The organism is Burkholderia sp. Ax-1719 (assembly GCF_011753055.1).
Lineage (GTDB): Bacteria > Pseudomonadota > Gammaproteobacteria > Burkholderiales > Burkholderiaceae > Paraburkholderia.
Genome location: NZ_VWWJ01000007.1, coordinates 113,366 through 171,036, shown reverse-complemented (window position 1 = coordinate 171,036; position 57,671 = coordinate 113,366). Strand labels below are relative to the sequence as shown.

General features: G+C 64.5%; 46 protein-coding genes (1 of these 46 cut by a window edge). 30 read left to right on the top strand and 16 right to left on the bottom strand.

The features are described 5' to 3' along the window. The 3 genes in view from F3J17_RS15770 to F3J17_RS15760 are tightly spaced (at most 19 nt apart) and all read right to left on the bottom strand, a layout consistent with a single transcriptional unit that may run on beyond the window. Positions 1–1,255: the beginning of an efflux RND transporter permease subunit gene (locus F3J17_RS15770; RefSeq protein WP_167060145.1), read on the bottom strand. It extends 2,060 nt beyond the left edge of the window; 1,255 of the gene's 3,315 nt are visible here — the first part of the coding sequence; it begins with the start codon at positions 1,253–1,255; its stop codon lies beyond the left edge, outside the window. Beyond that, entirely contained in the window at positions 1,252–4,431 is a 3,180-nt protein-coding gene (locus tag F3J17_RS15765; protein ID WP_167060142.1) for an efflux RND transporter permease subunit, read from the bottom strand. Before F3J17_RS15765 ends, F3J17_RS15770 begins: the two co-directional genes overlap by 4 nt. A 19-nt stretch (positions 4,432–4,450) precedes the next feature. Then, positions 4,451–5,785 (bottom strand): efflux RND transporter periplasmic adaptor subunit, encoded by a 1,335-nt coding sequence (locus F3J17_RS15760; protein ID WP_167060139.1) that lies wholly within the window; start codon positions 5,783–5,785, stop codon positions 4,451–4,453. A gap of 481 nt (positions 5,786–6,266) precedes the next feature. On the opposite strand from F3J17_RS15760, the gene F3J17_RS15755 reads away from it, so the two are divergent. From F3J17_RS15755 to F3J17_RS15735, 5 genes are all read left to right on the top strand, one after another. After that, positions 6,267–6,431, top strand: a complete 165-nt coding sequence (locus tag F3J17_RS15755; protein WP_240160995.1) for a hypothetical protein — start codon at positions 6,267–6,269, stop codon at positions 6,429–6,431. 337 nt (positions 6,432–6,768) lie between these two features. Further along, positions 6,769–8,190, top strand: a complete 1,422-nt coding sequence (gene hpnJ, locus F3J17_RS15750; RefSeq protein ID WP_167059401.1) for a hopanoid biosynthesis associated radical SAM protein HpnJ — start codon at positions 6,769–6,771, stop codon at positions 8,188–8,190. Positions 8,191–8,333: 143 nt separating this feature from the next. Beyond that, entirely contained in the window at positions 8,334–9,455 is a 1,122-nt protein-coding gene (gene hpnI / locus F3J17_RS15745) for a bacteriohopanetetrol glucosamine biosynthesis glycosyltransferase HpnI (protein WP_240161010.1), read from the top strand. Between the two features lie 83 nt (positions 9,456–9,538). Then, the gene (locus tag F3J17_RS15740; RefSeq protein ID WP_167060130.1) at positions 9,539–10,555 is read left to right on the top strand and encodes a lysylphosphatidylglycerol synthase domain-containing protein; all 1,017 of its coding nucleotides are present in this window, start codon (positions 9,539–9,541) and stop codon (positions 10,553–10,555) included. A gap of 41 nt (positions 10,556–10,596) precedes the next feature. Further along, the gene (locus F3J17_RS15735; RefSeq protein WP_167060127.1) at positions 10,597–11,385 is read left to right on the top strand and encodes a metallophosphoesterase family protein; all 789 of its coding nucleotides are present in this window, start codon (positions 10,597–10,599) and stop codon (positions 11,383–11,385) included. 7 nt (positions 11,386–11,392) lie between these two features. Here F3J17_RS15735 and F3J17_RS15730 read toward each other — a convergent pair whose 3' ends face one another. Next, positions 11,393–12,226: an oxidoreductase gene (locus F3J17_RS15730; protein ID WP_167060124.1), complete on the bottom strand. Its 834-nt coding sequence runs from the start codon at positions 12,224–12,226 to the stop codon at positions 11,393–11,395. Between the two features lie 95 nt (positions 12,227–12,321). On the opposite strand from F3J17_RS15730, the gene F3J17_RS15725 reads away from it, so the two are divergent. Continuing rightward, on the top strand, positions 12,322–13,293 hold the full coding sequence (locus F3J17_RS15725) for an AraC family transcriptional regulator (protein WP_167060121.1): 972 nt from the start codon (positions 12,322–12,324) through the stop codon (positions 13,291–13,293). A 13-nt stretch (positions 13,294–13,306) separates the two neighbouring features. Here the strand turns inward: F3J17_RS15725 and F3J17_RS15720 are convergent, their stop codons facing one another. Both F3J17_RS15720 and F3J17_RS15715 read right to left on the bottom strand, forming a co-directional pair. Continuing rightward, entirely contained in the window at positions 13,307–14,128 is an 822-nt protein-coding gene (locus F3J17_RS15720; protein ID WP_167060118.1) for a helix-turn-helix transcriptional regulator, read from the bottom strand. 73 nt (positions 14,129–14,201) lie between these two features. After that, positions 14,202–14,858, bottom strand: coding sequence for a hypothetical protein (locus F3J17_RS15715; protein WP_345891206.1), 657 nt, complete (start codon positions 14,856–14,858; stop codon positions 14,202–14,204). Positions 14,859–15,201: 343 nt separating this feature from the next. Here F3J17_RS15715 and F3J17_RS15710 point away from each other — a divergent pair, with 343 nt between their 5' ends. Together F3J17_RS15710 and F3J17_RS15705 are read left to right on the top strand one after the other, a co-directional pair. Next, positions 15,202–16,341 carry a hypothetical protein gene (locus F3J17_RS15710; protein ID WP_167060115.1) on the top strand — a complete coding sequence of 380 codons (1,140 nt, stop codon included), beginning with the start codon at positions 15,202–15,204 and terminating at the stop codon, positions 16,339–16,341. Positions 16,342–16,419: 78 nt separating this feature from the next. Next, on the top strand, positions 16,420–17,223 hold the full coding sequence (locus F3J17_RS15705) for a lipid II flippase Amj family protein (protein WP_167060112.1): 804 nt from the start codon (positions 16,420–16,422) through the stop codon (positions 17,221–17,223). An 82-nt stretch (positions 17,224–17,305) separates the two neighbouring features. Here F3J17_RS15705 and ilvD read toward each other — a convergent pair whose 3' ends face one another. Both ilvD and F3J17_RS15695 read right to left on the bottom strand, forming a co-directional pair. Continuing rightward, positions 17,306–19,165 (bottom strand): dihydroxy-acid dehydratase, encoded by a 1,860-nt coding sequence (gene ilvD / locus F3J17_RS15700; RefSeq protein ID WP_167060110.1) that lies wholly within the window; start codon positions 19,163–19,165, stop codon positions 17,306–17,308. A 398-nt stretch (positions 19,166–19,563) separates the two neighbouring features. After that, positions 19,564–20,649, bottom strand: a complete 1,086-nt coding sequence (locus F3J17_RS15695; protein ID WP_167060108.1) for a porin — start codon at positions 20,647–20,649, stop codon at positions 19,564–19,566. 333 nt (positions 20,650–20,982) lie between these two features. Here F3J17_RS15695 and F3J17_RS15690 point away from each other — a divergent pair, with 333 nt between their 5' ends. The 3 genes from F3J17_RS15690 to F3J17_RS15680 all read left to right on the top strand — a co-directional run bounded on the left by F3J17_RS15690 (position 20,983) and on the right by F3J17_RS15680 (position 25,368). After that, a complete protein-coding gene (locus F3J17_RS15690) occupies positions 20,983–22,224 on the top strand; it encodes an AAA family ATPase (protein WP_167060105.1) in 1,242 nt (413 codons plus the stop codon). A gap of 12 nt (positions 22,225–22,236) precedes the next feature. Then, positions 22,237–24,030: a cobalamin biosynthesis protein CobT gene (locus F3J17_RS15685; protein WP_167060103.1), complete on the top strand. Its 1,794-nt coding sequence runs from the start codon at positions 22,237–22,239 to the stop codon at positions 24,028–24,030. 150 nt (positions 24,031–24,180) lie between these two features. After that, positions 24,181–25,368: a J domain-containing protein gene (locus tag F3J17_RS15680; RefSeq protein ID WP_167060101.1), complete on the top strand. Its 1,188-nt coding sequence runs from the start codon at positions 24,181–24,183 to the stop codon at positions 25,366–25,368. Between the two features lie 28 nt (positions 25,369–25,396). On the opposite strand, the gene F3J17_RS15675 is transcribed toward F3J17_RS15680, so the two are convergent. From F3J17_RS15675 to F3J17_RS15665, 3 genes are all read right to left on the bottom strand, one after another. Continuing rightward, positions 25,397–26,992 (bottom strand): inorganic phosphate transporter, encoded by a 1,596-nt coding sequence (locus tag F3J17_RS15675; protein ID WP_167060098.1) that lies wholly within the window; start codon positions 26,990–26,992, stop codon positions 25,397–25,399. 303 nt (positions 26,993–27,295) lie between these two features. After that, positions 27,296–28,474, bottom strand: coding sequence for a porin (locus tag F3J17_RS15670; RefSeq protein ID WP_167060096.1), 1,179 nt, complete (start codon positions 28,472–28,474; stop codon positions 27,296–27,298). A gap of 171 nt (positions 28,475–28,645) precedes the next feature. Next, a complete protein-coding gene (locus F3J17_RS15665; protein ID WP_167060491.1) occupies positions 28,646–30,568 on the bottom strand; it encodes a sugar phosphate isomerase/epimerase and 4-hydroxyphenylpyruvate domain-containing protein in 1,923 nt (640 codons plus the stop codon). 332 nt (positions 30,569–30,900) lie between these two features. Here F3J17_RS15665 and aroQ point away from each other — a divergent pair, with 332 nt between their 5' ends. From aroQ to F3J17_RS15595, 14 genes are all read left to right on the top strand, one after another. Continuing rightward, on the top strand, positions 30,901–31,374 hold the full coding sequence (aroQ, locus tag F3J17_RS15660) for a type II 3-dehydroquinate dehydratase (protein WP_167060093.1): 474 nt from the start codon (positions 30,901–30,903) through the stop codon (positions 31,372–31,374). Continuing rightward, positions 31,371–32,261: a shikimate dehydrogenase gene (locus F3J17_RS15655; RefSeq protein WP_167060091.1), complete on the top strand. Its 891-nt coding sequence runs from the start codon at positions 31,371–31,373 to the stop codon at positions 32,259–32,261. Before aroQ ends, F3J17_RS15655 begins: the two co-directional genes overlap by 4 nt. 61 nt (positions 32,262–32,322) lie before the next feature. Beyond that, the gene (locus F3J17_RS15650) at positions 32,323–33,693 is read left to right on the top strand and encodes an MFS transporter (RefSeq protein ID WP_167060089.1); all 1,371 of its coding nucleotides are present in this window, start codon (positions 32,323–32,325) and stop codon (positions 33,691–33,693) included. A 122-nt stretch (positions 33,694–33,815) separates the two neighbouring features. Then, on the top strand, positions 33,816–34,490 hold the full coding sequence (locus F3J17_RS15645) for a TetR/AcrR family transcriptional regulator (protein ID WP_167060087.1): 675 nt from the start codon (positions 33,816–33,818) through the stop codon (positions 34,488–34,490). A 273-nt stretch (positions 34,491–34,763) separates the two neighbouring features. Next, positions 34,764–36,437 (top strand): methyl-accepting chemotaxis protein, encoded by a 1,674-nt coding sequence (locus tag F3J17_RS15640; RefSeq protein WP_167060084.1) that lies wholly within the window; start codon positions 34,764–34,766, stop codon positions 36,435–36,437. Between the two features lie 55 nt (positions 36,438–36,492). Further along, positions 36,493–37,023: a chemotaxis protein CheW gene (locus tag F3J17_RS15635; protein WP_167060082.1), complete on the top strand. Its 531-nt coding sequence runs from the start codon at positions 36,493–36,495 to the stop codon at positions 37,021–37,023. Further along, entirely contained in the window at positions 37,020–38,429 is a 1,410-nt protein-coding gene (locus F3J17_RS15630) for a CheR family methyltransferase (protein WP_167060080.1), read from the top strand. The genes F3J17_RS15635 and F3J17_RS15630 overlap by 4 nt, the downstream gene beginning before the upstream one ends. After that, positions 38,422–39,117 (top strand): chemotaxis protein CheW, encoded by a 696-nt coding sequence (locus F3J17_RS15625; protein WP_167060077.1) that lies wholly within the window; start codon positions 38,422–38,424, stop codon positions 39,115–39,117. Before F3J17_RS15630 ends, F3J17_RS15625 begins: the two co-directional genes overlap by 8 nt. Then, positions 39,114–41,486 carry a hybrid sensor histidine kinase/response regulator gene (locus tag F3J17_RS15620; RefSeq protein WP_345891205.1) on the top strand — a complete coding sequence of 791 codons (2,373 nt, stop codon included), beginning with the start codon at positions 39,114–39,116 and terminating at the stop codon, positions 41,484–41,486. The genes F3J17_RS15625 and F3J17_RS15620 overlap by 4 nt, the downstream gene beginning before the upstream one ends. After that, positions 41,486–42,505 carry a chemotaxis response regulator protein-glutamate methylesterase gene (locus F3J17_RS15615; RefSeq protein ID WP_167060073.1) on the top strand — a complete coding sequence of 340 codons (1,020 nt, stop codon included), beginning with the start codon at positions 41,486–41,488 and terminating at the stop codon, positions 42,503–42,505. Before F3J17_RS15620 ends, F3J17_RS15615 begins: the two co-directional genes overlap by 1 nt. Before the next feature lie 222 nt (positions 42,506–42,727). Further along, positions 42,728–43,705, top strand: coding sequence for a diguanylate cyclase (locus F3J17_RS15610; RefSeq protein ID WP_240161009.1), 978 nt, complete (start codon positions 42,728–42,730; stop codon positions 43,703–43,705). A gap of 103 nt (positions 43,706–43,808) precedes the next feature. Beyond that, the gene (locus F3J17_RS15605) at positions 43,809–44,636 is read left to right on the top strand and encodes a transcriptional regulator (protein WP_167060067.1); all 828 of its coding nucleotides are present in this window, start codon (positions 43,809–43,811) and stop codon (positions 44,634–44,636) included. 21 nt (positions 44,637–44,657) lie between these two features. Next, on the top strand, positions 44,658–45,176 hold the full coding sequence (locus tag F3J17_RS15600) for a sigma-70 family RNA polymerase sigma factor (protein ID WP_167060065.1): 519 nt from the start codon (positions 44,658–44,660) through the stop codon (positions 45,174–45,176). Then, the gene (locus tag F3J17_RS15595; protein ID WP_167060063.1) at positions 45,173–46,042 is read left to right on the top strand and encodes an anti-sigma factor; all 870 of its coding nucleotides are present in this window, start codon (positions 45,173–45,175) and stop codon (positions 46,040–46,042) included. The genes F3J17_RS15600 and F3J17_RS15595 overlap by 4 nt, the downstream gene beginning before the upstream one ends. Positions 46,043–46,175: 133 nt before the next feature. Here F3J17_RS15595 and F3J17_RS15590 read toward each other — a convergent pair whose 3' ends face one another. The 5 genes from F3J17_RS15590 to F3J17_RS15570 all read right to left on the bottom strand — a co-directional run bounded on the left by F3J17_RS15590 (position 46,176) and on the right by F3J17_RS15570 (position 51,816). Beyond that, positions 46,176–46,496, bottom strand: a complete 321-nt coding sequence (locus tag F3J17_RS15590) for a DUF4148 domain-containing protein (protein WP_167060060.1) — start codon at positions 46,494–46,496, stop codon at positions 46,176–46,178. A gap of 200 nt (positions 46,497–46,696) precedes the next feature. Further along, a complete protein-coding gene (locus F3J17_RS15585; protein WP_345891204.1) occupies positions 46,697–48,538 on the bottom strand; it encodes a trypsin-like peptidase domain-containing protein in 1,842 nt (613 codons plus the stop codon). A gap of 459 nt (positions 48,539–48,997) precedes the next feature. Next, positions 48,998–49,537 (bottom strand): flavin reductase family protein, encoded by a 540-nt coding sequence (locus F3J17_RS15580; RefSeq protein WP_167060057.1) that lies wholly within the window; start codon positions 49,535–49,537, stop codon positions 48,998–49,000. Between the two features lie 3 nt (positions 49,538–49,540). Beyond that, positions 49,541–50,752, bottom strand: a complete 1,212-nt coding sequence (locus F3J17_RS15575; RefSeq protein ID WP_167060054.1) for an acyl-CoA dehydrogenase family protein — start codon at positions 50,750–50,752, stop codon at positions 49,541–49,543. 239 nt (positions 50,753–50,991) lie between these two features. Continuing rightward, a complete protein-coding gene (locus F3J17_RS15570) occupies positions 50,992–51,816 on the bottom strand; it encodes a TetR/AcrR family transcriptional regulator (protein WP_167060052.1) in 825 nt (274 codons plus the stop codon). A 154-nt stretch (positions 51,817–51,970) separates the two neighbouring features. Here F3J17_RS15570 and F3J17_RS15565 point away from each other — a divergent pair, with 154 nt between their 5' ends. The 5 genes from F3J17_RS15565 (at position 51,971) to F3J17_RS15545 (ending at position 57,623) form a co-directional block, all read left to right on the top strand. After that, positions 51,971–52,786 (top strand): AraC family transcriptional regulator, encoded by an 816-nt coding sequence (locus tag F3J17_RS15565; RefSeq protein ID WP_167060050.1) that lies wholly within the window; start codon positions 51,971–51,973, stop codon positions 52,784–52,786. A 90-nt stretch (positions 52,787–52,876) separates the two neighbouring features. After that, complete coding sequence (locus tag F3J17_RS15560; RefSeq protein WP_167060047.1) at positions 52,877–53,296, top strand: cupin domain-containing protein; 420 nt, start codon at positions 52,877–52,879, stop codon at positions 53,294–53,296. 134 nt (positions 53,297–53,430) lie between these two features. After that, complete coding sequence (locus F3J17_RS15555; protein WP_167060044.1) at positions 53,431–54,474, top strand: transporter; 1,044 nt, start codon at positions 53,431–53,433, stop codon at positions 54,472–54,474. A 139-nt stretch (positions 54,475–54,613) separates the two neighbouring features. Beyond that, entirely contained in the window at positions 54,614–56,482 is a 1,869-nt protein-coding gene (locus tag F3J17_RS15550; RefSeq protein ID WP_240160994.1) for a diguanylate cyclase, read from the top strand. Positions 56,483–56,645: 163 nt separating this feature from the next. Further along, positions 56,646–57,623, top strand: a complete 978-nt coding sequence (locus F3J17_RS15545; protein ID WP_167060041.1) for a sulfonate ABC transporter substrate-binding protein — start codon at positions 56,646–56,648, stop codon at positions 57,621–57,623. Positions 57,624–57,671 lie beyond the last annotated feature (48 nt).

Here is a 57,671-nt window from a genome sequence, read left to right as displayed (position 1 = left end):
CGAGCCCGGCCTCGATATGGCGCACGATGTTTTCCAGCACGACCACGGCGTCGTCCACCACGAAGCCGGTGCCGATGGTGAGCGCCATCAGCGAGAGCGAATCGATGCTGTAGCCCAGCAGGTACATCGGGCCGAACGTGCCGATGATCGACAGCGGCAGCGCCACCGCTGGAATCAGCGTGGCGCGCGGCGAAAGCAGGAACACGAACACCACGCCGATCACCAGCAGCACGGCGATGAAGAGCGTGCGTTCGGTATCGGCGACGGACGCGCGCACGGATTCCGAGCGGTCGACGGCCACGTTCACCTTGATGGTGGCGGGCAGGGCAGCCTCGATATTGGGCAGGCGCGCCTGGATCTGCTGCACGGTCTTCACGACGTTGCTGCCCGGCATCGGATAGACGATCACCAGCACCGCGGATTTGCCGTTGTAGAGGCCGGCGTTGCGGATATTTTCGTTGGAGTCGCGCACCGTACCCACGTCGCGCAGATAGACCGGCGCGCCGTCGCGATACGCGATCACCACGTCGCGATAGGGCGCGGCGGTGCTGATCTGGTCGTTCGAGGTCACGACGAAGCGCTGATCGCCCTGGTCGAGGTGGCCCTTGGCGCTATCGGCATTGGCCGCGCCGATGGCCGCCCGCACGTCTTCCAGGCCGATGCCGTAACTATTGAGCTTGCCGGGCTGCAGTTCCACTCGCACCGACGGCAGCGCGCCGCCGCCCAGCGTGATCTGGCCCACGCCGTCCACCTGCGAGAGCTGCTGCATGATCACCGAATCGGCGGAGTCGTAGAGCTGCGCCTTGGTGAGCGTGTCCGAGGTGAGCGCGAGCACCATGATCGGCGCGCTCGCGGGGTTGTACTGGCGATAGGTGGGGTTGCTGCGCAGGGTGGTCGGCAGATCGGCGCGGGCGGCCTGGATCGCGGCTTCCACGTCGCGCGCCGCGCCGTTGATGTCGCGGTTCAGGCCGAACACGATCACGATCAGCGACGATCCCACGTTGTTGATCGAGGTGAGCTGGCTGACGTCGGCGATGGTGCCGAGCCGCCGCTCCAAGGGCTCGGCCACGGTGGACGCCATGGTTTCCGGGCTTGCGCCCGCCATATTGGCCTGCACCACGATCACCGGATAGGCGATGTTGGGCAGCGGCGCGACCGGCAGCCGGAAAAAGGCCAGCGCGCCGGCTAGCAGGATCGCGACGGCCAGCAGCGACGTGGCGACCGGGCGGCGGATAAAAATGGCCGAGAGGTTCACGGCGTGCCCTCGGGCGCGGGGGCGGGGCCGCGAGGCGGCTCGTTCGGGCCGCTGCTGTCATCGGCGTCGGCATCGCTGTCGCCTTCGTTCTCAGGCTTGTTCTTGCGGCCGAACCGGATGGCGAGGCGGTCGAAGAACAGATAGATCACGGGCGTCGTGAACAGCGTGAGCATCTGCGAAACCGTGAGACCGCCGATGATCGCCAGACCCAGCGGACGGCGCAGTTCGGAGCCCGTGCCGGAGCCCAGCAACATCGGCAGTGCGCCCAGCATGGCGGCGAGCGTGGTCATCAGGATCGGGCGGAAGCGCAGCAGCGAGGCTTCGAAAATCGCCTCGCGCGGCGCTTTGCCGTGCACGCGTTCGGCTTCCAGCGCGAAGTCCACCATCATGATGGCGTTCTTCTTGACGATGCCGATCAGCAGCACGATACCGATGATGCCGATCACGTCCAGATCCTTGCCCGCGATCATCAGCGCGAGCAGCGCGCCGATGCCCGCCGAAGGCAGCGTCGAAAGAATTGTCACCGGATGCACGTAGCTTTCGTACAGCACGCCGAGCACGATATAGACGGCCACCAGCGCGGCGATCAGCAGATAGACCTCGGAGGAGAGCGAATCCTCGAAGGCCTGCGCCGCGCCCTGGAACGCCGAGGTGATCGAAGGCGGCAGCTTCACGTCGGCTTCGGCCTTGCGGATATCGCGCACGGCGGCCGAGAGCGACGCGCCATCGGCGAGATTGAACGAGATCGTCACCGAGGGGAACTGCGCCAGGTGGCTGATCGTCAGCGGCGAGCGCGTGATGTTGATCGTCGCGATGCCCTTGAGCGGCACCTGGCCGCTGCTGGCGGTCTGGCTGGGCAGATAGATGTCGCCGATCGAATCGACCGTGGGCAGCGATTCGGGCTTCGCGACCAGAATCACGCGGTACTGGTCCGACTGCTGGAAGATGGTCGAGACGATGCGTTGACCCAGTGCGTCGTAGAGCGCGTTGTCGATGGTCGCCGCCGTGATGCCGTAACGCGCCGCAAGCTGGCGGTTCACCTGCACGTCGACAGAAAGGCCGTCGGTATTGAGGTCGCTGGTCACATCGGCGATCGACGGGATCTGCTTCATTTTGGCGATGAGCGCAGGCACGTACTGGTTGAAGGCCTGCTGGTTCGGTCCGCGCAGCACGAAGTTGTACTGGTTGGGGGACACCGTGGTATCGAGCGTGAGATCCTGTTCGGGCTGCAGATAGAGCTTGATGCCCGCCACATTCGCCACCGACTGCTGGATGCGCCGCGCGATTTCCTCGGCGCTTTCGGAACGGTCGTCGTGCGGCTTCAGGTTGATCAGGAAGCGGCCGTTGTTAAGCGTGTTATTGATGCCGTCGATGCCCACATAAGAGGTGAGCGAAACGACATCGGGATCCTTGAGAATTTCTTCTGCGAGCGCGGACTGACGACGCACCATCGCCTGGTACGAAACCGAATTGTCCGCCACGCTGATGGCCTGGATCACGCCCACATCCTGCACGGGGAAGAGGCCCTTGGGAATGATCACGTAGAGGATGCCCGTGATGGCGACCGTCAGCACGAACACGATAAGCGTCAGCATCTGATGGTCGAGCACCCAGCGCAGGCCGCGTTCGTAGGCGTTGAGCGTCTTGTCGAACAGTCCTTCGCTGATGCGCTCGAAGCGGCTGGGGTGACGCTCGGCCTGGGCGCGCAGGATCCGCGCGCACATCATGGGCACGACAGTCAGCGAGACCACGGCGGAGAGCACGATGGTCACCGCGAGCGTAACGGCGAACTCGCTGAACAGACGCCCGATCACGCCGCCCATGAAGAGCAGCGGAATCAGCACGGCGATCAGCGAGATCGTCAGCGAGAGAATCGTGAAGCCGATCTGTCCCGCGCCTTTTAGCGCGGCCTGCAAGGGCTTTTCGCCTTCCTCCAGATAGCGCACGACGTTCTCGATCATGACGATCGAGTCGTCCACCACGAAACCCGTGGCGATGATGAGCGCCATCAGCGAGAGATTGTCAATCGAGTAGCCCAGCTCGTACATCATCGCCAGCGTGCCGATCAGCGAGACCGGCACAGAGATGCTTGGGATGATGGTGGCGGGCAGGTTGCGCAGGAACACGAAGATCACCGCCACCACCAGCGCGACGGCGAGCACGAGTTCGAACGCCGCGTCGTGCACGGAGGCCTGGATCACGCCCACGCTGTTCGACACCACGGTGACCTTCATGCCGGCGGGCAGCGTGGCTTCGAGCTGCGGCAATTGACGCATGATCTGGTTGACCGTGGCGATCACGTTCGCGCCCGGCTGGCGCTGCACGTTGAGCACGATCGCGGGCTGCTTGTTGTACCACGCGCCGCGCTCGACATCCTGGGCCGCCGTGGACACGCGCGCAACATCGCGCATGAAGACCGGCGAGCCGTTCTGATACGCGATGACCGTATCTTCGTAGTCCTTGGGATCGGAAATCTGGTCGTTGGAATTGATCGTGTAATCGAGCTCGGGGCCGTCGAAGTTGCCCTTCGGCGCGCTCACGTTCACGTTGGCCAGCAGCGTGCGCAGATCGTCGAGATTCAGGCCGTAAGCGGCGAGCTTTTGCGGATCGGCCTCCACGCGCACGGCGGGCACGTTGCCGCCCGCCGTGCTGACGAGACCCACGCCCGGCACTTCGGAAATCTTGGTGGCGAGCCGGTTATTGGCCGCATCCTGCAACTGCGTGAGCGACATCGAACTGGATGTCACCGCGAGTGTGAGGATAGGCTGGTCGGCCGGGTTGACCTTGGCGTAGGTCGGCGGCGCGGGCAGGCCGCTCGGCAGGAAGCTGTTGGCGGCGTTGATGGCCTGCTGCACGTTCTGCTCGGCCACGTCCAGGTTGAGCGAGAGATCGAATTGCAGCGTAATGACCGAGGCGCCCTCGGAACTGTACGAAACCATCTGCTGCAGGCCCGGTATCTCGCCCAGCTGCACTTCGAGCGGCGCGGTCACGGTGGTGGCCATGACGCTGGGGCTCGCGCCCGGATAGAAAGTCTGCACCTGGATGGTCGGGTAATCGACGGCGGGCAGCGACGATACGGGCAAAAACTTCATTGCCACGAGACCGACCAGCACCATCGCGATCATCAGTAACGATGTCGCGACGGGCCGCAGAATGAAAAGACGCGAAATATTCATCGGCGCTTAAGGCGTGGAATCAGGAGGCCTCGGAGGCCGAGGACGCACTGGAAGCCGCAGAGGCGGCCGCAGGTGCGGAGACCGCGCGGGCGTGCGAGGCGTTGCCCATGCGCGCGGCGCTGGCTCCCTTCGCCGTAGCCGGTTTGCCGGTCGAGGGCTGGATCTTCGCGCCGTCGTTGAGGCGGTCGAGGCCGTCGGTCACCACGCGCTGGCCGGCCTGGAGCCCTGCGGTGATGACGGTGTGCTGGCCGTCGCTCGGGCCGAGCGTGACCTTGTGAACCGAAACGGTGTTGTTGGCGTTCACCAGGTACACATAGTCGCCGGGCGCTCCCGACTGCACGGCGGGCGTGGGCACGAGCACGGCGTTCTGCATCGTGTCCACCAGCAGGCGCACGTTGACGAACTCGTTGGGGAACAGCGCTTCGTCGTCGTTGGGAACGCTCGCACGCAGCGTGACCGTGCCGGTGGCCGTCGCCATCTGGTTGCTGATCGCGTACAGCGTGCCGGTTGCCAGCTGCTTCGTGTTTTCGCTGTTGAAGATGGTGATCGGCAGTTTCGCGCCTGCGTTGACGCGCTGCAGCACGTCGGACAGCGAGTTCTGCGGCACCGTAAACTGCACGGTGGTGGGCTTCATCGTCGTGATGACGGCGATGCCGGTGGAACTGGACGCCGTCACGTAGTTGCCCGGATCGACCAGACGCAGGCCGACGCGCCCCGAGACGGGCGCGGTGATGCGGCAATAGATCAGGTCGAGTTCGTATTGCTTGATAGTGGCGAGGTCCGATTTGACGGCCGCTTCGTCCTGCGCGACGAGGAACTTCTGGTCGCTATAGGTTTGTTCGGCGATCGACTTCTTCTCGTTCAGTTGCGCATAGCGTTCAAGGTCGGCGCGTGCCTGGGCCAGCGAGGCGCGGTCCTTGGCGAGTTGCGCTTCGGCCTGCTCCTTGCTGATCTCGTACTGACGCGGATCGATCTGCGCGAGGAACTGGCCTTTGACCACGTCCTGACCTTCGCGATAGCCAACCTCGGTGAGATAACCGCTCAGTTGCGGCAGCACCGTCACGGTAGCGACCGGCGTGACCGTGCCGAGCGCATCGAGCGTGACCGGCATCGATCCGAGCGTGGCCGGCGCCACGGTCACGACCTGCGGCGCGGCGGCCCGCTCCGGTTTTTTGCGATGCAGTATATGAATCACCACGACGACGATCAGCAGCACGACCAGCGCAATCAGAATCCAGCGGCCAAGACCGCCTCGTTTGCGCGGCGGCGGCGGGTTGCCTGGCGGCGGCGCGACCGGCACGGGAGGCCTGGGCGGTGTGGTTGGAACGGGTGCTTGGTTGGGCGTGTCGCTCATGCCAGTCTCCCGGGAAGGGTATCGAAGCCGACGAGGCCATTCGTGCCGATGCTGTGTGCTGCACGCGCACGATTGTGCAAGCTGGGGCCGTGGGGGGCGCGCGGCAGGCGGGTCGCGCAGACGCCGTGCCGGGTGTCGTCGGTTCGCATACGAATTCTCATGGTTGTTGTGTGCAGCCGCAGCGCGATTCTCCATGCATGGCGAATCGCGAGAGCCTGAGACATGCAGTCTAACCAACTCGCGCGCTAATTTCGAAACGTAGGTTAAATGAAAGGTTTTGGCGTATTACAAGCATTCTTCAAAGCTTTAAGTGCGTGTTCGGCAACGCGGGTGAAATACCTTGTAAGGGCTTCGATTTGCCGGGATTAGCTCCACCCATCGCGCCGGTGTGCGATCGCTATGCTCACGTCCTGATAGCCAGTAACGGGTCTGAGGAGGTGACCGGAGCATGTCAAAAAATTATTCATCTATTCGGCGTGCATTGAATCGCTTGCTGCTGGGGCTCACGCTTGCCGGCGCGATGTCACTGCAGGGTTGCTCGACCACGCTTGAAAATATCGCGCTGGGCGCGGGCGTTGGCGTGGTGGGCACGGTATCGGCATTGGGTTGTCTGCTGGCGTGCCAGGATAAAGGTCCGGGCTGGTAAGCCGCGCGAAGGGTTCCGGCAGGCGGCGTTGCTGCGATTGTCATATTCATCGACGAGACTAGAGGGTTAGGGCGGGTTAAGGACGTGAAGTCCGCAGCTTGCCGCGTAACGCGCGGTAATTGCGGTAATGCTTTGCGCTTCCCTAGCTAAGGTTCTCTTCAGGCTGCATGCGTACGCTTAAGCGCCAGGGAGGCCGCTGTTCCTGTAACGCATGGTCTTTTTGGAAAGTGGATTGCATGCGGATTGAAACGCGTCTGGAAGATTTCGCTGCGGCTGTCCGATCTGGAACCCACCTTTTAAGCGTAAGTCCGCGCACACGCGCGGCAGTATCGACGACATGAAAACGCTGTTTTTGCAGGCCCCGTCCTATGACGGTTTCGACGGTGGCGCGGGTTCGCGCTATCAGGCGAAGCGCGAGATCCGCTCGTTCTGGTATCCGACCTGGCTTGCACAGCCCGCCGCGCTGGTGCCCGAAAGCCGCGTGCTCGACGCGCCCGCCGACGGCATTGGCGTCGAAGAAACGCTGAAGATCGCGCAGGACTACGACCTCGTCATCATTCACACCAGCACGCCGTCGTTCCCCACCGATGCGCTCTTCGCCGAAGACCTGAAAAAGCGCAAGCCGTCGCTGCTGGTCGGCATGGTGGGCGCGAAGGTGATGGTCGATCCGCACAATTCGCTGACCGCGACCGAAGCCATCGATTTCGTCTGCCGAGAGGAATTCGATTACACCTGCAAGGAAATTGCCGAAGGCAAACCGTTCCCGGAAATCAAGGGTCTGTCGTGGCGCGCAAAGGATGGCTCGATCGAGCACAACGAAGCACGCCCGATCCTTGAAAACATGGACGAACTGCCGTTCGTCGCGCCGATCTACAAGCGCGACCTGAAGATCGACAATTACTTCATCGGCTATCTGAACTACCCGTATGTGTCGATCTATACGGGGCGCGGCTGCAAGTCGCGCTGCACGTTCTGCCTGTGGCCGCAGACGGTGAGCGGCCATCGCTATCGCACGCGTTCGGTGGAAAACGTGATCGCCGAAGCGAAGTGGATTCGCGACAACATGCCGGAAGTGAAGGAGCTGATGTTCGACGACGACACCTTCACCGACGATCTGCCGCGCGCCGAAGCGATTGCACTTGGACTCGGCAAGCTCGGCATGACGTGGTCGTGCAATGCCAAGGCGAACGTGCCGTACAAGACGCTCAAGGTGATGAAGGAAAACGGCCTGCGCCTGCTGCTGGTGGGCTTTGAATCCGGCGATGACCAGATTCTCGTGAACATCAAGAAGGGCGTGCGTACCGATTTTGCGCGCCGCTTCAGCGCCGATTGCAAGAAACTCGGCATCAAGATTCACGGCACCTTTATTCTGGGCCTGCCGGGCGAGACGCAGGAAACCATCGCGAAGACCATCGAATACGCGAAGGAGATCAATCCGCACACGATCCAGGTGTCGCTGGCTGCGCCGTATCCGGGCACCACGCTCTACAAGCAGGCCGTGGAAAACGGCTGGATGGAAGAGAACAAGGTCATCAATCTGGTGAGCAAGGAAGGCGTGCAACTGGCCGCGATTGGTTATCCGCATCTGTCGCGAGAGGAGATTTATCACCACCTCGAACAGTTTTATCGCCAGTTCTATTTCCGCCCGTCGAAGATCTGGGAAATCGTGCGCGAAATGCTCACGAGCTGGGACATGATGAAACGCCGTCTGCGCGAAGGCGTGGAGTTCTTCCGCTTCCTGCGCGCGCACGAGGCATGATGAGCGGCTCGCGCAAGGGCGTTTTTCTCACGAACTTACGAGCGCCGGCTATCGTTATTCTGGTCGGCGCAGTGGCGGCGGCAGCGATGACGGACATCGCGCCGCCGCACGTCGAGCACGTATTGTTCGACGCAATCGCCGTGATGTTTGGCGCGGCGGCGTCGCTCGGCATCATTTACACCTTGTTGGCGAGTGCGCTGGTTGGACGGTTTTTTGCGCGCAGCGTCAACGCGCCAGCGCAGTTTCCCGGCGTGACCGTGGTGAAGCCATTGCATGGCGACGAATGGCAATTGTCCGAACACCTCGAATCGTTCTTTAATCAGGATTACCCAGGACCGGTTCAATTTCTGTTTGGCGTGCACGATGCGAACGATGCTGCGCTTAAACGCGTTGAAGCATTGCGCGCACGGTATCCGCAAGCGGCGATCACGATTGTTGCGGATGGCAGGCTTTATGGGCCGAATCGCAAGATCGCCAATCTCGTCAATATGCTTGAGCATGCCGGGCACGACATTCTGTGTTTCGCCGATAGCGACGTGCGTGTCGATAGAAGCTATCTGCGCAAGGTCGTCGGCACGCTTGGCGAACCGGGCGTGGGCTTGGTCACCACGGTTTATCGCGGGCTGTGCGCGCCGGGATTCTGGCCGCGCGTTGGGGCGGCGCTCACGAACTATCATTTTCTACCCGGCGTGGTGACGGGTGTTGCGATCGGTCGCGCGCGTCCCTGCTTTGGACAGACGATTGCGCTCACGCGGCAGACGCTGGATGCGATTGGCGGTCTGCGGCAGTTTGCTCATCATCTTGCCGAAGACCACGCGCTGGGCGAAGCCGTGCGGCGCATCGGCAAGACGGTGGCAATTCCACCGCTGATCGTCGAGCACGCCTGCGTGGAAGACACGTTCACGGACTTCTTCACGCATGAGTTGCGCTGGAGCCGCACCATCCGCGCCGCCGACCGTTCCGGCCATCTTGGCGCCGTATTGATGCATCCCTTGCCGCTGGCCTTGCTGGCGCTGGCGTTTTCTGGCGGTGCAGCAGCGGCGTGCCTGATCGCTTGCGCCGCATTGCTGGCACGCGCGCTGCTAGTGATGAGAGTCGACCGCGCCACGCGCAGCCGCACGCGCGGCTTGTGGAATCTGCCGCTGTGCGACATGCTGCAATTTGCCGTCTATCTGGCGAGTTTCGGGTCGTCGGGCGTGGTCTGGCGAGGCATCCGCTTCAGCGTGGACGGCAACGGCATGCTGTCGCCCGTTCGCGATGAATGAGCGCGGCGCGCGTAGTGATGGTTCGTGATGGATTTCGCGAAGCCGGAGATGAACATAAAAAAGCGCGCAAGAGGGCGTGATTAATGAAGCAGCTTGGTCGTATCGCAGCATTGGCTGGTTTTGCGGTAGCCGTGTTTCTGGTCTGGCGTGAACACCCGGAAACCACATGGCGCTTGATGCGCGAAGCGGGATTCGGACTCGTGCTTGCCGCACTCGTGCACGTTCTGCCGATGTGGGCGAATGCCTGGGACTGGCGCACGCTCATCCGCCCCGCAGAGCGTCCGTCCTTGCTGACGATGCTTAAAATCGTATGGATCCGCGAATCGGTGAATGGGCTGTTGCCGGTCGCGCGCGTGGGCGGCGAGATCGTTTCGTTTCGATTGCTGGGCCGCTTCGGCGTGCGTCCCGCGACGGCGCTGGGCAGTCTCGTGGTCGATATTCAACTGACCTTGATCAGCCAGCTCCTGTTTGCGTTTCTCGCGTGCGCCTATGTGCTCGACGGTTCCAGTTCAGGAACGGCGCGCACGATCAGTACGCTGCTCTGGAGCATCAGCGCGGCAGTGCCCGTCTTGGTGCTGTTCGCGCTGGTTCAGCATGCCCGGCCTTTCGAGCGTTTCGCGCGCGTGCTCAATCAGGTCACGAGCGGCAAACTGGTTGAACTGGTGGGCAAGTCGGTGCGTATCGATCAGGCCGTCAAGCTGATCTGGCGTCGCAAAGGCACGGTGCTGCGCTATCTGTTCATCTGGCAGACGGTGCAGTTCATCGGCTTCTCGCTGGAAATCTGGTTCGCGCTGCGTGTACTGGGTGCGCCCGCAACGTTCGCGCAGGCCTGCGTAATCGAAGCGCTGATCCAGATCGTCAGCAGCATTGCGTTTCTGGTGCCTGCGAGCCTGGGCGTGCAGGAGGGTGGTTTCGTGCTGATCGGCTCGCTGTTCGGCTTCGACGCGCCCACTTGTCTTGCGCTCGCGGGTGCGCGCCGCATCCGCGATCTGCTGTTCTATGTGCCGGGTCTGGTCGCCTGGCAACTGGCCGAATATACTTCGTCGCGCAACGACGACAAGCAGACCGTTGGCAGTGGCGCACCTGCGCAAAAAACATGACGTTGGCCACCGGCCCGTCATCCAGAATTTGGCAACAAGCTATGCAAGTACAGATTGCGTCGGATCTTCATCTCGACGCCCTGCAACATAAGTTCCCCGATAGTCCGCCTCTGGAAGCCGCGCCCGACGCGGATCTGTTGATCCTCGCGGGCGATATTCATCTGGGCGCGGCAGGCGTGGACCGTTTTGCCGACTGGCCCGTGCCGGTGGTCTATGTCAGCGGCAATCACGAGGCCTACGGCGCGGGCTATAGCGATACCGTGACCGCTATCGCCCAGCGCGCGCAGGGCACGAATATCCACTACCTGGAGCGCAGTGCGGTGGAACTGGACGGCGTGCGTTTTCTCGGCTGCTGCCTGTGGACCGACTACGCGCTGTATGGCGATCGCGATAAAAGCATGGAATACGCCCGCGACGCGATGTCCGATCATCAATCGATCCTGCGCGAGGACGGCGGCCCGTTCGGCCCTGAAGATGCGCTCGCGGAACATCGCCATGCGATCCAGTGGCTCGTGAAAGAACTCGCTACACCGTTTCGCGGCAAGACGGTCGTGATCACGCATCATGGCGTGTCGCCCGATTCAGTTCACGAGCGCTTCCGCGATCATCCCGTCAACGCAGGGTTTCTGAGCGATCTGCGCAACCTCCTGCCGTTTGCGGATCTCTGGATTCACGGCCACGTGCATGATTCATTCGATTACCGCTCTGGCGGCGCGCGCGTGATTGCGAACCCGCGCGGCTATCCGCTGAATCTGGCTTCGGCGCAAAGCAGTGCCGATTTGCAGTGGGAGAACCGCGCGTTCGATCCGCATTGCGTCGTCGAGCTTTGACGGTTCCTTAGCCGTCGGTCGAAACGGTCACCGTTTCCCACGCTGCGATCTCTTTCTCCAGATCGCTCAATTTATTTCTCACCAGCGCAAGCGCATCGCTGCCCAGCAGCAGATGCGCAGGCGGCTGTTCCGAACCCATCGCCGCGAGCATCGCGCGCGCCGCCTTACGCGGGTCGCCCAATTGCTTGCCGCTTTTCTCTTCGCGCGCCTGGCGGATTGGATCGAAGAGCGCGTCATAGTCGGCAATCGAACGCGGCGTGCGGGCCATCGAGCGGCCCGCCCAGTCGGTGCGGAACGATCCAGGCGCGACGGCGGTGACGTGGATGCCCAACGGTTTGACTTCCTTGCCCAGCGACTCTGAAATGCCTTCGAGCGCGAACTTGCTGCCGCAGTAGTAAGTAATGCCAAGCATGGTGATATGACCGCCCATCGACGTGATATTCAGGATGTGGCCGCGTCGGCGAGGGCGCATGAAGGGCAGTACGGCCTTCATCATCGCAACTGCGCCGAAAACATTGACGTCGAATTGCCGGCGCATCTCTGACAAGGGCGATTCTTCCATCACGCCTTCGTGTCCATAGCCGGCGTTGTTCACCAGAACGTCGATGGGGCCGACATTCGCTTCGATTTCGGCCACCGTCGCGTCGATCGCATCGAAGTCGGTGACATCGAGCACGCGGGCATGAGCCGCGTTTTCAGCTAGCGCTTCGAAATCACGCGTGGCCTCTTCGCTTCTGACCGTACCGACGACCGTATGGCCTGCCGCCAGGGCCTCTTGCGCGAGTGCTCGCCCGAAGCCGCTGCTGACGCCCGTAATAAGCAGAATTTTGCGGGATGACATCAATACCTCTCGTGGAAAAGTGACCGTGGAGTGCATACTAGTCTCAAGAGAAGGACAAAATAAGCCAGAATTTGCTATTTGTATTGCCTAAATCTATGAGCATCACCCAGCCACCCACTCGAAACCCTGACCTGTCCCCACGAAACCGCAAGCGCATGATTGCACTCCTGCATGCCTTGGCGCCGGATGAGGGATACAACCTTACGGCGATCCCTGGCGTGCGCATCCTGCGCTCAAACCGGCCTTTGTCGCGCACGCCGGTGCTCTACGATCCCGGCGTCGTGATTGTTTGTCAGGGCCGCAAGCGCGGTTATTTTGGCGAACAGCTCTATGTTTACGACGAGGAGCACTATCTGGCTGTTTCCGTACCCGTGCCGTTCAGCATGGAGACGGAGGCCAGCGAACAGCATCCCTTGCTCGCGCTGTACCTGCACCTGGATTTCGCGCTCGCCGCTGAACTGGCGGCGCAGATCGATCGCGAAGGCATCACGGAACCTATTCAGGCGCCGCAAAGCATGATGTCGACGCCGATGGACGATGCCATGCATATGTCCGTGCTGCGCTTTCTGGAAGCCATGCATCGGCCGCTGGAAGCCGCGGTATTGGGCCACGGCTTGCTGCGCGAGCTCTATTTCCGCGTACTCACGGGCGCGCAGGGAAGCTCGTTGCGGGAGGCGCTGGCGATGAAGGGTCAGTTTGGCCGTATTGGCCGATCATTGCGCCTGATCCATGCCGGTTACGCGCAGCCGCTGGATGTGATGCAACTGGCGGAGGAGGCGGGCATGAGCATGCCGAGCTTCCACAGCCACTTCAAGGCGATTACCCAGGTATCGCCAATGCAATACGTGAAATCGACGCGTCTGCATCAGGCGCGTCTGTTGATGGTGCGTCAGGATCTGACCGCGGAAGCGGCGAGCCACGCGGTGGGTTACACCAGCGCGTCGCAGTTCAGCCGGGAGTTCAAGCGGCTATTTGGATTGACACCAGCCGCAGAGGCGCGGCGCATGCGCGAAAGTTTCGCCATACCGGAAGCGTTCGACGATGCGATCTATGTCTCGTCGCATTGATCCGCGCGCCTGGTCACGCGCCATCGTCCGCATGCGTTTGCCCGAGCGTTTCCGCGGGGCGATATTCGCTCGGTGAAACGCCTAGCTCGCGGCGGAACATATCGCTGAAACTGCTGGGCAGATAGCCCAACTGCCGCGCCACGGCGCTCACCGATTGCCCTTCGGCCAGCCGCGACACCGCAATCGCAAGCTGCACCTGGCGTCGCCATTGCGCGAATCCCAGCCCCAGCTCCCGCGTGAACAGCCGTGCCAACGTACGCACGCTCGCGCCTACCGACGCCGCGTGCTGCTCGAAAGCGATCTCGTTGGAGGGGTTCTCGATCACGGCGCGGCACAGCATGGCCAGGCGTCGGTCTCCCGAACCGGCGGTGCCAGCCGCGTCCGGCAGCGGCACCCGCAGCGAGGAACGACGCGCATGGGCCAGTTCCATCGCGGCCAGTTGCGAGGCGGTGGCAAGCCACGCATCGTCGCGCGCGGCCTCGTGTTCGGCGATGGTGCGGATCAGTTCGCGCAGCAGGCCGTCGATCTGGAACACCTCGCTGCGCGTGCTCAGATGGCCGATATCGCGTTCGTGCAGATAGAGATTGCGCATCTCCACTTCGCTCATCATGTGGATCGCGTGCGTCGTGCCCGGCGGGAGCCAGACTGCGCGTTGCGGCGGCACGACCAGCGCTTCGTTGCCCGCTTCGACCCACATCACGCCGGACACCGCGTAAAGCACTTGCGCCCAGGTGTGCGAGTGCGGCTCGATATGCAGGCCGCGCGGATAGTGGCGCGCGAGCGAACGGCCGCGCCCGGGAGCGTCGTCGAGGATGGGGGGCGCGGCTTGGGTCATGATGGGGCGCGGTGCGTTGTGGCGCTGCATAGCGAAGACGCCAACGCTATCACGAGTCAGCCGCGCGTGCGCCCTAGAACCGGTAAGTGAGCGTGATCTGCGCGACGGGATACCAGCGGTAGCCGCTTACTTTGTCGTTGAGCCGCTGCTCTTCGAGCGCGATGTTCTGAGGCGTGGCGAACAACTGATAGATCGACGGCACGTTGTAGTCAACGCGTGGGCGGCCATAGGCCACGCCGAGATCCACCGCAAGACCAAAGCCGCGCACCGGCCGGCGATGACCATAGCCCAGCCCGATGTACGGCATGGCGCGCGGCAGCGTGATGCTCGCTTCGGGAGCGGGACCCACCGCGGGCACATAGGTGTTGCCGATCACATAGTTGCCGAGCGCATTGGGGACTGCATGGCCTTCGAAGGAATCGTCGTTGATCAGCACGCCGGCACTCAGGCGAAAAGCGCTTGAGGCAAACGGAAACACATCGGCATACAGGCCGCCTTGAAGCAGCTTGACGCGGCCTTCGTAGCGGCCGCCGTCGACCGTTGCGGAGCTATCGAAGCCCAACCCCTCGATATCGGCGCGCAGGCCAAAATGCGAGCCCAGATTGATTGCGACGCCCGGCCCTATGCCTAACGTGCCGCCAGTCAGATAGGCCTCCTGAGCATCGGCATTGCACGCGTGCATCGTCACGCAGCCGATGACCAGTATCGCCGCGCCAACGCGCGGTGACACGACTTGCGTTGTTCTCGCTGCTCTCATTGTTTCCCCTTTGTCTTGTGTGTGAGCCATGTGCCGATAGGGCGCACTGTAGGTCCCCGCGTGCTGGTTCGATACGCAGAGGAAACGGTATTTCGCGGCCTAAATCGAAACGGATCGACGGCCTTTGTCGGAATCCGATTCGTGTAGGAAAGATCTGTCTTGACGCTGGAAGCAGCGTTTTTTTAGGATGCAAGCCAATCCGATATTGGCGTAAATGAAGCCTTGCACGCCGATATCGATACAAGGCAACGTAGGCGACAAGGTCGTTGATCTTCCCGCCGCGAATGCATCGGATCACACTTGCGGGGAGATTCAGATGGCTCGTCATGAGAGAACATCGGCGGCATGCGGCGCGCTCGTGGGCGTCCTGATGGTGGTTGCGCTAGGCGCGTGTGGAGGCGGCGGGGGCAGTGCTGGACCAACCGGCGTGGCGGGTGCGGGAACGGCAACGGGCGCGTCCACCGGAGCCGCGACGGGGACGGCGTCGGGTGCGTCCGCCACGTCAGGTACAGGCGGCGCATCTGCGGCATCGGGTAGTGCGGCGGCTAGCAACCCTTCTACATCGACGCCATCGAGCGGCGCTGCGGCCACGGTGCTCAAGCTATCGACGGGCGTGCAGAACCAGACAGTCGCCAAGGACGCCGCTGCTTCCGGCATGTTGTCGAGCGTGGGCGTAGCGGGCCTGTATATGGCCGCGGCGCGTCCCTTCCTCACGGCGGCGCTGGCCGGTGCGCCCGCCGCCACGGCGAACTGCGCCAAGGGCGGCACCGTCGCGACGGTGGTCAGCAATGTCGGCGCACCGGGATTGCGCGCGGGCGAGACAGCAAGCGTTTCGTTTGCACAATGCGTCGGGCAGATCACTGCGCCCGAGTTATCGAGCGCCGATGCGTTGGGCGGTGGCCTCAACTTCGCGGTTCAAAGCGTGCAGGGCGTCGTAGGCAGCCGGACGGCGAACTGGTCCTACACCGCAACCGAAACCGCCAACGCGCTCGCCATCGAATCATCGAATGCAACGACGACGTTTAGCGGTACCGTTGCATACACCGTGGCCTATGACGCCGCCACGGCCACGCTGACCACGACGGCCAGCGCTCCCAGCATCACGATCGGAAGAACGCAGACTTCGGCATCGGTGGGCACGACGCTCGATGGATCGATTGCAGTCACATCGCTGGCCTGGACCGATCTCGATAATGTTGTTAGCGCAACCGAATCGCTGAGCGCATCCTGCGCGGTCAGCGATGGAGTAGAAGGCGTGACGCTGGCGTTCAACGTGACGACGCCGGTGCCGCTAACGATCGCCAATGGCGCGATCACCGCCGGCACGCAGCAACTCGCAACCTCGGACACGACGGAAACCATCGTCGCGCAGAACGCTACAACGTTCCTGCTGACGGTGACATCACAGGGCGTGACGGGCGTGTGGACGCAGAGCGCGGGTTCCTTGGCGTCGTGACGGCCGCGCAGGAGCGCGCCGCGGGCTGGCGGCGCGCTCCTGTAGACTGATGCTCTCGCCAGCATTGACCGCGTCAGCATGGACACCCAGCTACTGATTATTTGCGGGCTTACCTTCGTCATTCATGTCATTGCCACGCTCGCGTATGCGGTGCGCATTGCAGGTGTGCGTACGCGGCGCATCGCGGTGTCGTTTTCCCTCTTCGGCATCATCGCGCTCATTTCCAGAACGGCGAATTCGTTTCAGGGTCCGTTTATCGCCAAGCGCGTGGAAGTGGATATAGCCCATCACCTTGAGCGCGGCCTCCTCGGCGATTTCAGGCTGTTCTTGCTGGCGGCCACCGTGGCGAGCATCGTCGGAACATGGCTGATTCCCACTTTCCAGCGCTATTTCAGTCGGGCCGTCGAGCACTTTCAGGCGCATCGATCGGTGTCCCGTTTGCTGCTGCATAGCTTCAGTCGCGGCGGTATTCACACTCTGCGCGACGGTGCGCGCTTTCCTTCACGGCACAATGTCACGCAGCTGGCTGCAGGCGCGGGCGTGTCCTGGATGGTGATTGCGCTGAATGTTGCGGCGATGGCGGTGTGGACTGTGGGCGTCTTTGCATCGCTTTACGCGGGATTTCTCAAGCCGGAACTGCGCGTGACGTGCGCGAATCTATCCTCGGTCATTAATGGATTTGCGACGGTTGTGATGGCGGTGGTGATCGATCCGCAGGTGTCCGTCATGACGGACGACGTCATCGAAGGACATATTTCAGAGAATCATTTTCGACGCGCGATTACCACGCTGGCGGGGGCGAGGGTGCTGGGGACGCTGGTCGCGCAGGTGTTGCTGGTGCCTGCGGCTTTGGTAATTGTGCGGGTGGCGGAGATGATCTGAAAATAAAAAAGCCGCTCATGAGCGGCTTTTCTCAACCATCGATCACGCGAGCCCAGGAAAGGCCCGCGCAATCCAGACTCCATCAGTCGTCGAGCAGCGAAAGATCGCGCACAGCGCCCTTATCGGCCGACATCACCAGCTTCGCATACGCCTTGAGCGCTGCCGACACCTTGCGCGGACGCGGCAGCACCGGCTTCCAGCCCTTGGCGTTCTGCTCTTCGCGGCGGCGCGCCAGTTCTTCGTCCGACACCAGCACGTTGATCGAGCGGTTCGGAATGTCGATGCGGATCTTGTCGCCGTTGCGCACCAGACCGATTGCGCCGCCCGCAGCCGCTTCCGGCGAGCAGTGGCCAATCGACAGACCCGACGTACCGCCCGAGAAGCGGCCATCGGTCAGCAGCGCGCATTCCTTGCCCAGACCCTTCGACTTGATATAGCTCGTCGGGTAGAGCATTTCCTGCATGCCGGGGCCGCCCTTGGGGCCTTCGTAACGCACGATCACCACGTCGCCGGCCTTGACCTTGTCGGCGAGGATGTTCGCCACAGCTTCGTCCTGCGACTCGGTCACGTGCGCGGTGCCTTCGAACACATGGATGCTTTCATCCACGCCCGCGGTCTTCACCACGCAGCCATCCAGCGCGATGTTGCCGGTCAGCACGGCCAGGCCGCCTTCCTTCGAGAACGCATGCTCGTACGAGCGGATGCAGCCTTCGGCGCGGTCGGTATCGAGGCTCGGCCAGCGCGTGTTCTGGCTGAATGCCGTTTGCGTCGGGATGCCGGCGGGGCCCGCCATGTAGAAAGTCTTGACCGCTTCGTCCTGCGTGAGCGTGATGTCCCACTGCTCCAGCGCGTCCTTCAGCGTCGGCGCATGGACGGTGGGCGCGTCGGTGTGCAGCTTGCCTGCGCGAGCCAGCTCGCCCAGGATCGCCATGATGCCGCCCGCACGGTGCACGTCTTCAATATGGTACTTGTTGGTGTTAGGCGCGACCTTGCACAGCTGCGGCACGACGCGCGAGAGGCGGTCGATGTCGCGCATCGTGAATTCGATTTCAGCTTCCTGCGCGATCGCCAGCAGGTGAAGAATCGTGTTGGTCGAGCCGCCCATGGCGATATCGAGCGTCATGGCGTTCTCAAACGCCTTGAAGCCCACCGAGCGCGGCAGCACGCGGTCGTTTTCGTTTTCGTAGTACTCGCGCGCGAGTTCGACGATGCGATGGCCCGCGCGCTTGAACAGTTGCTCGCGGTCCGCGTGCGTGGCGACCACGGTGCCGTTGCCCGGCAGCGAGAGGCCCAGCGCTTCGGTCAGGCAGTTCATCGAGTTGGCCGTGAACATGCCCGAGCACGAGCCGCAGGTCGGGCAAGCCGAGCGTTCGACTTCGGCCACTTCCGCGTCCGAGTACTTGCTGTCGGCGGCGATCACCATCGCGTCGATCAGGTCGAGCTTCTTGACTTCGATGGCCTTGGTGACCGGGTTTGCGAGGCGCGTCTTGCCCGCTTCCATCGGGCCGCCCGACACGAAGATCACGGGGATGTTCAGGCGCATGGCGGCCATCAGCATGCCCGGGGTGATCTTGTCGCAGTTCGAGATGCAGACCATGGCGTCGGCACAGTGCGCGTTGACCATGTACTCGACCGAATCGGCGATGATGTCGCGGCTAGGCAGCGAGTAGAGCATGCCGTCGTGGCCCATCGCGATGCCGTCGTCGACGGCGATGGTGTTGAATTCCTTGGCGACGCCGCCCGCGGCTTCGATCTCGCGCGCGACGAGTTGGCCCAGGTCTTTCAGGTGCACGTGGCCGGGCACGAACTGGGTGAACGAGTTGACGACGGCGATGATCGGCTTCGAGAAGTCTTCGTCTTTCATGCCGGTGGCGCGCCAGAGGGAGCGCGCACCTGCCATGTTGCGGCCGGCGGTGGAGGTTTTGGAGCGGTATGCGGGCATCGTGGGTGCTAGTGAAAAATCGCTGGAAAATTAGCGGGCCACGGGAATAAAGGCCCCTCGAACGCCCGCGCAGCCAGGCCTTTTGAGCGGCGCCTCGGGCAAACTCTGTAATTATCCCATACGTGTCGCTGTGGCGTCCTGGTCCGCTGAATTTGGGGCCAGCGTGCGCTTTTGAGACTCTTTTGAGACTCTTTTGAGACTATTCGCGGCTGATTTCGTGCCTTTCAGGTGCACCCGCAAGGGTTTTTCGCCTGGCCGACACACGCACTCCCCGCGAGCCGGACCAGGCAACCATGGAACGCAGACGAAAAAAAAACGCATGCGGATAACGCATGCGGTTTTCGACGATCCGTGGATCGTGCTTGTGCCGGCCGATCCTGCCAGGCCGGCAAACGACATCAGAACAGGTTGCGCAGACCGATCGCAACGCCGGTCTGGTTGTTGCGACCCGGATAGTCGATCGTGTAAGCGCCGGTGCCGCGCGTGAAGTCGACCGTGCCGTAGACTTCGGTGCGCTTGGAGATCGAGTACTCGGCAAGCAGCGTGGCCGAGTAGTTGATACCGTTGCCCAGCGAACCATTGCCCAGCGACGCGTTGCGTGCGTGGCCGTAGTAACCGGCCAGCGTGATCGCCAGCGGCGCGGTGGCCTGCCACGTGGTGCCCACGTAGAAGTTGTCGTCGATACGGTTCGGGCTCACAGCGCTCGTCGGCAGCGAACCGGTTTGCAGTTCGGCCTGGTCAACCGTGCCCGAGTTGTCCTGCGAGTGCAGCCAGCCTGCCAGCAGGCGAACCGCCGGCGTGACCGAGTAGACGAGGCCGACGTTGGCGAGGTTGAACTTCTTGCCAGCGACGTCGTTCTGCTGCCAGCCAACCAGCGCCGCGACCGGGCCGAACGTGTACGAAGCAGTCAGGCCGTACATGCTGTTTTCGCCGGTGCTGCCTGCCACGCCGCCGAAGCCATACATCGCTTCAAGATGCAGGCCGCCAATCGTGTTCGTGTACTTGGCCGAGCTGTTCGTGAACAGGAACGGGCCGACCGGGTTGTACGCCCAGCTGTCCTGCCAGTAGTCGGCGACGGTCAGCGGATCGAAGGTGTTGCCCATTTCGTCAAAGAACGGCGTTTGCTGGCGACCGAACGTCAGCGTGCCGTATTGCTGGCTCGAAAGACCCACGTAGGCGTTACGCTGGAAGAGCGTGTTCGACGTGTTGGAGAGCTTGCCGTTCCAGAGGTTGAACTGGTTTTCCAGCTTGAAGACCGCGGCGAGGCCGCCGCCCAGATCTTCGCTGCCCTTCAAGCCCCAGCGGCTCGGGGTCACGGCGCCTTCGCGCATTTCGACGAGGCCGTCGTTCGCTGCGTTGGCGTTGGTTTGATAGCGGATCGCCGTATCGACGAGGCCGTACAGCGTGACGGAGCTTTGCGCAAATGCGGACTGTGCCGAGAGGGCGAGCAGTGCTGCGCCGATTGCTGCTGTGGTCTTCTTCATGTCATCCCCGTTTTTAATTGATCCAGCGGGGCAGGGGTGCGGCGCTGGCATTAGTCTTCGAACCGGTATCGTGGACGGTGTCCCGTGCACGAAAGTGGCGATAATATTTCGAACCATTAAAACTTCCGAAATAAAATTAATTCAGTGTCGCACGGGCACAACATGGACTGGCGTAGCGCGCAATTGCCCGCTATCCGGGCGTTCGCGAGGTTTGGGATGCCTGGCACCGTCGCTCGCTCAATAATCGCAAGCGCGTAATATGAATGGCCAAAAACGGGGTTTTCCCTAATTCTTTTCTTTCACGCGCTTTCCGCTTCTAAAGTTGATTTGCCGATGAATACCCAGGCTCTCGCAGTTCCAGACGACGGACCTGAAGGTCTTTATTCGCGCGGCGCGGGGGCGGCGCGCGAATGGTGGCGCGTGTCGCTTTCCGAGCGCGCGCATATGTTCCGCATCGAGCATGGCCACGGCGAGACTGGGAACGGGGGCGTGGATATCGACACAGTGGTCGATCTCGACAATCTCGAAGCGAAACTGCTCAAGTGGCGTCGCGAGGGCTTTGTTTCCGATACCGGCCGCGAGGACGAGGCGCGTGCGGTGGAAGCGGGCAGCCGTTTTGCCGTGGAGCTTCAGCGTGCGGTCGACATGCAGCGCAAGGCGCGCGACGCGGTCCGTCACGAAGGCGTGCCCATCGGCAACGTCGACATGCCGCGTGCGCACGAAGGCACACCATCGGCGCTCGTGCCACGCATCAACCCCGCTTACCTCTTCACCGCACGCAGCGACGACATCGCGCTCGATATTGTCGAGAACCGTCGCGTGATGCTGATCGGCCATACCGGCTCAGGCAAGACCAGTTTCATCGAGCAGGTAGCCGCTCGCACAGGGCACGGCGTGTTGCGGGCGAACATGAACGGGCAGACCACCATCGGCGATTTCGTGGGTTTCTGGACTGTGAAGGGTGGCGAGACGGTCTGGGTGGACGGTGTGCTGCCAGTGTCGATGCGCGAGGGCTATTGGCTCATTATCGACGAACTCGATTTTGCGGAGCCTTCGATTCTGGCCGTGCTGACCGCTGTGCTGGAGCCCAATGGCCGCTTGCTGCTCAAGGAGCGCGGCAATGAAATCGTCGAGCCGCATCCATCGTTTCGGCTGTTCGCCACCGCGAACGCAGCGGGGGCGATGAGCGCCTGGCGGCATCTGTACCAAGGGGCGAATCTGCTCAACGAGGCCTTTCTCGACCGCTGGCGCGTGTATCTGTTCGACTATCTTTCTGAAGAAGAGGAGGCCGAAGTATTGCTGCGCACATTGCCGCTGCTCACACCGGCGATTGCGCATACGCTCGCCGCCATCGCCGCCGATTGTCGCGCCGCATTCGCCCGTGAAGATCTGGCGAGCGCGTTCTCCACGCGCCGTTTGATCGACTGGGCCGAACTGATGCTGCGCACGGGCGATGTCGAGCGTGCGGCCGGGCCTGCAATCTACGCGAAAGTGAGTGCGGAGGATGCGGCGCTGATACGCAGCATCATTCGCCATCACGTGATTTTCGATGCCGCGTCCGGCGTGGCCGGGTGACGTAACCGGTTTATGGACAGCGCCCGGATCGACGATCTTGAAGTGCGTTTGGGCAAGCTCGCACGCGTGCTGACTGGCGAGCCGCGTGTGACGGTTTCGATTGGCGCGGGAGGGCCGCGTATTGAGCATGAGCGCTTTGTTCTGCCATCGCGCGTCCTCGAAATTGAAAAGGACGACGAATCAATCGAGGATGTCGAGCGCGAGGAGGTCTTGCTTACCGGCTATCTTGATCTCCTCGCCGCACGCTGGCGGCACAGCGATGCGCATCGGCTCGATACGGCGCAGGCGGGCGTAACTGGGCGCATTGCGCAGATAATCGAAGACAGGCGCGTTTTGTCGGGTCTCGCTGCAGAATTTCCGGGCGCGCGACGCTATATGGCGTGCTGGCGCGCGCAACTCGCGCACGACGCGGCGCACCGATGGCAAACGCTCACGTGGACAGATCGTCTGGTTTGGGCCATCGACCGCGCGCTGTGGGGCGAGCCGTCCGACGTCAAAGAGCGCGATGCAACGTCACTGGCGGCTGCGCTGCGCGTGCTCGACGATGCTCAAGGGCCGCTCGCCGCAGCGCGAGCGAGCGATTCGACTCGCGCGAGTGTTCTGGCGGCGCGGGCCATCGTCGCGGGCGTGCGCTCGCTGGCCTCGGGCGGCGCGAACAACATGATGCAGACCGCGCGCCCAATCGAAGAACTCGACGATGAAGCGCTTGCCCGCGAACTCGACGATTTCGGCGCACACGACGATATGGATTTCGCGCTGACGTTGGATGGCAGGCAAAGCGCCGAAGCCGCGCGCGAACCGGGTACACAGGCGCTCGAAGCGGCCGCTGACGCACAGACTTCCGCACCCGGCGCCGCGCTTTCCGAGGCCGATGCCACTGCGCCGCGTGCGGCCAATACTGCCGTCGCTTCGATGAAACCGGAGCGCTCGATTCCCCTAACCACTGCCTTCGATACCGTTACCGATCTTACCGGCAGCGGCGACGCCACCGCCTGGCGCAAGCTGCGCACGCTCGCGCGCGCGGAAACCGGCGCGCTCAAGACGCATCTCGAACGCGTGCTCAAGGCCGACGAACTCACGCACTGGAAGCGCGAGCAGGAGCGCGGCGAGATCGACCGCACCGCGCTGGCCCGGCTGGCGGTTTCGCGCGGCTATCGCACGCCGTTTCGCGTGAGCACGCACGCGAGCGGGCGCGACGCCGCTGTCACATTGCTGCTCGATCTGAGCGGTTCGATGGCGGGGCGCAAGATCGAACTCGCGCGCCTGTGCGCGGCCGCGCTGGCCGATGCGCTCATGCAGCTGGATTTCGAGGCTGAAGTGCTCGGTTATAGCTCGGTGGAATCGCTGCCGATGCGCGCATATTACGAGCGCGAGCGGGCGGCAGGCGTCGATCTGCGCGGCTATAACCGCTTCGTTGAAAAGCTCGATCTGCGCGTTTTCAAGCGCTTTGACGCACGCGACGCAAGCGGTCTCGCGGCGATCGAATGCGGTCATGAGAATCCCGATGGCGAAGCGCTCACATGGGCCGCGGGGCGACTGGCCGCGCGAAAGGCGCGGCGACGCCTGCTATTCGTGCTTTCGGACGGTTGCCCGTCCACTAGCGACGGCGATCCCGCCGTCCTGCGCCGTGATCTGCACACGCGCGTGGCCGAGGTGAGCGCGCAGGGCATCGAACTCGTTGGCATCGGCATTCAGGATGATTCTGTCGAGGCGTTCTATCCGCACGCCGTGGTCGTGCGCAAGCTCCACGAATTGCCGACTGTTGCGTTCGCGACACTCAGCCGGATGCTCGCGCGGCGGCTTTGAAGGCACGTGCCTTGCGTGCAGCGCATGCGTGATATACCTTTTGGGACAATATCGTTGCGCTGCCGTTGTGCGCCCAGTTGTGCGTCCATCTGTGCCGAGTGCAGTGATTCGACTGAACAAAGCCATCGGAAACCATTCAATACTTAGGTCATGCCCGCTACCGACCCAAGGAACCACGAAGACTACGACCGCCTGTATTACCGGCTCGATCTCGAGCCCGGCGCCAGTGCGGCCGACATCAAGCACAACTATCGACAACTCGCGCAGATTCTCCATCCCGACAAGTGGCGGCATCCCACGGCCGCGTCGCTGCATTGGGCCGACGAGCAGTTCAAGCGCATCAAGGAAGCGCGTGAGGTGCTGGAAGCGTATTGGGCCGTGCATCACGAAGCGCCCGCAAGCGGCACGGCGCTCGGCGATGCGCAACTTTTGCGCGTGCGCGAGCAGATGCGCGAACTGGACGTGCGTCGCGAGCGCCTGCATGGGGAACTGGACGGACTGCAGCGCGACAGACTGCGTGCGCTGGCCGAAATCGCGCGCATGCAGACCGAGCGCGAGCGCTTGATCGGCGAGATCGTGCGTCTGCGCGACGACGTGGCAAGCGAGCGCGCCGCCCACGCCGCCTGGCGCGAAAACGAGCAGGCCGCTTTGGAGGCCGAGAATCTGGCTGCCGTCGAAGAAGCCGCCGAAACGCCGGCCGATCACGATCTCGCGCCCATCGCGCGCCATCCCATCCGTAACTTCTTCTTTGCGCGCTTCGATGATCCATCGCGCGGCTGGCTCATGACGCTCAGCGGCGCAGTGGTGGTGTTGATCGTGCTGTTCGTGGCGGCGCATCGGCTCGTCTTCAGTGTGTTCGACGCGACGGGCACGTGGCGCTGGCTTGCGGTGTTGCTGCAAGCCGCGTTGATTGTCGTGGGCGCTGTGCTGGCGGGCGGCTTTGCGTGGTCGCAGCGCACCCTGCATCGTGCGGATCGCGCGGGCCGCGTGCATGGTGTGCCGCTGCCCGCGCGCGAGACCTGGCAACGCGTCGGCGCTGCGCTGCGTGGCACCGGGCGTCATGGCGCACGCTGGCAGATCGAGACGGGCGCGCTCTCACCCGACGATTCGAGTTTCGCGCTACAGGCCGTGTTGCGCTATTCCACCAAACCGCATGGCGAAAGCGATGCGCATCAAACCGTGACGTTCCGCTGTCGCGCGCAAGCCGCCGGCGCGGGCGCAACGCGTATCGCGTGGGACTTCGGCGTGCAGGCGCCGACATGGTGGCTCGTGCCCGCCGCCGGCGTCGTGCGCGATCTGCGCAGACGTGTCGAAGCGGAAATCGCGGGGCGCATTTGAGCGCCACCGCGCCGGCTTCATCGATTGATCAGAAGACCTGACGAAATATCCAGTACAGCGCCGCAGAGAGCGCAATCGAAGCGGGCAACGTCAGTACCCAGGCCAGCACGAGATTGCGCACCGTCGACCATTGCAGCCCGGAGCCATTGGCGGCCATCGTGCCGGCTACGCCCGAGGCGAGCACATGCGTCGTCGAAACGGGCAGGCCGTAGACGTCCGCCATGCCGATCGTGAGCATCGCCACGGCTTCGGCGGACGCGCCCTGTCCATAGGTCAAATGCTGCTTGCCGATCTTCTCGCCCACGGTCACGACGATGCGTTTCCAGCCCACCATCGTCCCCAGACCCAGCGCAATGGCGACCGCGACCTTCACCCACGTCGGTATGAATTTGGTGGCGTGATCCATCTGCTTGCGGAAGTCGTCGAGCGTGGCGGCGTCCGCGGCTGAAAATGCGGGCGTTTTCGCTTTTTCCATCAGGCGGATGGCTTCGGAGGCGACGTACATATTGTTGCGTACATTGTCGACGATGGTTTGCGGCACTTGGGCCATCGATCCGGACAAACTCACCTGATCCGCAACGGTATCGGTCAACGCGCGCAAGGCGGGCAGCGTAGCCGGTTGCAGGCGATGCGTGCGCACATAGGCTTCCACTTCGGCGCGCGGATCGGCGGGCGGCGCGATCGACGGGGCGGCGGGCATGTAGTGCACGAGGGTGATCGACGCCGCGCGCGCGGCGGCTACGAAGGCTTCCGTTTCGCTCGGCGTCACCGCCTTGTTGAGCGCGTAAGCGGTGGGCACCACGCCGATCAGGATCAGCATGATGAGGCCCATGCCTTTCTGCCCATCGTTGGAACCGTGGGCGAACGACACGCCCGTGCAGGTGCCGATCAGGAGCGCGCGAATCCAGAACGGCGGCGGTTTGTTCGGCTCGGGCTGCTGATAGAGACTGGGTTTGCGCACGACGAACTTCAGTACCAGCAGCAAGACAGCGGACAGCACGAAGCCCACGATCGGCGAGAACAGCAGCGCCTTGCCGACGCCCGCCGCTTGCGCCCAATCGACGCCCGAGGTGCCCGACGGCCCGCGGATCCACTGGTTCATGATGCCCACGCCGATGATCGAGCCCACCAGCGTATGCGAACTCGACGAAGGCAGACCGAGATACCAGGTGCCCAGATTCCAGATGATGGCCGCGATCAGCAGCGCGAACACCATCGCGAAGCCCGCGCTGCTGCCCACCTGCAGGATCAGTTCGACGGGCAGCAGTTGCAGGATGCCGAACGCCACTGCGCCGCTCGACACCAGCACGCCGAGGAAATTCCACATGCCCGACCACACGACGGCCAGATGCGGTTCGAGCGAATTCGTGTAGATGACGGTGGCGACCGCATTGGCGGTGTCGTGAAAGCCGTTCACGAACTCGAAGCCAAGCGCGATCATCAGCGCAACGCCAAGCAGCACGAAGGGCAACGCCGAGCTTTCCTGCACCGCGCGCAGATCGACGAACAGATGATCGATAACGTAGATCGCGCCGATTGCGATGACGAGGAAGAACAGCGTGATGGCGAGACCGCGGCGGCGAGGATGAACCGCGCCTAAGGGGGATATGGGGATGTCCGGCATGGATGTGCGCTATGGGTTGGGCTCGTGAGCCTCGCGCGCTGCGCCGGAAAAGATCACACCGGGCGATGTCGTTTGCATACTTCGCGACATCGTCGGTATGGTGCGTGTAAAGAGGCGGGGCGCGTTGGGCGCGCCGCAATGGCGGCGGCCCTTTCGAGACGCAACAGTGTCGCACAACGCGCGGCGCCGTTGCACCAGCATGGCAACGATGCGCCGGGTCAAGTCACCGCGGATGCGCCGCGGCCCGCGCCCCATGCGGCTGCCGCGGCTTTTGCGTCAGATTGACACGTGATGCCGGGCGAATCAGAACAGGAGCGCGATACCCGCCATGCCGACGAACTGCGAATGCGTGCTCGACGGCGTGCTGTTCTGCGAATCGCCCACCGCCGGGCTCGCATTGACGATATCGCCCGCGCCGTTCGCGCCCAGCGTCTGGCCGCTCGCGTGCTGATAGCCCTGCAGGGCATAGAGCGAGGTGCGCTTGGAGAGGTGATACGTCTCCTTGAGCGAGACCTGCTCGTAGCGCGCGGCGCTGGTGATGCCGTTGGCTTTCGATGCCAGCGTGTAGGCAAAGCCGCCGCCCACGTCGAAGGCCGGTGCGAAGCGGTAGGTCGCGAGCGCCGCCCACGTATTGAACACGGCGGTATTGGCAAACACCGACTTGCCGCCCGCGAGGTATTCGACGTTCGAATACGATGCGCCCAGCATGAGGTTGCCGATCGTATAGTTGCCCGCCACAGCCACATGCTGCACCGCACGCGCCGACACATAGCCGGTGTTCAGCGACGATTTGCCGAAGCTCGCCGTCGACGAGGTGTCGAAGCCGCTCGTGAGCGCGGCGTTGTCCATGCGCAGGATCGCGGCCGCGAGCGCGAGCGGACCATTGTTGTAGCGCAGCGCCGCGCTCCAGGTCTGTCCCTTGCCGGTGCTGCCCGCGATGCCGCCGAACGCGTACATGGCGCTGGCCTGCAAGCCGTACCAGATCGGCGAGGTATAGATCGCCGAGTTGTTGATGCGGATCGTGGTGTCCAGACCGTCGATATCGCCGGGGTGCGCGCCGGTTGCGCCGGTGAGCCAGTTACTGCCCGTGAGCGGGCCGACGAACTGGTAATACGGCGTGTACTGACGGCCGAGCGTGACCTGGCCCGCCTGGTCGTTCTTCAGACCTACATATGCCTGACGGTTGAAGATCAGGCCGCTCGACTGCAGCGCGCCGCTATTGGGATCGAAACCGTTCTGCAGATCGAAGATCGCGTAGGTGCCGCCGCCGAGATCTTCCTTACCTTGCAGGCCGAATTTCGAGGCATAAACGTTACCTTGGCGCAGGTAGACGTTCGAGTGACCGTTCTGGTTGTTGACGTAGGTGATTGCATCATCGACCGCGCCATAGAGCGTCACGCTGCTCTGGGCGAATGCCGGGCTAGCGATCAGCGCGGCGCCCGCCGCTACGAAAATGCCGGGGCCGAAGCCAGTCTTCTTCATCGTTGTGCGTCTCCATGTAAAAGGCAGGATTGCTTATTGTTTTGAATCGATCCGCACGAATTTTCTCGGCTTCGTGCGGGGTGGGCCGCCTGCGCGGCACCGGGTCTCAGGTTCTTGTAATGATGTTGGCGGCGGCCTTCTTATGCGTGAAGGCTCGCCATTGAAGCGTGTTTATTTGGCTTGCTCACTGGCCTGATTCTGAGCGGCTTTGGCACGCTGGCGCGCTTGCGCTGCGAGCCGCACAGCGGCGTTGGGCGCGCCGTAGCCATCGTAGCCACCGCGTCGTTCGACCAGTTCGATAAAGAAGCGCTGGTCGAGCGTTTCGGTGTAAGCGTGCAGGAATTCGCCGCCTTTTTCGTCGCGATCGTAGAGCAGGTTGTGCTGGCGCAGTGCGTCGAGGAAATCGGCGGGCATGGCGAAGCGCGCTTCGAGGTCGTCGTAGTAATTCGCGGGCACGCGCAGCAGTGGTACGCCCGCCGCTTCGAATTCCGTCACCGCGCGGAAGATGTCGCCGGTACTGAACGCGACGTGATTGAGGCCCGTGCCGTGATACGCGCGCACGGTTTCCGCTGCGGCCGTGTGCTGGTCGACCGAGGCATTGAGCACCACGCGCAGGCCGCGATCGGCGCTGAAAAGGGCGCGGCTGCGCACGAGGCCGTAAGGATCCGGAACCAGCACAGCGGCGCTGGCCTGCAACCCGAACACCGATTTCAGGAACAGCACCCACGAATCGAACGATCCGGCGGGCAGCGAAAGGCTCACGTGATCGATGCCCGTGATGGGGCCAACTTCGGTCGGACCATCCACATCGGTGAGGACGAAGTCGGCTTCGAAGAGGGTCGGCTTACCCGGTTCCTCGTTAACGAAGTAGTTAAGACTGCCGTCCGGTGCCTGGACCGCCGGCACCACGCGTTCGTTTGGACCCACGCGGCCCGAGAACGGTTGGTAGCCGAAGCCCGCTGCGCGTTCGAGCGCAAGGCGCGCATCGTCCACACGCAGCGCGGAGGCGCACAGCGACAGACCATGACGCTGGAAAAAGGCATCGGCGAACGAATCGGGCTCGGCGTTCAGCACGATGGCAGCCGAGCCGTGCTGATAGAGCGTCACATCCTTCGAGCGATGCTGTCCCGCGCGGCGGAAATGCAGCTTGCCGAGCAGATCGGCCACGCGTTCGCGTGCGGCGGCATCGACCGCGAATTCGAGGAATTGCCACTGCGTATGCGCGGGCGGGGCGGGCGGCGTGTAGAGCGTGGCGTCGACCTGCTCGCCGTTTTTCGCCAGCTCTTCGTGCGTCAGCGCTTCGAGCAACACGAGCGAGCGATGGCCGTCCGCTGCCGTTGCCGCCGTGGGTGCGCCGCGGAAACCATCGTTGAAGATTTCGAGCGAAAGCGGCCCTTTGTAGCCACTTTTGACCACCTGCGCCGTGAAATCGGCAAGCGCGAAGTCGCCCTGACCCGGGAAGCAGCGGTAATGGCGGCTCCATTCGAGCACGTCCATCTGCATTTTCGGCGCGTCGGCGATCTGCACGAAGCCGATGCGGTCGCCCGGAATCGACGCAATCGCATCGGGCGTATCGTCGAGCGACAAGGTATGGAAGCTGTCGAGCGCAAGCGTGAGATTCGGCGAATTCACTGCGTCCACCAGCTTCCAGGCGTGACGATAGGTGCTGACGTTGCGACCCCAGGCCAGCGCCTCGTAACAGGTCACCACGCCAGCTTCGGCGGCAGCTTTCGCAAGCTCGCCAAGCTGATCGATGGCGAGCGCATCGTCGTTGATCGCATCGGGCGCGACGCTGCTGCATACCAGCAGGCGATCGGTGCCCAATTCGTGCATCACGTCGAACTTGCGCTTGACGCGTTCGACGTTGCGCGCGAGGCGCTCGGCGCTCACGCCCTCGAAATCGCGAAACGGCTGATAGAGCACGATGGCGAGGCCATGATCGGCGGCCATGCGGCGCACATCGGCGGGCGAGCCTTCGAAATAGAGCAGATCGTTTTCAAAGATCTCGACGCCCGTGAAGCCGGCCGCGCTGATCGCGGCAAGCTTTTCCGCGAGCGTGCCGCTGATCGAGACGGTCGCGATCGAGCGGCACAGAGGGGAAAGAGCGGAGGCAGCAGGGGCTTGGGGCGTCTGGATCATGGCGTGGCAGCTTTTGTGGCGATACAGCGGTGGCAATACAGCGGCAATAACGTTAAGCATAGAACCCGCGATCCGGTCCGGGGACGGCCCGCGCCGCAGGAGTGTCGCAAGAATAGCCAAACTAACTAGTTAGTACAAATTCTGGGAAACCCCAGGGTGACCGGCAGGCGTGTGCGCGGCACACTGGCGGCCATGCGTCGGGTGTGCCGATCGGCCGCATGCATGAAGTCATGCAGCACGATCGAGCGCAAAGACCGCGCCTTCGAGACGTCGTAGTGGAGCGTGTAATGCAATTGCCGTCGGTACTGGTCCTCAACGGGCCGAATCTGAATCTGCTGGGAACGCGGGAACCCGCGATATATGGGGCTGAAACGCTCGACGATGTGGCGAACCGCTGCCGCGAGGCGGGCGAACGCCTCAATCTTTCGATCGACTTTCGTCAGTCGAACGCCGAGCATCAGCTGATCGACTGGCTGCACGAAACGCGCACGCAAATCGACGGCATCGTCATCAATCCTGCTGCTTACACGCATACATCGGTCGCACTGGCGGATGCGCTTTCGGCCGTCGCCAAACCGGTGATCGAGGTGCATATTTCCAACGTGCATCAGCGCGAGGCGTTCCGGCACCACTCGTTTGTTTCGGCGGTGGCTTCGGGAATCATCGTGGGCTGCGGCACGCAAGGGTATGTGCTGGCGCTCGAACGCATGGCAACGCTGCTCGCGGCACAAGCCGCATCGGCAAAGAAGGGGGCGCAATGAGCGAACAGAACAATCCGCTGAAGCCGCGCTCGTTCCTGTGCGGGCTGATCGGCAAGGGCATCGGCGGTTCGCTCACGCCTGCGATGCATGAGAAAGAAGGCCGCGAACTGGGCTACAACTATGTGTATCGCCGTCTCGATCTCGATCCGCTTGGCCTCACGATCGACAATCTGCCGGAACTGCTGCTCGCGGCGCAGCGCGCGGGCTTCGACGGCCTGAACATCACGTATCCGTGCAAGCAGGCGGTGATTCCGCTGCTGGACGAACTCTCCGACGACGCGCGCGCACTGGGCGCGGTGAACACGGTGCTGTTCCGCGACGGCAAGCGTATTGGCCATAACACCGACTGGTCGGGTTTTGCGACCGCGTTCAGGCGCGGCTTGCCGGACGTCTCGCTCGAAGCGGTCGTGCAGCTGGGCGCGGGTGGCGCGGGCGCGGCGGTCGCGCACGCAGCCTTGCAGATGGGCGCACGCCTGCTCACGCTGTTCGATGTCGATGCGGATCGCGCCGCGACGCTGGCGGCAGAATTGCAGGCGCGTTTCCCGTCGGCGCGCGTGAATGCGGGCACGAGCGCCACGCTCGAAACGACGCTCGCCAGCGCCACTGGCCTGATTCACTGCACGCCTACAGGCATGGCCAAGCTGCCCGGCCTGCCGCTGCCCGCCGAGTATCTGCACGCGGGTTTGTGGGTCGCAGACATCGTCTATTTCCCGATCCGCACAGCGCTGCTCGAAGCCGCCGAGGCGCGCGGCTGCCGCACGCTCAGCGGCGGCGGCATGGCGGTGTACCAGGCAGTGGACGCATTCCGGCTGTTCACTGGCATGGAGCCCGATGCGGAACGCATGTACGCGCATCTGCAAGCCATGCTGGCGCAAGACGCTGGCTAAAACAGCAACAACACAAAGACCACAACGAGCCTTCCAAGGGCACTAGGATCAGGAGACAGAAATGGCACCACCCGTATCCACGGGGCGCGACGCGCCTGGCGTCGCTGCCGCACCCGCACAGGGCGCGCTGCGCCGCACGAAAGCGCGCTACCGCATCCTGGGTTTGCTTGCGGTCGGCACGATGATCAATTACCTGGACCGCACGGTGCTCGGCATCGCCGCGCCGCAGCTGACCAAGGAACTGGGCATCAATGCCGCGCTGATGGGGCTGGTGTTCTCGGCGTTTTCGTGGAGCTATGTGGTCGCGCAGATCCCGGGCGGCGTGTTTCTCGACCGCTTCGGCAGCAAGGTCACCTATTTTCTTTCGATGACGCTCTGGTCGCTCTGCACGCTGGTGCAGGGTTTCATCGGCAGCGTGGGGGCGCTGTTCGCCTGCCGTCTGGGGCTGGGCGCGGCTGAATCGCCGTGCTTTCCGACCAATAGCCGCGTGGTGGCGACCTGGTTTCCGCAGCATGAACGCGCCTTCGCCACCGGCACTTATACGGTGGGCGAGTACATCGGCCTGGCGTTCTTCAGCCCGTTCCTGTTCGCGCTGATGGGCGCGTATGGCTGGCGCTCGCTGTTTTACGTGGTGGGTGGCGTGGGCATCGCGTTTGGCTTCATCTGGTGGGCGTTCTATCGCGAACCGCACGATCACCCGGCGGCCAACCGCGCGGAACTCGACTATATTGAGGCAGGCGGCGGCCTGGCGAAGCATGAGCGCAAGGTCGAAGCGGCGCAGCAGGAAGGCGCGCAAGGCAAGGCGAAGGGCGGCTTCGACTGGCGCATGGCCGGCAAGCTGCTGCGCAAGCGCCAGCTCGCGGGCATCTGTCTTGGCCAGTTCGCCGGCAACTCGACGCTCGTGTTCTTCCTCACGTGGTTCCCGACTTATCTGGCCACCGAGCGTCACATGGCGTGGCTCAAGATCGGCTTCTTCGCGATCATGCCGTTCATTGCCGCGTCGATTGGCGTGATGTTCGGCGGCACGTTCTCGGACTGGATGCTGCGCCGTGGCGTGTCGGCCAACGTGGCCCGCAAGCTGCCGATCATCGCCGGTCTGCTGCTGGCGTCGAGCATCATCCTGGCCAACTTCGTCGAAAGCAATGTGGCCGTGATCGTGATTCTTTCGGTGGCCTTCTTCGCCCAGGGCATGGCCGCGCTGGGCTGGACGCTGGTGTCGGATATCGCGCCGGCCGGGATGCTGGGTCTCACGGGCGGCATCTTCAACCTGGCCGCCAACCTCGCGGGCATCATCACGCCGCTGGTGGTGGGCATGATCGTGGGCGCAACGGGTTCGTTCGTCTGGGCGCTGGCCTTCATCGGTACGATCGCGCTGATCGGCGCGGCGTCTTATATCTTCATCGTGGGCGACATCAAGCGCATCGAGCTTTGATTCGAACCTGACGCATGGGCGGGCTGCCCCGGACGAGCGGCCCGCCCAGCCTGGTAAGGCCCGGCAAGGGCCATGCTAGAATCAGCCGCATCCCTTCCTTACTCGCGGTCCACACAATAATTATGGCAAGACCGGCGGCTTCGGCCGAACGTAACGACGCTCAATCCGAAAGCCGGCGCAAGTACGATCCCGAGCAGACCAAACGCAATATCCTCGACGTGGCGACCGCCGAGTTTTCGGCGATGGGCCTCGCAGGCGCGCGCGTCGACGCGATCGCCGAGCGCACCAACACCACCAAGCGCATGCTGTATTACTACTTCGGCAGCAAGGAAGGGCTGTACGAAGCGGTGCTCGACAAGGTCTACGGCGACATCCGCGCGCTGGAGCAGGACCTGCATATCGACGAACTCGGTCCGGACGAAGGGCTGCAACGTCTTGTCGAATTCACCTTCGACTATCACGACCGCCATCGCGACTTCGTGCGCCTCGTGACCATCGAGAACATCCACGGCGCGAAATACATCGAGCGCCTCAAGACGTTCCGCACCCGCAACGCCAGCGTGATCCGCACCATCGAAGATCTGCTTGCGCGCGGCGTGAGCGCCGGTGTGTTCCGCGAAGACATCGATCCCATCGACCTGCATTTGCTGATCAGCTCGATGTGTTTCCATCGCGTGGGCAACCGCCACACCTTCGGCGCGGCGTTCGGGCGCGATCCCTCGCATCCGCGTCTGCGTGCGCGTCATCGCGAGATGGTGGTGGACGCCGTGACGCGCTTCGTGCGCAAGTCGGCCTGACGGATTTGTCCCGAAAATCCCCGTCAAGATTGAGACGATAAGGGCAGAGCGCCGCCGCGCCGGGTTATCGGCACGCGGCGCGGCAACCACATCCCCGACTTCCCTCATCCCATAAAAGTGCGCAAACGCATTACACTACGGCCCGGAAGCCCGCATGCGCGGGCCTTGCCCGCGCCGTGCGCCCGCCCGCAATCCTTTCGCCGAGTTTGTACGGTCTGAATTCGTTGCGCGCGCCCGGCGCCGGTTCACGCCAACCGGATAAGCCCACGCGTAATGAGCACAGCCATGCCCCGTACCGGTTCAGCCGGACTGCCCCGTCAGACCCAGGGTCGCTACACACTCGGTACGCGCATCGTCCTTAGCTTCGGCCTGCTGTTCGTGCTGATGCTGGCGACGGCCGCGATCTCGTGGGAGCGCCTGCGCGCCATCGACGACGAAGCCTTGAGCCTCACGCACGATTCCGTGCCGGGCCTGTTCTACGCGACTTCGGTGCGCGCCGCCGCGAACCAGACCTATACGCTGGTCGAGCGCGCCGCCTTCGTCGAGCCGGACGCCGCCGGCATTGAGCGCGTGCTCGGACAACTCCCCGCCGCGTTGAGCCAGGTGGAGCAGAACGCCTCTCACTACGAGGCGTCGGTCTACCGCGCCGATGACCGCGCGCGCTATCAACACTTTCGCGATGCTTACGCCCGTTTCCTGCCGCAGCTGATGACGGTGGTGCACGACCTGCCGGCCAAACGCAGCGAAGCGCAAGCCGCCTTCGTGCAACTGGACGCGGTCTGGCGCGAGGTGGTTGCCTCCGCCAACACGCTCGTCGAGGAAAACCGCAAGCAGGCCGACGTTTCCGCCGAAACCATCCGCACTTCGGTCACGGGCACGGAAATCACGCTGGCGAGCGCGCTCGGCATCGTGCTGCTGGCGGCTCTGGCGACCGGCTACACGCTGCATCGCGCGATCACGCGGCCGATGGCGCGCCTCGTCGAAGTGCACGACGCCATGCGCATGGGCAATCTGGCGCAGCGTCTCGAACTGGGCCGCCGCGACGAATTCGGCGTGCTGGAAGACGGCTTCAACCGCATGAGCGACGAACTCGCGAGTCTGGTGGCCCAGGCGCAGAAGTCCTCGCTGCAGGTGACGACCTCGGTGGCCGAAGTGGCCGCCACGTCGAAGGAACAGCAGGCCACGGCCAGCGAAACGGCCGCCACCACCACCGAAATCGGCGCAACCTCGCGTGAGATTTTCGCGACCGCGCGCGATCTGGTGCGCACCATGGGCGAAGTGGCGACGGTGGCCGAACAATCGGCGGGACTGGCTTCGACCAGCCAGAGCGGCCTCACGCATATGGAAGACACCATGCGCAGTGTGATGGAAGCGGCGGGTTCGGTGAACGCCAAGCTCGCGATCCTCAACGAGAAGGCCGTCAGCATCAACCAGGTCGTGGCGACCATCACCAAGGTGGCCGATCAGACCAATCTGCTCTCGCTGAACGCCGCCATCGAAGCGGAAAAGGCTGGCGAGTATGGTCGCGGCTTTGCCGTGGTGGCGACCGAAATCCGCCGCCTTGCGGATCAGACCGCCGTGGCGACCTTCGATATCGAGCAGACCGTCAAGGAAATCCAGTCGGCGGTGTCGGCGGGCGTGATGGGCATGGACAAATTCGCCGAGGAAGTGCGGCGCGGCATGCACGACGTCCAGGCGGTGGGCGCGCAGCTTTCGCAGATCATCGGCGCGGTGCAGACGCTCGCGCCGCGCTTCCAGGTGGTCAACGACGGCATGCAGGCCCAGGCCACCAGCGCCGAGCAGATCACCCAGGCGCTCACGCAGCTGTCCGAGGCCGCGCAGCAGACGGCGGAGTCGCTGCGCCAGTCGTCGCAGGCCATCGACAATCTGACGCTCGTGGCCAACGAACTGCGCACGGGCGTTTCGCGTTTCCGGATCGAAGCGTGACGTCGGGCCGATCGTTGGACCGATCGAGTCCGGCTTGTCCCTGAACGGAGCGGCGATGCTTTTTCTCGTCTTCGAGCTGGACGGCGAACGCTACGCGCTCGATGCGCGCGAAATCGTGCGCGTGCTGCCCTTGCAGCCGGTGCGCGCGTTCGCGGGCACGCCGCCGTTCATCGCGGGCGTGATCGATCATGACGGCGCGCCAGTGCCGGTGGTCGATATGGCGCAACTTGCGCTTGGCCGCCCCGCGCATGCACTGATGTCCACGCGCCTCGTGCTGGTGAACGACCGCGCCGATCCCCGCACGCTGAAGCCGCGCCGCCTCGCATTGCTGCTCGAATGCGCGACGCGCACCCAGAGTTTCGCGCCCGGCGATTTTGCCGAAGGCGGTATCGCCACGCCCGAGGCGCGCTGGCTCGGCCCGGTCGCGCGCGACACACACGGCTTCGTGCAATGGGTGAAGGTCGATCAACTGCTCGACGCCCGCGTGCGCGCGTTGCTGTTCCCCGATCCGCCGACCTGGCAGGGCGCTGACGACGCTGCTACACAGTCCGTCACCCACGCTGCGCCGACGGAGCGCGCGCCATGAGTCTTGCGCGCTTCGCGAACTGGCTGCTGGAGGAAACCGGCATCGACGCCGAATCGCTCGGCGCGCAGGCGCTCGCACGCGCCGTCGCCGCGCGCGCTGCTGCAACAGCCGCCGAAGACACCCCGCACGCCGATGCCGCGCACGATGCCTACTGGACCGTGCTGACGACCACCGCCGCCGAACGCCAGGCGCTGATCGACACGCTCGTCGTGCCGGAAACCTGGTTTTTCCGCGAACGCGAAGCCTTCGCGGCGCTCGCGCGCGGTGGCATGGAACGGCTCGTGACGCATCCCGGCGAAGTGCTGCGGGTGTTGAGCGCGCCGTGCTCGACGGGTGAGGAGCCGTACTCGGCGGCGATGGCGTTGATGGACGCGGGGTTCACGCACGAGCAGTTCGGCATCGACGCCATCGACATCAGCTCGGCTTCGATTGAGGCGGCCGCGCGCGGCGTGTATGGCCGCAATGCGTTTCGCGGCGACGCGCTGCAGTTTCGCGAGCGCTACTTCCACGCGCCGCCGCAAGGCTGGCAACTGGCCGATGCGGTGCGCCGCGCGGTGCATTTCGAGCGCGCCAATCTGTTCGAGTGGCTGGCCGCGCATCCCGTGCGCTACGACTTTATTTTCTGCCGCAACGTGCTGATTTATTTCGACCGCCAGGCCCAGGACCGTGCAATCGGTCTGCTGCGCGCGCGTCTCGCCGATGGCGGGATGATCTTTGTCGGCCCGGCGGAAACGGGTTTGATGATGCGCCATGAATTCGCCTCGGCGCAGATTCCGCTGGCGTTCGGGTTTCGCTGGACCGGCGGCGAGGGCGCGCTGGCTGCCCAGGCCGCGGATCGGCTGGCGTGGTCGGCGAATGGCGTGCGGCCTGGTCACGACGCGGCGGCGTTTGCCGCGACGACGAATCTGCCATCGCACGCATCGCCGCACGCATCGCTCAGACCGCTGCATGGTGTGCCGGCTGCGCGCGCCGCTGCGCTGCCCGTAACGACTGCCGCCAAGACGACGGTCAAGACGGCCGTGCCGCGCGCACCGATGCCGTTCGCCATGCCCGCCTCCACGGCCCCGAAAGCCACGCCAAACATCCCGACGCTTGCCGAAGCCCGCCGTCTGGCCGATGCCGGTTCGCTCGACGCCGCCGCGCACGCTGCCGCGCAGCATGCCCAGGCCGCGCCCGACGACGCCGAAGCGTGGTATCTGCTCGGTCTGATCGCCGACGCGCAGGGCGAAGCCGCGCTCGCGCTCGGCCACTATCGCAAGACGCTCTATCTGGAGCCCGGCCATTACGAGGCGCTCACGCATCTGGCCGCGTTGCTCGAAGTACAGGGCGACGCCGACGCCGCACGCCGCCTGATGCGCCGCGCCGAACGCGCGTCGCCGCGCGGCCCGGGAGACGCCAATGCGTGACGCTCACTTCTCTCAGGACGGTACGGTCGTTCACGCCGCGCCGCTCGACGACTGCTGGAACCGCATCGGCGTGCGTGGCGACAACTCGTGCGAGCGCCTCGCGCAGTACGTGCGCTGCCTCAATTGCCCCGTCTTCGAGCAGGCCGCTGCGCGCATGCTCGATCGACCGGCGCAAACCGCCGCGCCATCCACGCCCCAGACCCATGCTGAGCAAGCCAGCACCGCGCGCCGCGACGGTTCGCTGGTGTTCCGCGTGGGCGCGGAATGGCTCGCGCTCACGGCGGCCGCGCTGCGCTATGTGGGCGAAGCACGGCCGATTCACTCGCTGCCGCATCGACGCAGCCCGGCGGTGCTCGGCGTCGTGAACGTGCGCGGCGTGCTGACGCTGGCGGCCTCGCTGGCCGAACTGCTGCACATCGATGCGAGCGCGCCAGTCGCCGCGAACACCGGCGCGCGCATCGCCACGCCGCGTCTGCTCGTGACGGAATGGGACGGCGAGATGACGGCGTTCCCCGTCGACGATGTCGAAGGCGTGGCCTATTTTGGCGCCGACGAACTGCTGCCCGCGCCCGCCACGCTCGCCCACGCGGCGGGGCGTAACGTGCGCGGCGTGTTCCCGTGGCGCGGCCGCTCGGTGGGCGTGCTCGAACCCGATGCGCTGTTCGGCGCGCTGACCCGGAGCCTGTGATGAGCGACGACGAACTGAGCCGCCGCTCGCTGCTCGACCTGTTCCGCGAGGAAGCGCAGACGCAGACGCGCACGCTCGCGGCGGGCCTGCTCGCGCTGGAAGCGACACCCAGCGACGCCGCCACGCTCGAAGCCTGCATGCGCGCGACGCATTCGCTCAAGGGCGCGGCGCGCATCGTCGGGCTGCCCGAGGCCGTCGATGTGGCGAGCGCGATGGAGGATTGCTTCGTGGCCGCACAGCATGGCTTGCTGACGGTTGATGCAGGGCGCATCGACACGCTGCTGGTCGGCATCGATCTGTTGATGGCGGCGGGCGATGCGAGCGCGCCACCGCTTGCGCGCGATGTGGTGGATGGATTTGTCGAGCGGCTGGCGAAGGGCGGTTCGACTGCTGCTGCCGCGCCCGTCGCAGTCGAAGCCGCGCCGCTCGATCCGGAAGCCTTGCTCGCCGCGAGTCTCGCGAGCGTTCAGCCGCCGAAGGCAGCCGCGCCGGCTTTTGAAGAGACCAGCGAAGCTATCAGCGAGTTTGCCGAACCCGCTGTCGCAGTGACCGCTGAAGCGGCCACGCAACCCGTAGCCCAGACCACCGCCGCGCGCCGCGAACGCGACGGCGACCGCATGCTGCGCGTGCGCGCAGGCACGCTCGACCGGCTGCTGGGTCTGGCGGGCGAATCGCTGGTGGAGTCGCGCCGCATGCGTCCGTTCGCCAACGGCCTGCTGCGCGTGCGCCACGCCCAGGGCGACGTGCTCGCCGCGCTCGGCAATTTCAGCGAGCACCACGGCGATACGCTCGGCCCCGACGCACGCGCCGCGCTCGCCGCGATCCGCGATCAGTTGTCGGCGCTCGGCGGACAGCTGGCCGAACGCTTCGACGACCTCGACCGCATCGACCGGCGCGGCACCCAGCTCGCGCAACGCCTCTACGATTCGGCGCTCGAATGCCGCATGCGGCCGTTCAGCGACACGGCGCACGCCTATCCGCGCATCGTGCGCGACCTGGCGCGCTCGCTCGGCAAGCGCGTGCGCTTCGTCATCGACGGCGAGCACACCCAGGTCGATCGCGACATCCTTGAAATGCTCGACGCGCCGCTCGGCCACTTGCTGCGCAACGCGCTCGATCACGGCATCGAAGATCCCGGCACGCGTTTGCTGCTCGGCAAGCCGGAGGAAGCGACGCTCACGCTCGAAGCGCGCCACAGTGCGGGCAAGCTGCTGATCGCCGTGGCCGACGATGGCGCGGGCGTCGACATGCCCGCGCTCAAGCGCGCGATTGTTTTGCGCGGTCTCGCGCAGGCCGATGCGGTCGACACCATGTCCGAGCCCGAGTTGCTGGAGTTCCTGCTGCTGCCGGGTTTTTCGATGCGCGAGCGCGTCACCGATGTGTCCGGGCGCGGCGTGGGTCTGGACGCCGTCCAGAACTTCGCCAAGGCCGTGCGCGGCACCGTGCGCATCGAAAGCACGGCAGGACGCGGCACGCGTTTCGTGCTGCAACTGCCGCTGACGCTCTCGGTGTTGCGCAGCCTGATCGTCGATGTCGCGGGCGAGGCTTATGCGTTTCCGCTCGCGCATGTGCGGCGTGCGCTGCGCGTGCCGCGCGAGTCCATCGACATGCTCGAAGGCCAACAGCACATCATTCACGAAGGGCGGCCGATCGGGCTCGTCACGGCGCGCCAGTTGCTCGGCGCGAGCGACGCCACGGCGGCCGCCAATGCTTCGGGCGACGTGAGCGTGCTGCTCATCAGCGATGGCACGGGTCACGACGCCGCGTTCTACGGCATCGCCGTCGATGGCTTCGCGGGCGAGCGCACGCTCGCGGTGCAGCCGCTCGATGCGCGCATCGGCAAGGTGCGCAACGTGGCCGCGGCCGCCTTGCTCGAAGACGGCACCGTGACGCTGATCGTCGATGTCGAGGATATCGTCGCTTCGGTGGCGCGGCTCGTGCGCGAAGGGCAGCTTGCGGGCGTCACGCGCAGTGCGAACACCGCCGCGCGTGAACGCAAGCGCATTCTCGTTGTTGAGGATTCCTTGACCGTGCGCGAGCTGGAGCGCAAGCTGCTCGAAAAACGCGGCTATGCGGTGACGGTGGCGGTGGACGGCATGGATGGCTGGAACACGCTGCGCAATGGCCAGTTCGATCTGGTCATCACGGATGTGGACATGCCGCGCATGGACGGCATCGAACTCGTCACGATGATTCGTAACGACCCGCATCAACGCAACGTGCCCGTGATGATCGTCTCGTACAAGGACCGCGAAGACGACCGGCGGCGCGGCCTCGACGCCGGCGCCGACTACTACCTGACCAAGGGCAGCTTCCACGACGAAGCGCTGCTCGACGCCGTGAACGATTTGATCGGAGAGGCGACCTGATGAACATCGGTATCGCAAACGACATGCCCCTCGCGGTCGAGGCGCTGCGCCATGCGATTGCGGCGCGGCCCGGGCATCGCGTGCTATGGGTGGCGGCCGACGGCGAGCAGGCCGTCGACTTCTGCGCGGCCCAGCAGCCCGACGTGATCCTCATGGATCTGGTGATGCCGAAGATCGACGGCGTCGAGGCCACGCGACGCATCATGGCGCGCTCGCCGTGCCCGATCCTGATCGTCACGAGCAGCGTGGGCGCGAATGCCTGGCGCGTGTACGAGGCAATGGGCGCGGGCGCGCTCGACGCCGTCGATACACCCACGCTCGCGGGTCCGGACGCGCGCAGCACCATGGATCTGCTGCTCGCCAAGATCGACCAGATTGGCCGCGTGAACGGCGTGACCGAGGCCACGCGCGCGCCCGCCTCGCTCGCTGCGGGCAGCGGCGCGCTGGCGCCGCTGGTGGCGATCGGCGCATCGGCGGGCGGACCGACGGCGCTGGCCACCGTACTGGGCGCGCTGCCTGCCGGGCTGAATGCGGGCATCGTGATCGTGCAGCACGTCGATCAGTCGTTTGCCGTGGGAATGGCCGACTGGCTCGACGGGCAGACCGCGCTCAAGGTGCGCATCGCGCGCGAAGGCGACCGGCCGACGCCCGGCGAGGCGCTGCTGGCGGCGACCAACGATCATCTGCGCATGACAGCGAACGGCAAGCTGGCTTACACTCGCGAGCCTGCCGAGACGCCGTACCGCCCCTCCGTGGACACCTTTTTTCATAGCGTGGTCGAGAACTGGCAGGGCGAAGCGATCGGCGTGCTGCTCACGGGCATGGGACGCGACGGCGCGATCGGCCTGAAGGCGCTGCGTGCGAAGGGCTGCTATACGATCGCCCAGGACCAGGCGACCAGCGCCGTCTACGGCATGCCGAAGGCAGCCGCGGCGCTGGATGCCGCGCGCGCGATCCTGCCGCTGCCCGACATCGCGACCGAACTTGTGAGGCGACTGGGCACGCCGCGCGCCGCGTGATGCTTCACGCATAGCCGCCCCTGGCCGGAACTTCACCCGACGCGCACGCATCGATACTGGATACACCAAGCGACTGACATCATGACCGAGAAGCCGAACCATTCATCCGCGCCTGACGCTGCGCTGACCGAAGGCGGGCCCGACGAGGCCTCGCTCGAAGGCGCGCTGGAGGCCGTACGCACGGCGCTTGAGCAGCCTTTGCCCGGCGCGGCCGATGCGCCGATGATGGTGCTGCTGGTGGACGACCAGGCGATCGTCGCCGAGGCCGTGCGGCGCGCGCTGTCGAGCGAGCGCGAAATCGACTTCCACTACTGCGCGCATCCGGAGCAGGCCGTGCGCATGGCCGAGCAGGTGCGCCCGACCGTGATCCTCCAGGATCTCGTGATGCCGGGCACCGACGGCCTGACGCTGGTGCGTGCCTATCGCGCCAACGACGCCACGCGCGACGTGCCGATCATCGTGCTGTCAACCAAGGAAGAGCCCGCGATCAAGAGCGCGGCTTTTGCGGCGGGCGCCAACGATTACCTCGTCAAGCTGCCCGACAGTATCGAGCTGATCGCCCGAGTCAAATATCATTCGCGATCCTATGTAAATATGCTCCAGCGCGACGAGGCCTATCGCGCGCTGCGCCGCTCGCAACAGGAATTGCTGCGGGCCAATCTGGAACTGCGCCGCCTCACGCATTCGGACGGCTTGACGGGACTGTCGAACCGGCGCTATCTGGACGAATTCCTCGGCGCGGAATGGCGGCGCGCGCAGCGCGAGAACACCGAAGTCTCGCTGCTGATGATCGATGTCGATTACTTCAAGCCCTATAACGACACCTACGGCCACGTGGCGGGCGATAACGTGCTGCGTTCGGTGGCGACCACGATCCGCCGCGAAGTGAGCCAGCCGCGCGACCTGGTGGCGCGTTTCGGCGGCGAGGAATTCGCGGTGGTGATGCCGGGCGCGGGCAGCGCGTTCGCGCGGCTGATGGCCGAGAAAATGCGTCGCGACGTGGCAGCGCTGCAACTGCCGCACGTCGGCTCGAAGGTCAGCGAACATCTGACGATCAGCGTGGGCGTGGCGACGCTGACGCCGTCGGCCGGGCTGGCCGAAACGGCGCTGATCGAGGAAGCCGATGCCGCGCTGTATCGCGCCAAGCGCGAGGGCCGCAACCGCGTGGCGTTTTCGAACGAAGTCACGGCGCGCAGCTGAAGTACGGCCCATCATCTCGCCCTTAAAAATCTTCCTGCCTCTGCTGGAATAAGCGCGCTGGCCGCGCGTTAGCCCATCGTCCCCATTTATTCACGCGACGATCATGGTTCCGCAGGGGCCGCCCGACGAGCGGCCGGTTTCCGAGGCCGATATTCAGGCCTACACTGACGGCTCGCTGCCCAGCGAGCGGGTGGCGCGCGTGCGCCGCTATCTGGCGCGGCGGCCCGGCGAATGGCATCGGATCCTGTTCTATCGGCGGCTCAATGCGCAGATGCAGCGTTCGTTCGGCGCATCTGCGCTGACGGATGGTACGCCGGAAATGGCGTCGATGCGACCGGCTTTGTTGCCGCGTTCGCGCGCGCTGCGGCGCGGCCTGACCGCCTTCATGGCGGCGATTGCGCTAGCGGCCGCCGCGCTGGCATGGCTGGCCGTTTCCGAGCCCGGTGTTCAGGCGCTCAACAACGCGGCGGTGATGGCGCTGATGGAAGCGGGCGGTGGTAATGCGCCGGGTTCAGGCGCTTCGGACGCATTGGCCGATGCGCTTGCGCCCGGCGCCCGCGCCGCCGGGCCCGCACCCTTCGATCTGACCGCCGTGGGCCTGCGCTTCGTGGCGTCGGGCACGATCGAGCTCGGGCCGTTCGCGTGCGCCCAACGCTGGACCTATATGAACGCCGATGGCCAGCCGGTCGTGCTGCTCGCGACGCGCGCCTGGTTCGAGCGCGATGCGCCGCAGTGGAGCGCGCGCCGGGTAGGCGAATTGCGCCTGATCGGCTGGATCGGGCACGGCGAGCGCTGGGTGCTGGCGGGCAACGCGCGCACGCACGGACTGATGCGCGCCGCCGACGCCGCGACCCTGCAGATGGCGCCGCAGAACCCGACGCAAACCAGATCGCAGGCTGACACGCGCGGGGACGCGCAACCTCGGCGATGAGAGGGCACCCAAGGATGGAACATGGACATCCGTGACGAACTGATCGAACACGTACCGCGCCTGAGGCGATATGCCCGCGCGTTGATCAACAACCGCGAACTGGCCGACGATCTGGTGCAGGACACGCTCGAACGCGCGCTCGCGCGCACCGAGCTGTTCCGCGCCGGCACCGACCTGCGCGCCTGGCTGTTCACGATCATGCACAACCTGTTTGTGAACCAGGTGCGCAAATCGGCGGCGCGCGGCACGCATGTGTCCGTCGATGACGACAGCGTGCCCGAAACCGATTACGCGGTGCCCGCCACCCAGACCGGCGCGCTCGAAGTGCGCGATCTGGACTTCGCGTTGCAGCGCCTGCCGGTGGAGCAGCGCGAAGTCGTGCTGCTGGTGGGGCTGGAAGAAATGAGTTACGCCGACGTGGCGCTGGCGCTCGACGTGCCGATCGGCACGGTGATGTCGAGGCTGTCGAGAGGTCGTGAGCGCCTGCGTGCGCTGATGGCCGGAACCGTCCCGCGTGCGAACCTGAAGGTGGTGCGATGAGCGAGCAACAACATCCCGTGACCGAAGACGAGATCCACGCCTACGTGGACGGCACGCTGTCCGAAGCGCGCCGCGCCGACGTCGAGCGCGAACTCGAACGCAATCCCGAACTCGCGGCGCGCACCAGCGACTTTTTCTCGCTGAACAGCCTGCTGCACGAGCGCTACGACCGCGTGCTGAACGAGCCGGTGCCGGTCCATCTGCGCGACCTGGTGGCGGGTTCGTCCTCCGGGGAACAGGCGGCTGCGACGCCGCGGCCCGTCAAGAATCACACGCGCGAGGCCGCCAACTGGCCGAAGTTCGCGGGCTTTGCGGCGGCGCTGGTGGTGGGCATCGGCATTGGCTGGGGCACGCACTATGGCGCCGATGTGATGAATGGCGGCGACGTTGCGGCGACGCACGCGGAACTGCGCAACGTCAGCGCCGACCCGACCATGAACTTCGTTCACGAAGCCGCGCTCGCGCATGTGGTCTATATGCCCGAAGTCGAACGCCCCGATGCGATGGGCGCACGCCAGGAGCAGGATTTCGTGCAATGGCTTGCGAACCGGCTGGGCACCGATGTGCATCCGCCGATGCTCTCGCGCAGCGGCTTCGAACTGGTGGGCGGACGTCTGTTGCCGGGACCGGACGGCGACGTCGCGCAGTTCATGTATCACAACGCGAAAGGCGAACGCGTGACGCTGTGCATCTCGCACCGCAAGGTCAGCAGCAATACCACCGCGTTCAAGCTCTATGAAGATGGGCCCGTGAGTGTGTTCTACTGGATCGACGGCGACTTCGGTTACGCGCTGTCGGGCGGTATCGACCGCAAGGTGCTGCTGCAACTTTCGCACGATGTCTATGCGCAGTTGACTTCGCGTTGAACTTGCATTGACCTCATGCCGCGCCGCGTCGCGGCGCAATCACATCAATACTTTCTCGCATGCCAACGCCGAAATCCCGCTCGCCATGAGCGGGGTTTCGGCGTTGTACGCTTTGCCTGGCGACATCGCGCCATCAACTTCCCTGGTAGATATTGCAGTAGCTCGCCGGGCCGACACAGGCCACCGGCGGCGCGCCCGCATCGCTCTTGCCCGCTGCGGGCATGCCCATGCCGCTCGCTTCCTGGGCGGGCGCGGTGCGCTGGACCTGCTGCGCGAAAATCGGGCTGACGTCGGGATACGACGTATCGGTGACGAAGCGCGAGCCGTTGGCCTCGGCTTCGATCAATTGCTGGCGCACTTCCTCGCGGGTAAGACCTTGTGCCGATGCCTGGGTGACAGCGCCCACGGAAGCGGCGGCGACGAGCGTGGCGATCAATACGCGGCGGATAGACATTTGGAACTCCTAATGAGATGGTGTGGTCTCGCGGCAGCCGCCGATCGATCCGGTTCACATGAATCGGGTTCGTTTCGACGCTGCCTGCATGGATAAGAACGCACCAGCCTGGGAGTTATTCCGTCCGGCTTTGTATCGGATTTGTAGCGGCGTTGTAGCGGGGAGAGTGATATGGCCCGAAGTGGTATCGGGCCCTATCGTCACTGAAGTTTTACATCGACGAAACTGCGCGCGTTGTTGCGCTGGATGAGCAGGGCCATGCTGCGCGTCGCCTTGGCTTCGAGCGCGATGGCCTGGTCGTGCGTTTCGATCAGCGTGTCGTTGAGCGACAGCACGATGTCGCCGGGGCGCACGCCCGCGCGCGCGGCGGGACCGCTTGCCGAGTCCACCATCAAGCCGAGCGGCAGGCCGCTCGAACGGCGTTCGTCTTCGCTCAGGGCATGGCTGACGAGGCCCAGCCGGTCCGACGCGCTATGGGCAGCAGCGGGCTTGTCCATCTTCGCCGAGGTGCTCACGCGCGTGACGGCGACGCCATCCGCCGTTTCGGCGTTGACCGTGGCGACGGCGCGGGCGTCGCGCGGTGCCGCGGGGGCGGCGTCCTGCGCGGCGGCGTCGGCTTGATCGGCCTGATCGGATTGATCCGCAGCCTGGGCAGCCGGCGCTGGCGGGGCGACATGCGTCGGTTTCACGGCCTTCGCCGTGAGCGCCGCCTTGGTGGCGGTGCGCGTGGGCTTCGCATCGAGTGACGCGTTCGAAAAGCGCGTGAGCATCGGCCGGCGGTTGCGGATCACCTTGAGCGGCGTCTGCGTGGCGGGCGGCACGGCGGCGAGCTGATCCGCGAGCTTTGCCGCGCTATCCACCTGCTCCTCGCCAACCTGCACGATCACGTCGCCCGCTTTTACGCCCGCCGCCGCGCCGATCGAATCGGCATCCACCGCATCGACCAGCGCGCCGCCCGCATGCGGCAAGCCGAGCGCCGCCGCGAGCCCCGGGCTCACATCCTCGACCTGCATGCCGAACGTGCGCGTGGGTCCCGCTGCCGCCGCGTTGGCCGGGTCGGCCTGATCCGCCTGATTGGCCGGGCCGGTCTTGCGCGCCGCCTGTAATTGCGCGCGGAACTTGTTCGCCGCTTCAATCGGAATGCCGAATGTCAGGCCCGTGTAGCGGTCGCGGTCGGCGTAGACCTGTACGTCGATGCCGACCACCTCGCCCGAGCGATTGAAAAGCGGGCCGCCCGAATTGTCCGGATTCACGGCCACATTGGTCTGGAAGAAGGGGAAGGTGTTGCCGTCCGGCAGCGTGCGCGAGGCGGCGCTCACGATGCCCGTCGTCACCGTGTTCTGGAAGCTGTCCGGCGAGCCGATCGACAGCACCGGTTCGCCCGCGCGCAGCTTCGACGAATCGCCCAGCGGCACGCTCGGCAGATCGTGCGCATTCACCTGCAGCACGGCGACGTCGCTCTGCGGATCGACGGCGACGACCTCCGCCTTGAACTCGCGCTTGTCGGTCAGTTGCACCGTCACTTCCTGGGCGTTGTCCACCACGTGTGCGGTGGTGAGCACGACGCCGTCGGGGCTCACGATGAAGCCGGAACCGCTGCCCGTCATCACGCGCGGACCGCCGCCGCTCTGAGCCTGACTCTGGGCCTGGCCCTGCGGCTGACCCGGCATCTGGACGTCGTTAGGCGGTCGTGGCGTGCGCTTGAAGAAGGCGGTGAACGGATCGTCGTTGTCGATCGCCTCCTGCTCGGGCTGCGCTGACTGATCGTCGCCGCCGCGTGCGATCACGTGCACGACGGCCGGGCCGTAGCGGTCGGCCAGCGAGAAGAAGTCCGGCGTCGCCATCGCCGCGGGCGAGGCGGCGGCATGCTTCTCGGGAGCGGGTTGATCGGCTGCGGATTGATCAGACGCCTGCGCCGCCTGGGATGCTTTGGCGGCCTGGGTGGGGGTGGCGGCGTGAACAGTGAGGCAGACGGTGCCGACGAGAAGAACAGCAAGCGCGGCGGCGGGGCGCGAGGTGCAGGCGGGGATCAGGCGGGGCACAGCACACCTCCAGTAGTCATCGTGCCGGCGAGCGGGTGCCGACCAAAATAAGTGTAGTCATAGCGCCGCGGAGTTGGAGGAGGGTTTGTCCCGTAGCACACAAAAAACCGCAATGCATGGCGAATTCACGCGCCGAAAAGGCGACGCGAATGCGCACGGGATTGCGCAGCGCGCCGGTTTGCCTTACATGCCCTTACGCAGGCGTTGGGTACGCCGCGTGCGCATCGCGCCGCCGCGCAAATCTGGCCGGACAAAAGCGAAAACGGCATCCGGAAACGTTTCCGGATGCCGTGTCTTTCGCGCCTTAAGGTGGACGGATGGTGGACGGATTGATCGGGATGGCGAATCGAAGCGAGGTTTATTCGCTATCAGGCTTTTACACGAAGTCGATGCATGAAGTCGATGCATGAAGTCGATGTACTAAGTCGATGCACGAAGTCGATGTACGAAGTCGATGCACTAAGCGTCGCAATCGAGCCAGCAGTGCAGCGGATCGTGCGCAACGATCTGCTTGTATTTGCCGCTATAGAAGAGCAGCGGCGGGCCGTCCGATTCGCGCAGCGCTTGCACGTCGGCGGTGAAGATCAGATGATCGCCGCCGCGATGGATGGCGTTGGCGCGCGCCGCGATCTGCACCAGCGCCGAGCGCACTACCGGCACGCCAGGCACGCCGCCGATGTACTCGAACGGATCGTCGAGACCGGTGCGCGGCTGTCCGCCGAAGTGCCGGCTCAGCGCCTCCTGGCTCTGCGCCAGAAAGCTCACGCCGAAGGCGTCGCCGCACGCGATCGACTGTGCGAAACGCGCCTGCGCGCGCACCGAAACCAGAATCATCGGCGGATCGACGGACAGCGACATGAAGGCGTTGGCCGTCATGCCCGCCGTGCGTCCTTCGTGGCTGAACGTGATGACGGTGACGCCGGTGGCGAACTTGCCCATGGCGCGGCGGAACTGTGCCGCGTCCAGATCGAGGCCGGGCCGGATGGTTGTCGCGTCCATGGCTTAGATCAGCGGCGTACCGGCGTTCTGGCCGCAGGCAAGACGCCCATAGAGTTCGAAGTTGGTGGCGGGCGTGACGATGCCGTGCAGCGACGCCACGCGCGCGTCGTGCCAGATGCGTGCGAACGGATTGCCGAGCGCCGCGAGCGAGCCGCCCGACGCGGTCGCCAGCGTATCCACGGCGTCCCAGATCAGCGTTTCTGCAAAGCCCACGTCGCGGCGCACCTTCGCGCGATCCATATAGGCCATGTACTGGCCGGAGGCCGCGCTGGCGTCGAGCGCGTCGGCGTGCTTTTCGATGATGGCGCGCGCGGCGTCGAGTTTCGCCGACGCTTCGCCCACCTGCAGATGCGTGACCGCCGCTTCGGCCTGTTTCGTGTACCAGGTGTACTGGATGCCGCGGCGCGGCAGCAGTTCCAGAAAGGTGTCGAGCGCATTGCGTGCGATGCCGAGCGCGGGGAACGTCAGGATGATCGCAAGCATCGGCATGCAGGCGACGCGATAGAGCGGTTCGTCGGCGAGATGCGCCGCGCCGTACTGGCCTTCGATGGCTTGGGTCATCGACGCCACGCGTTCGTTGGGCACGAACAGATTCGTCACGCTCACGCTGGAGCTGCCGGTGCCGCGCAGCGCCATCACGTTCCAGTCGTCGAGCGTGCGCACGTCGCTGGCGCGCACGAGCGCCACGCCCTGGTCCACCACCTTGCCGCTTTCATCGACGAGCGGGATGCCCAGCAAATCCCACGTGGCGTGATAGATGCCCGAGTTGAAGCCCCATACGCCTTCTTCGATCAGATAGCCGCCGTCGACCTTCTTCACGCTCGCCTTGCGCGGCGACAGCACGCCGACCACGCGCGCACGCTCTGCACTGCCAAATACTTCGTCGGTGACCTTTTCGTCGAACAGCGCGGCGGCGGCCCACGTCGTCACGTTGATGAGCGCGGCCACCCAGGCGGTCGAGGCGTCGCCGCGACCGAGTTCGGAGACCGCTTCCAGGAAGGTGCGCACCGAAGCCTGCTTGCCGCCGTAACGGCGCGGCGTGGTGAGTTCGAGCAGACCGGCGGCGTTGAGATCGTCGATGGTTTCCTGCGGCAGGCGCGCCATCTGGTCGACCGTCGCGGCGCGCTGTTTGAGTACGGGCACGAGATCGCTGGCGGCGCGGATCAGAGCGGCTTCGGCGTTCAGGGGAGCGGAAAGGTCATGCGGTGCATTCATGGTGTCGTCCTCGATGTGTCTCGTCGTTGGGGTGTGTGTGCGTTTTTGATATTGTTATCAAATTTGATCGACGTATCAATAACTGAGGTGCCTGGTGCTTTCCCTGGCGCTTTCTCAGGCGTGACTCAAGGTGGGTGAGGACGAGCGAGCGCGCCCCGCACGCGGCGGGCGTGCAGGGCAGTCGGAAAAGAAGGCTCAGGAAACGGCGCGCGAACGGCGCCGCGAGAGAACGCGAGCGCTTAAGCGGCGCTGCTGGAAGGCGAGGGCGTTGCGGTGGCGGCGTGGACTTCGTCGTGACGCAGCACTTCCTTCATGATCGCGCCGACGTCGGCGTCGCGGATGCCGAGTCCGCGCAGCGCGAACTCCGTGAAGCGGTCGACGGTGTCGGTCGTGCGCCGCTTTTCGAGAATCTGGCGCATCACATGCAGCGCGCCGCCGATGATGCAGTCCATCGCCGCGAGCACATCGGCGCAATGAAAACGACCGGCATCGACGCCGATGCGGATGTCGCGTGCGAGGCGGCCGCCCATCGTCTCCACCAGATCGCCCACGCTCGACGCCGCGTTGACGAAGAACCAGCCCCAGATCGGGTCCTGCAAGGTGTGGCGCATCACCTGGCGCACGTTCAGGCCGACGATCACGGCAATATCGGCATCGGCGGGGCGGATGCGGTCCAGCAGATCGGCGATCGCCAGCATGTCCTCGACGAACACCGCGCGCGCGATCTCTTCCTTGGTCGAAAAGTAGTTGTAGAACGAACCGAATGCGACGCCGGCCTGCGCCGTGATGTCGTTGATGGCCGTGCCCGCGATGCCTTTCTGGCCCATCACCACGCGCGCCGCCTGCATGAGCTTGCCGCGCGTGCGGGCGCGGGCGCGCTCGTTGATGCGCGGCGCGGGCGGCGCGGCTTCGGCTTCGGCGGCGGTGTCGTGTCTGGCCGCCTTGGCAGGCTTAGCCGCTTTGGTCTCTTTGGCTTCTTTGGCTTCTTTGGCCGCCGCGCGCTTGCTGGCGGGCGTCTTCTTCGCGGCGGCGGGCGTGGAGGGGCTGCGTCGGGTGGAGGCCATGGGCGATCGAAGTGCGGGATCGGAGTACGGAGTCGGACTGCGGATAAGGCGCCATTATTGCCGTAGTCGCGGCAAATGCCTACCGATGGCCGCGCATCGTGCCACAATCGTCGGCAACGGTCGCCTGGCGGCCGGCTTTCCATTCGCCGATTTCATGAACCCACACCGCAACAGCGCCGGCTTCGATTGGGTCGAGCGCGCCGAGCCGATTGAAGGCGTTGAGCGCATCGAAGCGTTTTTCCATGGCAAAGCCTACGCGATGCACCGCCACGACACCTACGCGATCGGCCGCACGCTGGCGGGCGTGCAGCGCTTCAACTACCGGCGCGGGCAATGCAACAGCCTGCCGGGACACACGATCGTGTTGCATCCGGATGAGCCGCACGACGGCCAGGCGGGCACGGGCGAGGGTTTTCAGTACCGCATGATCTATGTGCAGCCGTCGGTGTTTCAGGACGTGCTGGGCGGAAGCGCGCTGCCGTTTCTGGAAGGCGGGCTGACGACCGATCCGCGGCTCTCGGCCGCCACCGAAGCGCTGCTGCAACAGATGAGTCACACGCTCGAACCGCTGGAACAGAACGACGCGCTGACCGAACTCGTGCATGCGTTGGCGGCGGTCACGGGTTCAGGAAAGCTCGCGCCGGTTGGCGACTATCGGGCGGCGCGCCTGGCGCGCGAATTCCTGCACGAGCATTCCGCGCGCACGGTTGCGCTGGAGGAGCTGGAAGCGGTGACGGGGCGCGACCGCTGGAGTCTGTCACGCGATTTCCGTCACTTTTACGGCACGAGCCCATACCGTTACCTGACGATGCGCCGGCTCGACGCGGTGCGGCGCATGCTGCTGGCGGGCGCGGCGCTGTCTCATGCGGCGGCTGCGGCGGGCTTCGCGGACCAGAGCCATATGACGCGCCACTTCAGCAAGGCCTTCGGCATGACGCCGGGAACGTGGCAGCGGGTGGCGCGCGGATAAAACGCGAAAATCGAATCGCCACGATCGTTCAATACGGGCGATTCAGGCGCGGCTACGCTTCCTCCATCGGCTTATTAAATGGAGTTCGCGATGTCCCTTTCCCCCCACACGCAGCCCGCCACGCGCGGCCAGGCCCAGACGATCGATTTCATCAGCAAGATCGCGCAGATCGACGGGCACTGGCAACCGCGCGTCGTCGCCGAGATGAACGACTATCAGTTCAAGGTCGTGAAACTGCTGGGCGATTTTCTCTGGCATTGCCACGCCGATACCGACGAAACGTTTATCGTGCTTGAGGGTGAATTGCATATCGGCATCCGCGGCGGCCCGCATGGCGATGAAACCCTCGTCGTGCGGGCGGGCCAGATGGCGGTGGTGCCCAAGGGCGTCGAGCACAAGCCCAGCGCGCCCGCCGAGGTGAAACTGCTGCTGATCGAACCGCGCGGCGTACTCAATACCGGCGACGGCGCGCAAGGCGAGCGCACGGCGCAGAACGACGTGTGGATCTGAGCACGGCGGCTGATGACGGCTGACAATTGACCGTATCCCGCGCGCAATATGTCATTTGCGTGTCGGTCAAATGAAAGCGCGCGCTTGCCTGCAAAAGCGCGGATATGGCATGCTTGCGCCGATTAAACGGCCACATGACCATGGATCTCGCTTCGTCCATTGCAACCTACGGCGCCGACATGTCGGGCTTGATCTGCGGATTCCGCTTCATGCCAGGCGAGCCGGGCCAGCCCGTCAAGGGCGAAGATGTGCTCGCCGCGCTGCAGGGCGGCCAGCAGGATAAATCCCACGACGGCGCGTTCTACTGGCTGCACTTCAATCTCGCGCATGCCGCGAGCGCCTCGTGGATGCGCGCGCATCTGGACCTGCCAGAAAGCTTTTTCGAAATGCTGGTGGAGGGTTCGCACTCCACGCGCATCGAACAGGTGGATGGCGCGCTCTATGCCGTCGTCAACGACGTGATGTTCGATTTCGAACTCACGCCTTCGCAGATCGCCACGCTCTGGTCCTTTACGCACGAGCGTTTGCTGGTGACGGCGCGCATGAAGCCGCTGCGCTCCATCGACCGTCTGCGCGGCGACGTGCGTAACGGCGAAACCTTCCGCTCGCCCGCCGATCTGCTGATTCACCTGCTGCGCGATCAGGCCGATCTGATGGTGGAAATCGTGCGGCGCACGAGTGTCGATGTCGATCGCGCCGAGGACCAGTTCCTCGCCTCGCGCCGTTTCGGCAGCCGCCACGATCTCGCCGCCATGCGCCGGATTCTGGTGCGTCTGCAACGCATGCTCGCGCCCGAACCGGGCGCGGTGTTCCGCCTGCTCGCGCGGCCACCGCGCTGGCTGCAGATCGCCGATATGCAGGATCTGCGCGAGACCACCGAAGAATTCACGCTCGTGCTGGGCGATATGGCGGGTCTGGTCGAACGCATCAAGCTCTTGCAGGAAGAGATCGGCGCGCGTCTGGAAGAACAGAACAACCGTACGCTTTTTACGCTCACACTGGTGACGGTGCTGGCTTTGCCGATCAATATCGTCGCGGGTTTTTTCGGCATGAACGTGGGCGGCATTCCGCTGGCCGAAAATCACCATGGTTTCTGGCTGATGGTGGTGCTCGTGGCCGGATTCACGGCGCTGCTGGGCTGGTGGGTGTTCCGTCTGCGCGGTCCGGTGGATCGTTAGCACCGCTGAATCGTCCAGCCTTTAAATCGCTCTGAATGCAACCGATTTTTTGATGATTTTTTTGTCGTCGGCTCATGCATTGCGGTTAATTTCACGCGCTATATACTAGCCGCTCGATTCCTCAGCCTGAACGCGTGTCATGTCTGCCACTCCGTCGCCTGCCGAAGCTGCGCTTGCGCCGCCTGCCCCTGCCGTCGTGCACGGTCGTGGTGCGCGCAACGACGGGCGGCCGGATCGGACCGAAGACGATCCCTTGCTGGACGCGCTGATGCGGCTGGCGGCCCGTCATTTTGGCGTAGCGGCCGCCTGCCTGCTGCCCGGCGATGCCGTGGACGGGCGCGAGCGGTTGGGCGCGGGTGTGGATGCACCGTTGCGCGAGGCGCTGCTGGAACTGACTCGCATCAACGACCGTAATGCGAGTGAAAGCATCGTCGCGCCGCTCGTTGTCAACGATCTTGGCTCCGACCCCGCATGGCAGGCGTGTCTGTCACGCGCGAGCGCGCTGCCGTACCGCTTCATGGCCGCGTGGCCGCTCACTGGCGCGAATGGAGACGCGCTGGGCAGCCTGTGTTTGCTCGACCCCGCACCGCGCGAACTGACGGTGGCGCAGCGCGCCAGCCTCGACGATTTTGCGCGCATGATTGCCGCGCTCGCGTCTCCCGCCGACAAAACGGGCGCGGCTCCCCACATCGAAACGAACCTGCACGCCGAACTGGCTTCGCTGCGCGAGCGCGAGCGTCTTCTGGCGCTGGCGATCGCGGGCAGCGGCACCGGCATCTGGGACCGCAACGTGTTGACGGGCGAGATCCGCTATTCGAAGGGCTGGAAGGCGATGCTCGGTTACGCCGAGGACGAAATCACCAACCGTATCGAAGACAGCTATCTTCGCCTGCATCCTGAAGATCTCGCCTACGTCCAGGCGACCATGAAGGCTCATTTCGAGGGCAACACCGACCAGTACGAAGTCGAGCACCGTATCCGCTGCAAGGACGGCAGCTACAAATGGATCTGCAGTCGCGGCAAGGTGATGGCGCGCGACGCCGAGGGCCGCGCGTTGCGCATGGTGGGCACCTCGACCGACGTGACCTCGATGCGCGAGATGGCCGAACGCCTGCGCGAATCGGTCAATCTCGTCACCAACCTCACCAATGAAGTGCCGGGACTCGTGTTCCAGTGCCGCCGCGCGCCGGACGGACACACCTCTTTTCCCTACGCGAGCGCGGGGATCGGCGAGATCTACGAACTGACGCCGGAGCAGGTGGCCTGCGACGCCGCAGGCATCGAAGCGCTGATCCATCCCGACGATATCGACGCGTATCGCGCCTCGTTCGCGGAATCGTCGGCGACGCTCGCGCCCTGGCATCTGGAATATCGCGTGCGCCTGCCGCAGCAAGGTCTGCGCTGGCGTCAGGGCGATGCGCGGCCGCAACGCCGCGACGATGGCTCGACGGTGTGGCACGGCTTCATCACCGATGTCACGGAACGCAAGCGCATCGAAGCCGAGTTGCAGGAATTCGCCATGACCGACGGCCTCACGCGCCTCGCGAACCGGCGGCATTTCATGTCGCGTCTCGACGCCCAGCTCGCGCTGCTGCGGCGCACGGGCGGCCCGCAATGCGCGCTGATGATGTGCGATCTCGACCACTTCAAATCGATCAACGACCGCTTCGGTCATGCGGTCGGCGACGACGCGCTGCGCTATTTTGCCGATGTGCTGCGCAACCATCTGCGTGGCGGCGACGTGGCGGGGCGCATTGGCGGCGAGGAATTTGCGATCCTGCTGGGCGGCGCGGATGTGGACGGCGCCTGCATCGTCGCGCGCCGCATCCAGGACTGCATCGCGCAAGCGCCGCTGCGCGCGCTGGAGGGCGCCGTGGCGTTGACGGTGAGCATCGGCGTGACGCCGTTGCGCGTCGACGATGCCAGCGCCGAGATCACGCTTTCGCGCAGCGACGTCGCGCTTTATCGCGCGAAGAAGGGCGGACGCAACCGCATCGAGCGCGTTTAACGCGTTTGCCGCGTTGCCGTGTTTGCCGCGGTTGCTGCGCGAGCGTCGAAACCGCTATCCCCGCAGCGTCATTTGCTTAGCGCGATTCGTTACTTCTGCTCATGCAGCGTGACAGGTAGCATTTTTTGCATCTTCAATTGCACCGTCACGCTACGCACCCGTCATGAATAACGATAACGATCTGCGCTTCCAGCGCCGCCGTACTGTCCTCGCCGCGCTTGCCTCAACACTGGGCGCCACGCTCGCGGGCGCTGCGCTGCCCGCATGGGCCAAGTACCAACCGGATCAATTCCGCATTGGCTATCAGAAAGCCGCGAGCACGCTCGTTCTGCTCAAGGCCAGCGGCACACTCGAAAAGCGCCTCGCGCCGCAAGGCATCAAGGTCTCGTGGACCGAATTCCCGGCTGGCCCGCAATTGCTCGAAGGGCTGAATGTGGGCGCGATCGATTTCGGTTACGTGGGTGAGGCGCCACCCGTGTTCGCGCAGGCCGCGGGCGCGGATTTCGTTTACACCGCCTATGAATTGCCGACGCCGCACGCGGAAGGCGTGGTGGTCGCGAAGCAGTCGCCGATCAAATCGGTAGCGGATCTCAAGGGCAAGAAAATCGGCTTCAATCGCGGCTCCGACGTGCACTGGTTTATCGTCGCGCTGCTGCAAAAGCACGGCATTGCGCTGACCGATATTCAACCGGTCTATCTCGCACCCGCCGATGCGCGCGCGGCGCTGCAAAGCGGCTCGATCGATGCCTGGGCTGTGTGGGACCCGTTCCTTGCCGCGGTGGAATCGCAGGATGGCGCGCGCCTGCTGGCGGACGCGAGCGGCGTGGCCAGCCACCACCAGTTCTTTCTGAGCCAGCGAGAATTCGCCATCAAACGCAAGGACGCAATCCATATCGCGCTTGATGAACTCGGCAAGACGGGGCAGTGGGTGCGGGCGAATACGGCCGCAGCCGCTGCGAAACTCGCGCCGATTCAGGGGCTGGACGCCGCGACGATTCAGGTCGGTCTTTCGCATTACGCGCATGAATATCGGCCGATCGACGCGGGCGTGATCGCGGAACAGCAAAAGATCGCCGATACTTTTTATGATCTCAAGATCATTCCGCGCCGTGTGACGACGAAGGATGCGGTGCTGGCGTAAAGCACGGGTGAATATGAAAAGGGCGGCTATAAAAGCCGCCCTTTTTAC

Excerpts from the sequence above, each read along its gene's own strand:
- F3J17_RS15765 (WP_167060142.1), bottom strand. The coding sequence starts at position 4,431 with ATGAATATTTCGCGTCTTTTCATTCTGCGGCCCGTCGCGACATCGTTA.
- F3J17_RS15760 (WP_167060139.1), bottom strand. The coding sequence starts at position 5,785 with ATGAGCGACACGCCCAACCAAGCACCCGTTCCAACCACACCGCCCAGG.
- hpnJ (WP_167059401.1), top strand. The coding sequence starts at position 6,769 with ATGAAAACGCTGTTTTTGCAGGCCCCGTCCTATGACGGTTTCGACGGT.
- hpnI (WP_240161010.1), top strand. The coding sequence starts at position 8,334 with ATGTTTGGCGCGGCGGCGTCGCTCGGCATCATTTACACCTTGTTGGCG.
- F3J17_RS15740 (WP_167060130.1), top strand. The coding sequence starts at position 9,539 with ATGAAGCAGCTTGGTCGTATCGCAGCATTGGCTGGTTTTGCGGTAGCC.
- F3J17_RS15735 (WP_167060127.1), top strand. The coding sequence starts at position 10,597 with ATGCAAGTACAGATTGCGTCGGATCTTCATCTCGACGCCCTGCAACAT.
- F3J17_RS15730 (WP_167060124.1), bottom strand. The coding sequence starts at position 12,226 with ATGTCATCCCGCAAAATTCTGCTTATTACGGGCGTCAGCAGCGGCTTC.
- F3J17_RS15725 (WP_167060121.1), top strand. The coding sequence starts at position 12,322 with ATGAGCATCACCCAGCCACCCACTCGAAACCCTGACCTGTCCCCACGA.
- F3J17_RS15720 (WP_167060118.1), bottom strand. The coding sequence starts at position 14,128 with ATGACCCAAGCCGCGCCCCCCATCCTCGACGACGCTCCCGGGCGCGGC.
- F3J17_RS15710 (WP_167060115.1), top strand. The coding sequence starts at position 15,202 with ATGGCTCGTCATGAGAGAACATCGGCGGCATGCGGCGCGCTCGTGGGC.
- F3J17_RS15705 (WP_167060112.1), top strand. The coding sequence starts at position 16,420 with ATGGACACCCAGCTACTGATTATTTGCGGGCTTACCTTCGTCATTCAT.
- ilvD (WP_167060110.1), bottom strand. The coding sequence starts at position 19,165 with ATGCCCGCATACCGCTCCAAAACCTCCACCGCCGGCCGCAACATGGCA.
- F3J17_RS15695 (WP_167060108.1), bottom strand. The coding sequence starts at position 20,649 with ATGAAGAAGACCACAGCAGCAATCGGCGCAGCACTGCTCGCCCTCTCG.
- F3J17_RS15690 (WP_167060105.1), top strand. The coding sequence starts at position 20,983 with ATGAATACCCAGGCTCTCGCAGTTCCAGACGACGGACCTGAAGGTCTT.
- F3J17_RS15685 (WP_167060103.1), top strand. The coding sequence starts at position 22,237 with ATGGACAGCGCCCGGATCGACGATCTTGAAGTGCGTTTGGGCAAGCTC.
- F3J17_RS15680 (WP_167060101.1), top strand. The coding sequence starts at position 24,181 with ATGCCCGCTACCGACCCAAGGAACCACGAAGACTACGACCGCCTGTAT.
- F3J17_RS15675 (WP_167060098.1), bottom strand. The coding sequence starts at position 26,992 with ATGCCGGACATCCCCATATCCCCCTTAGGCGCGGTTCATCCTCGCCGC.
- F3J17_RS15670 (WP_167060096.1), bottom strand. The coding sequence starts at position 28,474 with ATGAAGAAGACTGGCTTCGGCCCCGGCATTTTCGTAGCGGCGGGCGCC.
- aroQ (WP_167060093.1), top strand. The coding sequence starts at position 30,901 with ATGCAATTGCCGTCGGTACTGGTCCTCAACGGGCCGAATCTGAATCTG.
- F3J17_RS15655 (WP_167060091.1), top strand. The coding sequence starts at position 31,371 with ATGAGCGAACAGAACAATCCGCTGAAGCCGCGCTCGTTCCTGTGCGGG.
- F3J17_RS15650 (WP_167060089.1), top strand. The coding sequence starts at position 32,323 with ATGGCACCACCCGTATCCACGGGGCGCGACGCGCCTGGCGTCGCTGCC.
- F3J17_RS15645 (WP_167060087.1), top strand. The coding sequence starts at position 33,816 with ATGGCAAGACCGGCGGCTTCGGCCGAACGTAACGACGCTCAATCCGAA.
- F3J17_RS15640 (WP_167060084.1), top strand. The coding sequence starts at position 34,764 with ATGAGCACAGCCATGCCCCGTACCGGTTCAGCCGGACTGCCCCGTCAG.
- F3J17_RS15635 (WP_167060082.1), top strand. The coding sequence starts at position 36,493 with ATGCTTTTTCTCGTCTTCGAGCTGGACGGCGAACGCTACGCGCTCGAT.
- F3J17_RS15630 (WP_167060080.1), top strand. The coding sequence starts at position 37,020 with ATGAGTCTTGCGCGCTTCGCGAACTGGCTGCTGGAGGAAACCGGCATC.
- F3J17_RS15625 (WP_167060077.1), top strand. The coding sequence starts at position 38,422 with ATGCGTGACGCTCACTTCTCTCAGGACGGTACGGTCGTTCACGCCGCG.
- F3J17_RS15615 (WP_167060073.1), top strand. The coding sequence starts at position 41,486 with ATGAACATCGGTATCGCAAACGACATGCCCCTCGCGGTCGAGGCGCTG.
- F3J17_RS15610 (WP_240161009.1), top strand. The coding sequence starts at position 42,728 with ATGATGGTGCTGCTGGTGGACGACCAGGCGATCGTCGCCGAGGCCGTG.
- F3J17_RS15605 (WP_167060067.1), top strand. The coding sequence starts at position 43,809 with ATGGTTCCGCAGGGGCCGCCCGACGAGCGGCCGGTTTCCGAGGCCGAT.
- F3J17_RS15600 (WP_167060065.1), top strand. The coding sequence starts at position 44,658 with ATGGACATCCGTGACGAACTGATCGAACACGTACCGCGCCTGAGGCGA.
- F3J17_RS15595 (WP_167060063.1), top strand. The coding sequence starts at position 45,173 with ATGAGCGAGCAACAACATCCCGTGACCGAAGACGAGATCCACGCCTAC.
- F3J17_RS15590 (WP_167060060.1), bottom strand. The coding sequence starts at position 46,496 with ATGTCTATCCGCCGCGTATTGATCGCCACGCTCGTCGCCGCCGCTTCC.
- F3J17_RS15580 (WP_167060057.1), bottom strand. The coding sequence starts at position 49,537 with ATGGACGCGACAACCATCCGGCCCGGCCTCGATCTGGACGCGGCACAG.
- F3J17_RS15575 (WP_167060054.1), bottom strand. The coding sequence starts at position 50,752 with ATGAATGCACCGCATGACCTTTCCGCTCCCCTGAACGCCGAAGCCGCT.
- F3J17_RS15570 (WP_167060052.1), bottom strand. The coding sequence starts at position 51,816 with ATGGCCTCCACCCGACGCAGCCCCTCCACGCCCGCCGCCGCGAAGAAG.
- F3J17_RS15565 (WP_167060050.1), top strand. The coding sequence starts at position 51,971 with ATGAACCCACACCGCAACAGCGCCGGCTTCGATTGGGTCGAGCGCGCC.
- F3J17_RS15560 (WP_167060047.1), top strand. The coding sequence starts at position 52,877 with ATGTCCCTTTCCCCCCACACGCAGCCCGCCACGCGCGGCCAGGCCCAG.
- F3J17_RS15555 (WP_167060044.1), top strand. The coding sequence starts at position 53,431 with ATGACCATGGATCTCGCTTCGTCCATTGCAACCTACGGCGCCGACATG.
- F3J17_RS15550 (WP_240160994.1), top strand. The coding sequence starts at position 54,614 with ATGTCTGCCACTCCGTCGCCTGCCGAAGCTGCGCTTGCGCCGCCTGCC.
- F3J17_RS15545 (WP_167060041.1), top strand. The coding sequence starts at position 56,646 with ATGAATAACGATAACGATCTGCGCTTCCAGCGCCGCCGTACTGTCCTC.